Consider the following 50,089-nt stretch of genomic DNA (forward strand, 5'->3'; position numbering starts at 1 on the left):
TGGCTTTTGACCGTGGTCGGGCTGAGGAACAGCCGGGAGGCGAGTTCGGCATTGCTGAGGCCCGTCGCGAGGAGGCGGAGCACTTCGAGCTCGCGCGGGGTCAGGCCGGACAGATCGCGGTGCGGGGCGATGGTCTGCGGTTCGTCGTGAGGGGCGAAGCGCTCGATCAGCCGACGGGTGATCGTGGGCGCGAGGAGAGCGTCGCCGGTCTGCACCAGGCGTAGGGCGGAGACCAGGTGTTCGGGAGTGACGTCCTTGAGCAGGAAGCCGCTGGCGCCGGCCGTGAGCGCGGCGTAGACGTAGTGGTCGAGGTCGTATGTGGTGAGGATGATGACCCGGGTTCCGGCCGGGCCGGCGTCGCCGATGATGCGCCTGGTGGCCTCGATGCCGTCCATCTCCGGCATCCGGATGTCCATGAGGACGACGTCGGGCCGCGTACGGCGAACCGCTGCGACAGCGTCGGCCCCGTCGGCGGCCTCGGCTGTCACCTCGATGCCGTCCGCAGCCAGGATCATCTTGAAACCGGTGCGTACGAGGGCTTGATCGTCGGCGATGACGGCGCGCAGAGGTGGCCGGTCCGCGGTCATACCGCGCTCCGTGGGATGCGGGCCGTCACCCGGTAGCCGCCGGTCGGCGTCGGTCCGGCTGTCAACTCGCCCTTGTAGACGGCCAACCGCTCGCGCAGCCCCATGTGGCCACGGCCGTTGCTCTGCACCGGTGGGGAGTCCTTGGCGCCGCCGGTGTCCGTGGTCTCGATCTCCAGACAGTCGTCGGTGTAGCTGATGGCGACGGACGCCCGCGCGCCGCGCGCATGGTTGATCGTGTTGGTCAGCGCCTCCTGTACGACGCGATACGCCGCGAGGTCCACCCCCGGTGGCAGCGGATCCGGCGGCAGCGACACCTCGACGCTCACGGGCGTACCGGCGGCGCGTACTCGTGCGACGAGCGCGTCGAGCTGTGCGAGCCCCGGCTGGGGCTCCAGGGCGTCGGGCCTCTCGTGGGCCGGGGCGGCCAACAGGCCCATCACGTGGCGGAGTTCGGCCATGGCGGCCCGACCGCCCGCCTCGACGGCGAGCAGTGCCTCCTTCGACTGCTCGGGCGCCATGTCCATCACTTTGCGGGCCGCGCCGGCCTGGATCACCATCACGCTCACATTGTGGGTCACCACGTCGTGCAGTTCGGCGGCAATGCGGGCACGCTCCTCTTCGACGGCGCGGCGCGTGGCCTCCTCCTGAGCGGCCTGCAGTTCTGCCACCCGGTCCCGGCTGGAGGCCAGCCGCAGTTGCAGAAAGCGGACGAGGCTGGCCAGCATCCCTGCCACCAGGAGCACGAACCCCGGGCTGGACCATCCGGGTAGCACGGGTTCCGCGTTGCGGAAAGCGAAGCCGGACAGTGCGGCGGCGATCACCAGGACGGCGATCGCCGATATCCGGTAACGGCTGTACACGACCGCGCTGTAGGCACCGATGACACAGGCCAGGACGGTGATCCAGGAGGCGGAGCCGCCGATGGCCAGTGCTGCGCCCAGCACCACCACGAACAAGGTCAGCGGATACCGGCGCCGGGCCGCCAGCGGCAGCGTCGACAAGACGACCAGGGCCCAGGGCGCGGAGGAGGGTTCTTCCTCCACGGGCGCCCGACCAGGGTCGGGCGGCGAGGGCGGGGCCGGGACCCCGGTCCCGGCGTCCACCGTAGGCGGGTTGATGTACACCGGCCCTTCGCCGGGACAGCGCGCCGCCAGGAACAGGGCAATGACGGTCAGTACGAACGCCAGCACCACATCGGCGCGCACGGCTCGCCGCGACAGCGGGGCCGCCTTCGCCTCCGGGCGTAGCGCGTCGATGAGTTGCTGATGTCGGTCGCGCCGGTCTTCCGTCTCCACCCGAGCAATTGTGCTGCGCTCTCGCCCGGCCCGCGTCCGCCTGTCCGGCCAGGGCATTGCCCAAGAGACCTACTTCTCAGGGATGACTCCGCGGCCGAATCCTCCGCGGGGAGGGCCCGTTGTTGGTTCCGCGGCCGACGCGCCCCCTACGCGGCACTTCTAGGTTCGCAGGACCGGCAACGTCAGGTGCCTCTCGCGACCGCAAGGACGGGACAACTCGTATGCATCAAGTGATCGAACTGAAGGGTGTGGCGAAGCGCTACGACAGCGCAGGCGCGGCGCCGGTGCTCGGACCACTCACGCTCAGAGTCGCCAAGGGTGAGGCCCTCGCCGTGACGGGCCCTTCCGGCAGCGGCAAGTCCACGCTGCTGAACCTCGTCGCCGGCCTGGACAAGCCGACCGAAGGCGCCGTGACCGTGGCCGGGCGACGGATCGACCAGCTGAGCGAGCACGCCCTCGCCAAGTTCCGTCGCGAGCACATCGGCATGGCCTTCCAGTTCTTCAATCTCCTCGACGACCTCACCGTCACCGACAACATCCAGCTCCCGGCCCAGCTGACCGGAACCAGTCGGCGCAAGGCCGCGGCCCGCGCGGGTGAGCTCATGGAAATGCTGGGCATCCAGAAGCATGCCCGCGCCTACCCGGGCCGGCTGTCCGGAGGCGAACGCCAACGGGTCGCGGTCGCCCGGGCCTTGGTCAACCGGCCCGCGCTGCTGCTCGCCGACGAGCCCACCGGTGCGCTGGACACCGTCTCGGGCCACGACGTCCGCAATCTGCTGATGGAGCTGCACCGCGCCGGACAGACCATCGTGCTGGTGACGCACGACCTGTCGTTGGCGGAGGCATGCGCGAGCCGCTCCATCCACCTGGTCGACGGTCACGTCGCCCTCGACTCCTACGCGCAGGCCGTCCGATGATCCTGTTCGGTACCGCAGCGATGGGCCGGGTCGTACGCTCCGGGCTGGGCCGGCGGCGGGTGCAGACAGCGGTGATCGCCGTGGCCACGATGATGGCCGTGGCGTCGGCCGTGGTCGCCGGGTCGCTGATGGTCGCCGCTGCCGCGCCCTTCGACCACGCCTTCGGGAAACAGCAGGGCGCACACATCACCGCCCAGTTCGACCCGGCCAAGGCGGGTGCGGCGCAGCTGGCAGAGACCGGAAAGCTGGCCGGGGTCACCGCAAGCGCGGGGCCGTACCCGTCCACGGCGTTCCGCCCGGTGGATCAGGGCGGCTTTCAACTGCCGACGCTGACCCTGGTCGGGCGGTCGGGACCGGATGGCGACGTGGACCGCGTGGACCTCAAGTCCGGCCGGTGGGCGCAGAAGCCGGGCGAGATCGTACTCGACGCGTCGTTCGAGGGGCCCGCCATCGGGATCGGCGCCGGCCTGAAGGCTTCGCACACCGCGAACGCCCCCACTCTTTCGGTCGTCGGCTTCGCCGTGTCGGCCAGCAAGACCGCCGACTCCTGGGCGACTCCCGCGCAGGTCGACGCGCTGGCGTCGGAGGACAGCCCGAGCACGGTTCAGATGCTCTACCGCTTCGACTCCGCGAGCACGAAGGAGCGCATCCTCGCCGACCGGAAGAAGCTCGCCGCCTCCGTGGGGTCCGGGGCGCTGCTGGGTACCCAGTCCTGGCTGGATACCAAACGCGCCGCTGATCAGGGTGCGGCGGCGACCGTTCCGTTCGTGATGGCTTTCGGCATGCTCGGCATCCTGATGTCGGTGATCATCGTCAGCAGTGTGATCAGTGGTGCGGTCGGCACCAGCCTGCGCAGGATCGGCATACTCAAAGCCATCGGCTTCACCCCACGCGAGGTCGTACGCGCCTACATGGCCCAGGCGCTGATTCCGGCCGGTGCCGGCATCGCCCTGGGGGTCGTCCTGGGGAACCTCCTGGCAGTGCCGCTGCTGGCGGACACCGAGGCGGTGTACGGCACGGTCTCGCTTTCGGTTGCATGGTGGGTGGACGTCACGGTGCCGGTCGCCGCCCTGGTCATCGTGGGGCTCGCGGCGCTGATTCCCGCACTGCGGGCCGGAAGACTGCGCACGGTCGAAGCCATCGCGGTCGGCCGGTCGCCGCGCACAGGGCGTGGCCAGTGGGCACACCGGGCGATGGGGATGCTGCCGCTGCCGCGACCGGTGACCTACGGTCTCGCCACCCCCTTCACACATCCGGTCCGTACCCTCGCAATGCTGCTCGCGGTGGCGTTCGGCACGGTCGCGGCAACCTTCGCAGTAGGGCTGACCTCGTCCCTTACCGCGGTCGGCACCTCACAGGACCCCGAGGGCCGTGCCGCGGTCACGGTCACGACCACCAAGCTGAACAACGTCGCTCCCCCTCCACCTCCTCCTGCGGGAGGCAGCGCGGCAAAGCCGTCCCCCGCAGGCGGCAGCGTGGCAAGCCCGTCCGAACTCAAGGTTGCCGACCCGGCGAAGGTGCGATCTGCCATCACGTCGCAGGCGGGCACCAGCTCGTACTACGGCAAGGCCCAGACCGAGGTCGCCGTGGCCGGGGCCTCGGGCTCGGTTCAGGCCAGCCTCTACGACGGCGATTCGCGCTCGGGCGGCTACGAGATGATTTCCGGGCACTGGATCACCGGTACAGGGCAGGTCGTGGTACCCACGCGCTTCCTGGAAAGGACCAGCACCAAGGTCGGTGACAAGGTGCGGGTGACCTACGAGAAGGAGACCGCGAACCTGCGGATCGTGGGCGAGTCCTTCGACACCTCGGGCAGCCAGCTGGAGATCCACATGGACATGGCGAACTTCGCTTCGGCCGAGCCCAGTACCTTCCTCGTCGAGGTGAAGACCGGCCTCTCAGCCGACGAGTACGCCCAGAAGGTCGGCGCGGTCATACGGCCACTGGGCGGCGACGCCACGACCAACGCCCCCTCGGGGCAGGAGGGCGTCATCCTCATCATGTCCGCGATGGCAGTGCTGCTCACCCTGATGCTGGTCTCCGTGGCCGGCCTCGGCGTACTCAACTCCGTAGTCCTGGACACCCGGGAACGCATCCACGACCTGGGCGTCTGCAAGGCGATCGGCATGTCGCCACGGCAGACCATGAGCCTCGTGCTCTCCTCGGTGACCGCGATCGGCGTGATGGGCGGGCTGATCGGCGTGCCGGCGGGGTACGCGCTGCACAGCCTCGTCATGCCGGTGATGGGACGTGCCGTAGGCACCACTATGCCGTCGCCGGTCCTCGATGTGTACGAGCCTGTTCAGCTGCTCCTGCTGGGACTGGGCGGAGTCGTGATCGCGGTACTGGGCGCGCTGATCCCCGCCGGCTGGGCGGCCGGCGCGCGTACGGCCACGGCACTCCGCACCGAGTAGCGCGTTCAGCCCTGCTGCCCGCAGCCGCAGCCCGCGTCACAGCCCGCGCGGCAGCCGCACGTTTCCCGGGCCGTTTCCGGGGTCGTTTCCGTGGCCGTCTCCCGGGTCGTTTCGGGGAGCGGGGTGGCGGTGTGGGAGGGGGCGCAGCAGCCCTTGCCCTGCCAGGTGTTGCGGCCTTCTTTGAGGGCGATGGCGGCTATGGCCAGTGCTGCGATCGGGTCGGCCCAGGACCAGCCGAGGGTGGAGTTGAGTACGAGGCCGAGGAGGAGGACGGCGGACAGGTAGGTGCACAGCAGGGTCTGCTGGGAGTCGGCCACCGCCGATGCCGAGCCCAGCTCGCGGCCGGCCCTGCGTTGGGCGGCCGACAGGAACGGCATCACGGCCAGGGACAGCGCCGCCAACACGATGCCGGCGGGGGAGTGTTCGGCCTCGCCCGCGCCGGTCAGTGCGCGGACCGCGTCGAGGGTGACGTACGCGGCGAGCACGAAGAACGAGAGCGCGATGATCCGCAGCGCGACCCTCTCGCGCGCTTGCCGTACCGCGTGGTCGCGGGCCGAGAACTGCCAGGCGACAGCGGCTGCGGAGGAGACCTCGATGACCGAGTCCAGGCCGAAGCCGATCAGTGCGGTGGAGGAGGCGAGGGTTCCGGCGGTGAGTGCGGCGATCGCCTCGATGACGTTGTAGGTGATGGTCGCCGCGACCAGGAGGCGTATGCGGCGCGCGAGTACGTCCCGGCGGGCTGGGGCCGCCGGGACGTCGAGGCGTGTGTCCGCCGCCATCTCAGCAGCAGCCCTTCGTCTCCGCGTCCGGGCACGTCTTGTCCGCCGCGACCGCGAGGACGGTGGTGCGCAGGTCGTCGAGTGCGTGGCCGAGGCGTGCGTCGGCCAGCTCGTAACGGCTGCGGCGTCCCTCGGGTACGGCGACGACCAGGCCGCAGTCGCGCAGGCACGCCAGCTGGTTGGACAGCCGGGTCCGCGAGATGCCGAGCGTCTCGGCGAGGTCGGAGGGGTAGGCCGGTGCGTCGCGCAGCGCGAGCAGCAGCCGGCAGCGGATCGGGTCGGCCAGCGCCCGGCCGAACCGGGTCAGCGCTTCGAGGTCGGTTGCGAGGGTCAGCATGGAAGGAGACAGTACACGAGATCGTGAATTCATGGAATCGTGAACCGGTCGCCACCACCGAGCCGGTCCGGAGTTCGTGCCTTACGCGTAAGCGGTCAGGAGCGCGTACGCGTAAGCGGTCAGGAGCGCGCGTCCCAGGAGCTTTGTCTCGTCGCTTCTCGATGCTCCTCGTCACTCCTCGTTGCTTCTTGTCGTTCCTCGTCGTTCCTCGTCCATCGCTCTGGTCTTGTTCCGCAGCCTGCGCGGCCCGCACCTGCGGCTCAGGTGTTGCCGGTGATCATCTGCCTGGAGCGCTTGCGAAGACGGGAGCGGTACTCGCCCGGGGGCATGCCGCGGGCACGTCGGAAGGCGCGGCTGAAGGCGTGCGGAGAGGCGTAGCCGACCGCGCCGGAGATCGACTCGACCGGCTCGTCGGTGTCGCGGAGCCGGACGGACGCCAGGTCCATGCGCCACTGCGTCACATACGCGCCCGGCGTCTGTCCGAGTGCTGACCGGAAGTGCCTGGACAGAGTCGTTCGGGAGACCGCGGTCGTGGCCGCAAGGGACTCGGTGGTCCAGGGGTGTTCCGGTCGGCCGTGCACACATGCCAGGGCGTCGCGCACGACCGGATCACGCATCGCGGCCAGCCATGAGCCGGACTGCTTCTCCGGGTGGCGGGCCAGCCAGACGCGTACGAACTGGATGAGCAGAAGGTCGACGATGCTGTTGACGGCGGCGGTGGTGCCGGCCTGCGGCTGCGCCAGCTCCGCAGTAAGAAGCTCGACGGTCTTTCTGAGCTGTGCGTTCTCCCGGCTCGTGACGTGCATCGGGCGGACGAGGGAGGTGAGCACCGGCGTACTCACCTCCGGGTCCTGCTCGTAGCGCAGGACGAGCACTTCCGTCTGCGCCGGTGTCGAGCCCAGATGCAGGGCGCTGCCGTCGGTGAGGGCCCGGGCCGTCGCCTTCCGGTCACAGGGGCCCATCGTCGTACCGGACCCGCCGGCTATCCCGTGCGCTGTGCCCGGCGGCAACAGGACGGCGTCTCCTGCCCGCACCTCCAGGGGTTTACCGCCCGGGACATGGAGCCACATCGTGCCGCGGGACACCACGTGCAGTGCCGCTCCCGGAGAGGCGTCCAGCCACAGGCCCCAGGTTCCTCCGGCCTTGAGTACGACCCCGAGCGCCCCTCGCGCGCCCGATACACGTATGGCCTCCGTGAGTACGTCCATCGGTCCATTCTTGTCGACGGGGGTCAGGCCATGGTCGGCGGTGAGGGGCAGACCACGTCTGTCGGCGAGGAGCAGAGCATGCCCGTCGGCGAGGGGCGGACCACGTCCGTCGACGGGTGTCAGGCCGTGTCCGTCGGCGGGCGTCACGTCACGGCGAGAACGATCTTTCCGTGCACCTTTCGCGCGAACAGTGCGCGGACGGCGTCGTCCACGTCCTGCCAGTCGCCTCGCAGTCCGACCGGTGCCGAGAGCCTTCCGGCGGCCATGAGGCCCAGCAGGTCTGTCAGTTCCCCGCTGGTCGGTGTCATGTCGCCGTAGGTGGTGATGCTGCGGGGTTCGCCGAAGCCAAACAAGGTTCCTGACGGGAACGTGGTGTCCTGCCCCGAGGAGTAACCGACCACGTGGATGGTGCCGCCCTCGGCGAGAAGATTCCACGCCTGGGCCACCAGGGGACCGCCGACCGTGTCCAGTACGAGGTCGAACCGGCACTCCGTCCCGGCCAGGTCGCTCAGGACGTTGTCGGCCCCGAGTTCGCGGAGTCCGGCGGCCCGGTCGGGCGAACCCACGAGTGCCGTCACCCGGGCGCCCGCCAGCGCCGCCAACTGGACGGCGAAGTGCCCCACGCCCCCGCTGGCGCCGGTGACCAGGACATCGCGCGCCAGCAGTGCACGCTTGCGCAGCACCCGCAGTGCGGTGACTCCGGCGATCCCCAGCGCGGCACCGTCGGCCAGGTCCACGCCCTCGGGGACGGTGCCGAGCGAGGCGGGACTGACCGCCACCCGTTCCGCCCACGCGTGGGCGGACATTCCCAGCGCGACGCGCGTACCTGCGGGCGGCCCCGAGCCGTCGGATGCGGCGCGCACCACGACGCCGGCCGCGTCGTGGCCGTGCACGGCCCCGGCCGGCCACTGGTGCACGTAATTCAGCTCTCCGAAGTTGAGAGCGATGTGCCGTATCTCGACCAACGCCTCGTCGCTGGACGGCACGGGCTCATCGACATCGGCGAACCGGACGGGTCCGGCCTCGCCGTGATCGACCACAAGGGCGCGCATGGGTGTGTTTCCTTCTCTCGTGGGTGGGTGCGCCTGAAGGCTCGGCGCGGCAGTGGACGGAGTGCGCGAATGCGCGCCGCCGCCCCTTTGAAGCGGTGCCGCCGCCTCTTTGAAACGGCCCTGCCGCCTTCGTGGAACGGTGCTTCCGCTTCCTTGGAAGCCTACGCAGGGCCGGCACAGCGACCAGCCCCGTGAGTGCCGATCAGTTGACGATCTGTGTCAGTGCGGCTCGGGCGCGGAGTGAGCGGCTCGCGCCTGGAGTGAGGGGCCCGGCCGACAGGTGCGGCTCTTCGTGTCGCTCGGGGGTGATCTTCCCGCGCCGACCCATTGACCTGCTCAGACGTACGGCCGTAACGTCCGACCTCTCAAAGGGAATTCGGGTTCCGCATCGCGGAATCATGATGAGGGGTGGCAGCGGATGACCACGGCTCAGGACACCTCGATCGCCCCGGTCGTCGAGACCAGCCCCCGGCTCTACAGTCATGACCTCGCTCCCACCAAGAAGGAAGGGCGCAAGTGGGGCGCGTACAGCGTCTTCACGTTGTGGGGCAACGACGTGCACAGCCTGGGCAACTACGCCTTCGCGATCGGGCTGTTCGCGCTCGGGATGAGCGTGTGGGACATCCTGCTGGCGTTCGTCTTCGGGTCGGTGCTGCTGTTCGTCCTGCTGTGCCTCTCCGGCTACATGGGCCACAGGACGGGCGTGCCGTTCCCGGTGATGAGCCGGATCTCGTTCGGGATCAGGGGCGCCCAACTCCCCGCCATGGTGCGCGGGTTCGTGGCGATCGCCTGGTTCGGTATCCAGACCTACCTGGCCTCCGTGGTGCTCTCCACGCTGGCGATGGCCATGGCACCGGGGCTCGCCTCCTGGAACGGCAACTCCTTTCTCGGCCTCTCCACCCTCGGCTGGTGTTCCTTCCTGCTGCTGTGGGCCGTGCAGGTGGTGATCGTCAGCTTCGGCATGGACGTCATCCGCAAGTACATCGAACTGGCGGCGCCCGCCGTGCTGCTCACCATGCTCGCGCTGGCCGTCTGGATGTTCGTCAAGGCGGACGGCTCCATCGCCGTCTCGGCGGGAGACCCGTTCACGGGCGGTACGCGCTGGCTGCACATCCTGGAGGCGTCGGCCCTGTGGGTCGTCATCTACGGCACGTTCGTACTGAACTTCTGCGACTTCACCCGCTCCGCGAAGAGCAACCGTGCGATCGTGCGCGGCAACCTGATCGGCATCCCGCTCAACATGCTGTTCTTCGCCGGCATCGTCGTCGTGCTCAGCGGCGCGCAGTTCACGCTGAACGGCGAGATCGTCACCAACCCGGCCGACATCGTGCGCACGATCCCCAGCATGATCCTGCTGGCCGCCGCCTCGCTGGCGCTGATCGTGCTGACGATCGCGGTCAATCTGATGGCCAACTTCGTCGCGCCCGTCTACATGCTGGTCAACCTCTTCCCGCGCACGCTCACCTTCCGCCGCAGCGGGATCATCAGCGCCCTGATCGGCCTGGTCATCCTCCCCTGGAACCTCTACGACAGTCCCGTGGTCGTCTCCTACTTCCTCGGCGGCCTCGGAGCGCTGCTCGGGCCCGTCTTCGGCATCGTCATGGCCGACTACTGGGTGATCAGGAAGACCAAGGTCAACGTGCCCGATCTCTATACGGAGGACCCGGCCGGCGCCTACCACTACCGGCGCGGCGTCAACCCGAAGGCGGTCGGCGCCTTCGTCCCCTCGGCCGCGATCGCGGTCGTCCTCGCGCTGGTGCCCTTCTTCGAGGCCGTGTCCGGGTTCTCGTGGTTCATCGGCGCCGTGCTGGCCGGGCTGCTGTACCTCGCCTTCAAGGGCAGCCCGCGGCCCTACGAGGACGTGGACGGCGAGGCCATCGCCGTACCGAGCGCGTAGGCCGCGCCCGCACAACGCGGCCCCACACAAGCGCGTTCCGCGCGCCCGCACAGAGAGACCGCCCCATGCGCATCCTTGTCGCCAACGTCAACACCACCGAGTCGATGACCAGGAGCATCGGCGCGCAGGCCGCCGCCGTCGCGGCGCCGGGCACCGAGATCGTGCCGCTGACGCCCGCTTTCGGAGCCGAGTCCGTCGAGGGCAACTACGAGAGCTACCTCGCGGCCGTCGCCGTGATGGAGACCGTGCGCGCGTACCCGGAGCCGTACGACGCCGTCATCCAGGCCGGTTACGGCGAGCACGGGCGCGAGGGGCTTCAGGAGCTGCTGGACGTGCCCGTCGTGGACATCACCGAGGCGGCTGCCTCCACGGCGCAGTACCTCGGTCACCGGTACTCCGTCGTCACCACCCTCGACCGCACCGTGCCGCTCATCGAGGACCGGCTCAAGCTCGCGGGTCTCACCGACCGCTGCGCCTCCGTACGGGCCAGCGGCATGGCCGTTCTCGATCTGGAACGTGACCCGGAGGCCGCCGTCGAGGCCATCGCCGAGCAGGCCGTACGGGCCGTCGAGGACGACAGGGCCGAGGTCATCTGCCTGGGCTGCGGCGGCATGTCGGGGCTCGCCGAACGTGTCGTCGCGCGTACCGGGGCGCCCGTGGTGGACGGCGTCGCCGCTGCCGTCACCGTCGCCGAGTCCCTCGTACGGCTGGGGCTCACCACTTCGAAGGTCCGCACCTACGCGCCGCCGCGCCCCAAGCACATCAGGAACTGGCCGCCGACCGGCTGAAGTACCGGCTGGTCGCTGACCGAGGTGTCGGCTGAAGCGTCAACTGAGGTGCCGACTGAGGCGTCGGCTGAAGCGCCGACTGATGTGCGGTGCCCCGCGCGTCCCGTACTGGGCCGCGCGAGGCGCCGGTGTCAGCAGTCGCAGGCGCAGCACTCACAGCACTCGCACACCTCGCAGCATTTGCACTTGTGGCAGCAGCCCTCGCGCTTCTTGACCGACCAGGCGCCCTCGTACTCCTCGGCGCAGCACACCTTGCATGTGCAGCACAGCGCCAGCGCGGCGCCGCATCCCCCGAGGAACCCGCGGCTGCGGCGCGGCCGGTGCGGGTCGCCGCCCGTGGGGCCGCCGGGGCCTCCCGGGCCTCCCGGACCGAAACCGCCCGGGCCGCCGGGGCCGGCGGGGCCGGCGGGGCCGGCGGGGTCGAAGTTGCCGGGGCTGGGGCCGAATCCGCCGGGTCCCGGGCCGCCGTCGTACGGGTTTCCTTCGTAGGGGGTGCGGGGCCCGTTGAGGTGGGGCGGTGCCTGGCCGTACGGGTACGGGCCGTTGCCCTGCCCTCCGGGCCCGGGTGCCCCCTCGCCCTGGCGGGCGTGGGCCGGGGTGTGGGCGCAGGCCGTGGTGCCGAAGGCGCGGTCGACGGAGCGGCGCAGCTCGTGCACCAGGAGCATGTGCGCCAGCTTGCTGTCGGCGAACTGGACGTCCTTCAGGGCCAGTTGGATGCCGTGCAGCGCGTCGTCGCACAGTCTGCGTGCCTCGCTGAGGGGTGTGCCGGTGGCGGTGAGGGGGTTCCAGGCGCCCTCGCTCGCGTCGGCTTCGCGGTCCTCGACGGCGTCCAGGAGGTGCGCGAGGCGCCCGAAGAGGCGGCCCGCTTCGGCGAGGGGTTCCGCGTTGCCCGGCCTGCCCGCGAGGTGCGCGGTGTGCGCGAAGGCCGCCGAGGTGGCCGCCTCGGTCGGTTCGGTGACTACGGTCAGCGGCGTCCCATGGCCCGCGAGGCGTTCGACGCCGCCCTGCCGCGCGACCGCCTCGACCAGTACGGCGGTGTCGAAGCCGACGGCGCCCCCGGTGTGCGCGCCCGCGCGGTCCCAGCCGGCGGCTATCCGGCGCGCGGCTGCGGCGATCGGGCGGCGGCGCAGCGCACCGTCGCCGTCCTCGATGTGGTCGCGCACCTTCGCTGAGGCGAGTACGAGGGAGACGGAGGCCGCCAGCCGCGCGCCCTCTCCCTGGGCGACCGAGGCGGTACGCATGCCGCGCAGCGGGCAGGGCCCTGCGGTGCGGCGGGAGCGTCCCGCCTCGCCGGACTGCGCGTCCGTCAGCACGGACACCAGCAGCCCGTCGTAGTTGGTGACGATCCGCGCGAACTGTCCGTGGTCGCCGCGCAGTGCGAGACAGAGCCCGCACAGGTGCGCCATCCACTCGGACATGAGCTGCTTGGGCAGGTGGTGAGAGCAGGGCCTGACGATCCCGAACATGTACATCCCCCGTGTGACACGCAGTGGTTGAGCTGCGGGCCGATCGTACCCAGGTCACCTCCACGATGGGTCATCCCTTGGCGGTAGCTTCCTTCCCTCCCACCTCGGGCTCCACGGGGTCGCCCTCCCCGCCGTCGGAAGGCGGCGCCTCGTCGGCAGGCAGTGCCTCCCCGCCGTCGGAAGGTGGCGCCTCGTCCTCGAAGGGGGGCGGTCCCGGCGCCGTGCTCGGGAGGCGGAGGGCGACCAGGGCACCCAGTGCCACGAGGGTTGCCGTGACCCACACCGCCGCGCGGTAGGGGCCTGGGCCCTGGGCCTGGTGGACGTGGCCGCCGCCGATGACGGCGGCGCAGGCGGCGATGCCGAGGGCGCCGCCCAGGGTGCGCAGGATCTGGAAGAGGCCCATGGCGTGCCCCGTGTCGGCGGGGGTGATGTCGGCGAACCCGGCGATCTGGAGCGTGAGGACCGCCGTACCCAGCACGACGCCGATCGCGAACATCAGGGCCCGTACGGCCCATTCGTTCTCCGCGACGCCAGGTACGGCCAGCGCGGCGAAGACGCACGCGGCCAGCAGCAGCGAGGGCACCACCAGGAGGCGGGGGCCCAGGCGGGGCAGCAGGCGGTCGACGACCTGCGAGGCGAGCATCAGACCGAGGGCCTCGGGGAAGACGGACAGGCCGGCGTCCAGTGCCGAGGCGCCCAGGACCGCCTGGTGGAGCAGGGGGAAGACGAACAGCACGCCCATCAGCCCTGCGGCGGTCAGTACGGAGAGCGCGGAGGCCGCGCCGTAGACGCGGTCGGACAGCAGGCGCAGCTTCAACAGCGGTGTACGGGCGCGGAGTTGGTGTGCCACGGCTGCCACCCCGAGCACGGCGCCCAGCAGTGCGCTCACCGTGACAACGGGGTGCGTCCAGCCGTACGAGGGGCCGAAGCCGAGCGCGTACGTGAGCAGTCCGAGCGCGGGTGTCGCCAGCCAGAAGCCCGTACGGTCGAAGGGGCCCTCCGTGCCTTCGACATGCTCGCGCAGGCCGAAGGCGCCCAGCAGCACGGCGGCTGCGCCGACGGGGACGTTCACGAAGAACAGCCAGTGCCAGGAGAGGTGTTCGGTCAGGAAGCCGCCCAGCGGCGGGCCGAGCGCGGGCATCAGCGCCGTCGGCACGATCAGCACCTTGGACAGCTTCAGCCGCTCGTGCGGCGGGAAGGCGCGGAAGAGCAGCGTCATGCCGACCGGCGTCAGCAGCCCGCCGGCCAGCCCCTGCACGCCGCGCCCCACCACCAGCCACGGCAGGTTCTGCGCGAGTCCGCACGCGGCGGAGGCCGCGGTGAACGCGGCCAGGGAGAGGAGGAAGACCCGCTTGGTGCCGTATCTGTCGCCGAGCCAGCCGGCGACGGGCAGCGCCAGCGCGAGCGCGACGAGGAACGCCGTCTCCACCGTGTTCGCCGCCGAGACCGGCTGCCCAAAGTCCTTCGCGATGCTGAACAGGGCCGGGTTGACGATCGTGGAGTCCAGCCCGTTCATGCACATGGCGGCCGTGTAGACGATCACGACGGCGGCCCGCTTGCTGCGCAGTGGGCTCACGGGGCGACGATCCGGTCCAGGGCCTCCTGGCGGCGGCACGGCCCGTACACCGTGAACCAGCCCTCGGGCACGGTGGCGAACTCGGGCCACAGGGAGTGCTCCCCGGCCCGGTTCACCAGCACGAGGAAGGTGTCGTTCTCCCCGTCGGCGTCGAACGGATTGCCCGCCGGCGCACCGGCCGTACGCGTCTCAGGTGACGTACGCGTCTCACTCATCGGGGCGCTCACTTCTCCAGCTTCTTCGGCTTCTTCGGCTTGTTCAGCTTCTGCGGCCTGTTCGGCTACTTCGGCCTGTTCGGCTGCTTCGGGTCTTCCAGCTCGGTCAGCCGGTCGGTGACCACGCGGGCTATCCGCGCGATCGGTTCGGGCAGCGTCATGTCCTTGTGCGCGCAGGCGACATCCGTGTTGTCGATGCGGCCTGAGACGTACGGTGCCCAGGTCTCCGGGGTCAGCGCCTCGTCGACCGTGTCGACCGTGGCGCGGAAGAAGAGCACGTCACCCCGGAAGCGCCGGTGGTCGTAGCCCCGTACCAGGTGGTTGGTGTTGAGGTAGATGTCGCGCAGTGCCTCCACGGTGGGGCGCGGCAGTGCGGCGAGCGGGCTGCCCTCGCGGCGCAGCACGGCGACGACGCCGTCCAGGGTCAGCGGCTCGCCCTCCAGGCTGTCGGGCCCGTAACCGCCCATGGTCAGCAGCGACTCCAGCGCCTCCGGCTCGTCCGCCTCCGGCAGCTCGCGGAAGCCCTCGGCCGGATACGCGTCGAGGACGGCGAGCAGCTCCACCTCGTGCCCCGTCTCCTGGAGGTGCGCCGCCATCGCGTGCGCGATGATGCCGCCCGTCGACCAGCCCAGCAGCCGGTACGGGCCCGAGGGCGCCACCTCGCGCAGGCGGGCGGCATAGTGCGCTGCCAGCTCCTCCAGCGTGCCGGGCAGTGGCTCGCCCGCCGTCGCGTGGCCGACGCCCCGCGCCTGGAGCCCGTACAGCGGTACGTCGGCGGGCAGTTCGCGGATCAGGCTCGCGTAGCACCAGCTCAGTCCGCCCGCCGGGTGCACGCAGAACAGCGGGGCGCGGTCGCCCTCGCGGGCGCGGCGCAGCGGCAGCAGCACGTCGAGCGGGTCCTCGTGCCGCTCGGCCTCCAGCGCGGCGTCCAGCGCAGCGGGGGTGGGCGCGCTGAAGACCGTGCCGATGGAGACCTCCCTGCCGAACGTCGCCTCCACGCGCGCCGCGAGCCGTACGGCGAGCAGCGAGTGCCCGCCCAGCTCGAAGAAGTTGTCCTCGGGCGAGACTCGCGCCTCATGACCGCCCGGCAGCCCCAGCACCTCGCCGAAGATCCCGCACAGTCGCGCCTCGCGCGGTGTGCGCGGCGCTCTGCCGTGCCCCGTCGACGCGGGCCGCTCGGGCGCGGGCAGCGCCTTGCGGTCCAGCTTGCCGTTGCTGGTGAGGGGGAGCCGGTCGAGCGGCACGAGTGCGGCGGGCACCATGTGCGAGGGCAGCTCGCGCGCCGCGTGTGCGCGCAGTTCGGCGGGGTCGAGCGGGCCGCCGGGCGTGCCGGAGCCCGTGCCCGGGCCGGGTGCGCCGGGGTCGGGCGTGCCGCCGGGGGCCCGCGCGCTCGCGGGTACGGCGTAACCGACGAGCCGCCGGTCGCCCGGCACGTCCTCCCGTACGACGACTGCCGCGTCGGCGACCGACGGGTGCGCGGCCAACACGGCCTCGATCTCGCCCAGTTCGATACGGAAGCCACGCAGCTTCACCTGCTGGTCGGCACGCCCGAAGTAGTCGAGCGTGCCGTCGGCCCCGCGCCGCGCGAGGTCGCCCGAGCGGTACATGCGTGCCCCGCTCTCCCCGAACAGGTGCGCGTACGGGTCGGCCACGAAACGGGTCGCGGTCAGCGCCGGCCGCCCCAGGTAGCCCCGCGCCACTCCGCGCCCCGCGACGTACATATCGCCGGTCACGCCGGGCGGCACCGGCTGGAGACGGTCGTCGAGGACGTACACGCGCAGGTCGGGGAGGTTGACGCCGATGGCGCTGGAGGTGGAGCCCGCGGCGGTCGCGCGGTCCAGCGCGAGGTAGGAGACATGCACGGTCGTCTCGGTGATCCCGTACATGTTCACCAGCGTCGGCGCGTCGTCAGCGTGCCGCTCGTACCAGTCGGCGAGCCGCCCCAGCTCCAGCGCCTCGCCGCCGAACACGACGTAGCGCAGGGCCAGTTGGTGCCCGGGCTCCTCGCGGTCGGCCGCCGCGAGCTGGTAGAAGGCCGACGGCGTCTGGTTGAGGACGGTCACGCCCTCGGCCACCAGCAGCCGCAGGAAGGCGCGCGGATCGCGGCTGGTCACATGCGGAACGACCACGATCTTGCCGCCGTACAGCAGCGCGCCCCACAGCTCCCACACGGAGAAGTCGAACGCGTAGGAATGGAACAGCGTCCACACGTCCTCCTCGCCGAAGCCGAACCAGTGGTCGGTCGAGGTGAGCAGCCGCGTCACGTTGTCGTGCGTGACGACGACACCCTTGGGCCGGCCCGTCGAGCCGGAGGTGTAGATGACGTACGCGGGGTCGGCGGGCGTCAGCGGCCGGGTGCGCTCCCGCTGCGCGAGCGGGCCGGCGGGACGAGCCTCTTCGGTGCGAGCACCCTCCGCATGGCCCGTGCCCGTCCCCGTGTCCGTGCCCGTCCCCGCGCCCGTGCCCGTGCCGATGTCCGTCGTCTCCTCGCCGTCGCGCGCGTCCACGGCGATGACCGGCAGTGTGTGCGGGGGCAGCCCCGGGGCCGTCGCCGTGTCCGTGACGAGGGCCGCCGGAGCCGCGTCCTCCAGCATGTACGCGAGCCGGTCGGCCGGGTAGTCCGGGTCAAGCGGCAGATAGGCGGCCCCGCACAGCGACACCGCCAGCAGCCCCGTCACCAGTTCGGGCGAGCGCGGCAGCGCCAGCGCCACGATGTCGCCAGGGCCGATCCCGCGCCCCGCCAGCCGCCTCGCCAACAGGCGTGCGCGTGCGGACAGTTCGGCGTACGTGAGCGAGACGCCCGCACAGGTGACGGCCGTACGCTCAGGATGCCGCCGCGCCGCCTCCTCGTACCTCTCCGGCAGCGTGGCCGGCTCCGAGGTGGCGGCGCCCTCCTGCTGGTTGTCCTCCACCAGCACGCGGCGCCACTCCCCGGCACCGAGCAGCGGCAGCAGCCCCAGCGGGATGTCCGGCCGCTCGGCCGCCGCGGTGAGCAGCCGCGCCAGCCGGTCGGCGAGTGCCCGCGCCGTCGCACGGTCGAACAGGTCGGTGCGGAACTCCAGGAACCCGGATATCCCGCCGCCCGGCAGCTCGCCCGCGTTCAGCGTCAGGTCGAACTTCGCCGTGCCCGACGGCACCGCCGTCATCCGCGCCCGCACCCCCGGCGCCAGCGCGAACTCCGTGTCCGGCACCGACTGCCACGCCAGCATCGTCTGGAAGAGCGGATGCCGGGCCAGCGAACGCCGCGGGTTCAGCTCCTCGACCAGGTGGTCGAAGGGGAGCGCATCATGCTCGTAGGCGGCGAGCGTCGTGGTGCGTACGCGGTCCAGCAGCGTACGGAAGTCCGGGTCGCCCGAGGTGTCGGTGCGCAGGACGACGGTGTTGGTGAAGAAGCCGACGAGGCCGGCCGTCTGCTCCCCGTCCACGTCCCTGCCCGCCACCGGAGAGCCCACCGGGATGTCCGTGCCGCAGCCGTGCCGCGTCAACAGCGCTGCCAGGCCCGCCTGTACGGCCATGAACACGCTCGTACCCGCCCCACGGGCCAGCCGCCGCAGCGCGCGGTGCGCCTCGGCACCCAGCGTGAACGGCACCGTGTCACCCGCCGCCGAGGCGACGGCGGGACGCGGCCTGTCGACGGGCAGCTCCAGCTCGTCCGGCAGCCCGGCCAGCGCGTGCTTCCAGTACGCCAGCAGTTCCTTCGCCCGCGGGGTCGGCGCCGAAGGCGTGCCCAGCGCCTCGCGCTGCCACGCCGCGTGGTCCGCGTACTGCACCGGCAACGCCTCGAACTCCGGCACACGGCCCGCCGCACGTGCGGCGTACGCCGTCGCCAGATCACGGGTCAACGGCGTCGTGGACGCACCGTCACCCGCGATGTGGTGCAGCAGGACGAGCAACGTGTGCGGTTCCTGGCCGGGGCCCTCGCGCATGCCGGTGCCGGTGCCGGTGCCGGCGCCTGTGGCTGTGCCTGCGCCCGCGCCTGTGCCCGTGTCCGTGGCTGTGGCTGTGCCATCGGGCCCCTCACCTCTGAACAGGGTGACCCGCAGCGGCGGTTCGGCCGCCAGGTCGAACGTGTGCCGTACGGCCTCCGCCAGGCCGGTGCCCGGCCCCGCGACATGCAGGACGGGCCGGGCCCGCTCGTCGTCCGCCGCGAGGACCAGCTGACACGGCTCACCGTCCCCCGCCGGATACACGGTGCGCAGGGTCTCGTGCCGCGCGCACAGATCCGCGAGCGCGGCCTCCAACGCCCCCTCGTCCAGCGCCCCCTCAAGGGTGAGCACCAGCGGGATGTTGTACGTCGCGCTGGGCCCCTCCAGCCGGTCCAGGAACCACAGCCGCTGCTGCGCCGACGACAGCGGCAACGTCGTACCACCCGCCGCACGCCCCAACGGCACGATCGCGGCGGCCCGGTCGCCCTCCCCACCCCGTACGAAAGCGGCCAGCGCACGCGGTGACGGGTGCCGGAACACATCGGCGATCCCGGCCGCCACCCCCAACTGCCCCCGCACCCGCGCCGCGAGCCGCCCGGCGAGCAACGAGTGCCCGCCCAGCTCGAAGAACCCGGCGTCGGCCGACGGCTCGTCCTCCAGCCCCAGCACCTCGGCGAACATCCCGCACACGATCCCCACCAAGGGATCGGCCACGGCCACGCCCACCGCACTCCCACCGCCCGGCCCCTCCGGCTCCGGCAGCGCCCCCGCATCCAACTTCCCATGCACCGTCCGAGGCAGCTCCCCCACCACCACGACGGCCTCCGGCACCATATGCCCCGCCAACACCCCGGCGAGATACGCCCGCAACCCGGCCCCCACACCCCCCTGCACCCCCGGCGATCTACCGGACGCGCGCCCCGCCCCCTCTTCCCGCCGCGACGGCGAGTTATCGGCGGATTGGTGGTCGGCGGTGCCGTTCCGGGCGTGGCCGGTGGTCGGGGTGAGGGGGTGTGGCGAGGTGTCGCCGTCCCCCTCGTGCCGCCGCGACGGCGAGCTACGGGAGGCGTGGCCCGCCCCCTCTTCCCGCCGCGACGGCGGGCGACCGCCGGACTCGTACCCGGCGGTGCCGTCCCCCGCGTCGGCCGGGTCGGAGTCGAGGGGGTGGGCCGGCGTGCGGCCGGTCGCCCCGTCACGGGTCCCGGACACGTGGTCGGTGGCGAGGACCGCATACGCCAGTACCCGCTTGCCGTGCCGCCCGTCGCGGGCGATGACAGCGGCCTCGGCGACATCGGGGTGGGCGGCCAACGTGGCCTGGATCTCGCCCAGTTCGACGCGGAATCCGCGGATCTTGAGCTGGTCGTCGGCGCGGCCCAGGAACTCCAGCGACGAGTCGGCACGACGGCGTACGAGGTCGCCCGTGCGGTACATACGGGAGCCCGGCGGCCCGTACGGATCGGCGACGAAGCGTTCGGCGGTCAGGTCGGGCCGCCCGAGATAGCCACGCGCGAGGCAGGGCCCCGCGACGTACAGCTCACCCGGCACCCCGGGCGGCGTGGGCCGCAGCGCCGTGTCGAGGACGTAGACGCGCGAACCCCGTACGGGGCCACCGCCCGAGGCGAGGGAGTAGAACGCGTCGACGGTCGTCTCGGTCGGCCCGTACAGGTCGATCGCGTGCACACCGTCCGTGGAGGTGAGCCGCTCCCACAGGGGTGCCGAGACGGCCTCTCCGCCCACGACCACGACGGCGGGCCGGTGACGCGTGTCCTCCAACAGGCCTTCGGCGACGAGCGCTTCGGCGTACGAGGGCGTGACGTCGAGGTAGTCGACGCGCTCCTCGTCCACGTACGCGGCGAGCAGCGCGGGATCGCGGTAGGTGGTCTCGTCGAGCAGATGCAGCTCATGGCCGTGGCACATCCACAGCAGCGGGTCCCACGAGGCGTCGAAGGCGAACGAGGCGCTGTGCGCGACCCGCATCCGGCGCCGCCCGGTGCGCGCGGCGACCCGTGCGGCTGCGGGCGCGACATGGTCCTCGCCGTGCCCCGCGAGGAGGTTGGCGAGCGAGGCGTGGGTGACGACGACACCCTTGGGGCGACCCGTCGAACCCGAGGTGTGGATGAGGTAGGCGGCGTCGCGCGGCGCGGGCCGGCGGGGCGGCGCGACGGTGGGCAGCGCGGCCAGCGAGATGACGGTGTCGGGGTCGTCCACCGCGACGGCCGTGGCACCGTGCGGGGGCAGCGCGCCGAGGGAGGCGCCGGTGCCCAGCACGCAGACGGGCGCCGCGTCGTCCAGCACGGCCCGCGTACGGGCCGCGGGGTGCCCGAGGTCGAGCGGCTGGCACACGCCGCCTGCCTTGAGCACGGCGAGCAGCGCCACCACCATCTCCGCGCGGCGTGGCAGCGCGAGCGCCACGGGTCTCTCGGGCCCGACGCCGAGCCCGACGAGGTGGTGCGCGAGTTGGTTCGCCGAGGCGTCAAGACCGGCGAAGGTGAGCGCGGTACCTCTCGCGCGCACCGCGACCTCGTCGGGCGAGCGCGCTGCCCGCGCGGCGAACACCTCGGGGAGCGTGAGCTGAACGTCCGGCTCCGTACGCCCCGTTGTGGCGGCGGCCACCTCGGCGGGGGAGAGGAGGTCCAGGGTGCCGACGGGGGACTGGGGGTCGTGCAGGAGGAGCGCGGCGAGTCCGTCGAGGTAGCGGAGCAGGTGGCGTTCGTGCCGGGCGAGCGCGGCGTCGTCGTAGCGGTGCGCGTTGCCGTCGAGGGTGAGGCGCAGGCCGCCTTCGGCCGTGGGTGCCGCGCCGAAGGCGAGGTCTTCGACGGGCCCGGCGGCGAGATTGTGCAGGGTGCAGGGCAGGCCGCCGAGGTCGAGCCCGTCCTCGAACGCCTTGATGTTGACCATGGGCCCCGTGAGCGGCGACCCGGCGGCGCCGAGCGCGAGATCGCGGCGCAGCGCGGCCTGCGGATAGCGCTGATGGCGGCGGACGGCCCGCACTTCGAGAACGACGCGGCGCAGCAGCGCGGCCCCGGTGTCGTACGGGCTGACGGTGAGGCGCAGGGGCAGCACGTTGACGGTCATCGCCGGCGTACGCAGCGCGGCGGGACCGCGCCGGTTGGTGACGGGGAGGCCGAGGACGACCTCGGGTGCTCCGGTGTGGCGGTGGAGATACCCGGCGGTGGCGGCGAGCACCAGCTCGGCCCAGGTCGCCTTGACGGAAGCCGCCGCGCGCGTGAACCGTTCGAAAGTGGCCGCGGGCAGCGTGACGGCCCGGCGCAGCAGCGCGTCCCCGGCGGTCGCGCCGCCGCCCGATCCGGTACGGCCGGCCTCGTCCCCGTCGGCCCCGGCCCGTTCGGCGAGCGTGGCCGGCGTGGTGTGCCCGGCCATCCGCTCGGCCCAGAAGGCGCGGTCGGCGGTGTACTGGTCGCTGTCGAGGTACGCGCGCTCCTCGGCGACGAGTTCCCGCAGCCCGGCGAACTGCCGTTCCGGGGGCGCCTGTCCGGTGGCGAGTGCGGTGTACAGCTCGGCCACCCGGGTGCCGACGAGCCGCAGCGCGTAGGCGTCGACGGCGACATGGTGCACACGCTGGTACCACCAGTGACGGTCATCGGCGACCCGTATGAGGGCCTGCGTCATGAGCGCGGGCGCGTACGAGAGGTCGGCGGGTACGGCGAGATCGGCACGCATCCACGCCTCGGCCCCGGCGTCGGGGTCGTCGGCCGCACGCAGATCGAGCACCTCGGGCCGCCACTCGGGCCCCAGCGGTACGACCTCCTGCGACGGCTCGTCTTCGTCCTCGGCACACACCCGCAGCCGGAGGGTGTCCGCCTCCTCGACGGCCTGCCGCAGCGCGCGGACGAAGAGATCCGTGTCGAGAGGTCCGGTGATCTCGACGCGGTCGGCCGTCTGGAACGCGGCACTGGCAGGGGCGAGTTGCTGCGCGTAGTGGATGCCGGCCTGCGAGGTGAGCAGGGGGAAGCCCGTCCTGGCGGGGCGGGGCTGGCGCTGGTGCATGTGTGTGACAACTCCCATGAAGAGCAACGGCCTCGGTGAGCCCCGGCCTTCCGGCGAAAACTTAGGTAAGCCTAAGCTATCCCGAACGACGGCAGAAGCTGACCATGCCCTCGCGGCCAGCCCCTCCACCCGCGGATGCCGCACGGAACGGCAGGCGGCACCACCCCCGCGCACCGTCCCCGAGAACCCAAGGAACGCCCATGCCCACCGCCCCCGACGCGACCTCCGACAGCGCCGCTTCCGACGCGACCTCCGACAGCGCCGCGCCCGACGCGGTGCCCGGCCGCACCGCCTCCGACGCGGCCCCCACCGGCGCCGCCTCCGCCTCCGACGCGGCGGTCTCGACCGGCGCCGCGCCCGACCGCCTCAGAGCCGCCGTACGCGACCAGGTCGACGGCCACGCCGACGAGTTGATCGCTCTCAGCCGGCGTATCCACGCGCACCCCGAGACCGCTTTCGCCGAGCACCGGGCCGCGGCCTGGTGCTCGGACACGCTGCGGGACCACGGCTTCGCCGTCACCGCGCCCGCGTACGGACTGGAGACGGCGTTCGTGGCGACGGCGGGCTCAGGCCCCGTCACCGTCGCGTTCGCGTGCGAGTACGACGCGCTGCCCGGGCTCGGCCACGCCTGCGGCCACAACCTCATCGCGGCTGCCGGAGTCGGCGCCGCGCTCGGGCTCGCCCCGTACGCCGGTGAACTCGGCCTGACCGTACGGGTGGTGGGCACCCCTGCGGAGGAGCGCGGGGCCGGCAAGGCGCTGCTGCTGGAGGCCGGGGCCTTCGACGGGGTGGACGCGGCGATGATGGTGCACCCGTGCCCGTTCGAGATGGCGGACTTCCACTCGTTCGCGCTGGGCACGCTGAACGTCACCTTCACCGGGCGTGCCGCGCACCCCAGCCTCAACCCGCACGAGGGCCGTAACGCCGCCGACGCGCTCACCGTCGCCCAGGTCGCGCTCGGCCTGCTGCGCCAGCAACTGCCGCCCAAGTGGCGGGTGCACGGCATCACCACCTCGGCCGGCACCTCGCCCAACGTCATCCCCGACCGTGCGGAGGCGGAGTACGAGATACGCGCGCTGCGCGCCGAGGACCTGCGGGAACTGCGCGCACGCGTCGAGGCGTGCTTCCGCGCGGGCGCGCTGGCCACCGGCTGCGAGGTCACGCTGGAGCAGCCCGAGCCCGACTACCTCGACTTCCGGAGCGACCCCGCGCTGCTCGCGCTGTGGGAGGCCAACTCGCGTGCGCTGGGGCGCGCGGAGACGGTCACCCGCGACCCCTTCGCCTGCACGGACATGGGTAACGTCTCGCACAGCGTGCCCGCGCTCCACCCCGTGCTCGACATCAGCGGTGGCACCAGTGCGCCGCACGAGCCCGCCTTCGCGGAGGCGGCCGTGTCGCCCACCGCGGAACGCGCACTGCTGGACGGCGCCGTGGCGATGGCGTGGACAGCGGCCGACCTCGCGACCGCGAAGGCATCCTGCCGGGCGAGTTGACGCGAAAGGTTGTACACAGAACCTTCCGGTTGCGGCATGCTGAAGGGTCGTCACGGCTGTCACGGGGGGAGCACACGGCACCATGCGGACCCAACTGCGTCGCCTCGGCAGACGCCTCAGACCGGCACCGGCCCCCGAGGGGCAGCTTCCGGCCACATGGATGCTGGCGGTGATCCTCGCACTGCTGCTCTCCGTACTGTCCGTGGCGTTCGTCCTCACGGTCCTGGGCCCCTCGGGCTGGGACGCCGGCTCCTTCGCGATCGGCGTCGTAACGCTGCTGGGCACGCTGCTCTTCGGGCTCAGGACGTTCGGGGAGTACAAGCCGGGGCAGTTCGTGCTCGCGACGGGCGTGGCACTGCTCGTCGCCGTCGGAGCGGGCCTCGCGCTCTATCTCGCGCTGGACGCGGGCCCCGAGGACGTGACGGACAAGACCACGCTACGGGGCAACATGGCCATGGGCCCTGGCGACGAAGCGACGGCCACCGTCGGCGAACGCCCCACGGGCGGCGAGCTGCGCCTGCGTCTCGTGGCGACCAACGAGTCACCGGGCACGCCCTGCCTGCCCCTGAGCGGCCTCGCCTTCGTCGGCGGCTCCCTCACCGAGGCACAGACGGTCGAACTGGAGGACACCACAGAAGTGACAATCCCCGTCGACGAGTCGGCCCCCAAGGTCACCGTCACCCTCGGCCTGCGAGGAGCCGGTGGCGGCCCCGTACAGCGTGGCTGCCGTATCTCCCTCGCCCTGGACAGAGCCGACTACAACTGACCCCTGACACCTGACCCCTGGTCCCTGACCCACTGACCACTGATGCCCGCCGCCCCCGGCTCTCCGCGGCCCGCCTCCTCTCCGCCTCCGTCTCCAACCCCAACCCCCTCCGCCCACCCGTCAGGAGCGTCCGATGTCTTCTCCGCGCAGGCCCGTGCACCGCCGGCACCTCTGGGGCTCCTGCCTCCTCGCGCTGTCCCTGCTGCTCACCGCCTGCGGGCTCACGGACAAGGCCGACGGCAAGCCCTCGCCGGGGCCCACGAGTGGCGCCTCGACGCCGGGGCCACCGTCGCTCGCGGAGAAGAAGAACCTGCTCGTAGGGCTCAAGAAGGGCCAGCCCGGCTTCAGTACGAAGCACGGCGACGTCTTCGAGGGCTTCGAGGCCGACCTCACGGAAGAGCTGGCGGAGAAGGTGGGGTTCGTCCCCGACTACCGCGACATCCCCTCCCTGCGCCGCGAGGAGATCCTCAAGAACCAGACCGCCGATCTGATCGTGGCCACGTACTCCGTCACCGGGCCGCGCGACGAGCAGGTGGACTTCACGGCGCCGTACATCAAGACCTACCAGGGCCTGCTCGTCCGAGACGACAACACCGGCATCAAGGAGCTGAACGACGTCGACGGCAAGCGCGTGTGCACGGCGCGCGGCTCCACCTCGGACCCGGAGAGCGTCCGCAAGAAGGAGCAGCAGGAAGCCATCAAGAAGGCACTCGGCCCGAACGTGAAGCCCGGCTTCCGCAAGGACTACAAGGAGTGCGTCCTCGAAATGAGGGACGACGGCAACTTCGACGCCGTCTGGACGGACAAGATCCTCCTGAAAGGCTACGAACGCGACTACAAGGGCATCCACGTCGTCGACAACATCACCGTCGAGAGCCCCCAGTTCTACGCGGTCGGCCTGCGACAGGGCGACGAGAAGTTCTGCCGACGCCTCAACAAGGCCCTCAAGGAGTTCGTCTTCAGCGCCGACTGGCGCGCGTACTTCAAGTCCCACTTCGACAAGGTCTACAAGGAGGACAAGAGCGGCTTCCAGGCCAAGTACCGGCCCACCCGCGACGAGTTCGACGAAATGGCCAAAGACTCCTGCGGCGCAGCGGACTGACGTCCGACAGCGCGATGACCGGGCCCTGTGCGGCAGCCGGGCCCCTGCGTCGAGCGAGGCCGCCGCTCACCTTCTCCGCCGAACTGAGTACCTGTACTCAGAGGTACGAAGCGGTCACTGCACTAAAGTGCGGCGGCAGCCGATGGGCGCGCGTCACCAAGCCAGTACGGTACGCAACGATCGTTGCCCCGCCCCCCATGCGCCCACCTTGGCCGACGAGGGAGGATACGCATGAGCGAACACCCGGGTTCCTGGCGCGATTTACTTGGCCAGGCAGGCCAACCAGCCGGGCACGGCGAAGTGCCCGACATGCGGCTCGCTTCGGCCGGCGACGTGGGCGCGGGGATCGATGGCGCGGGTGGCGTGCTGCGGCAGAGCAGAATGCCGTGGCGCAGCGCGAGCGGGGTTGCGCGGGGATTCGGCAGGAGCATGTCGACCGCGAAGGAGGAGCTGGGCACCTCCCACGGCAAGCTGAAGGTCGGCACAGAGGGCCTCTCCAGCATCGCCGTTCTCGCGGCCGTCCGGGAGAGCTGGGAGACGCGCCTCGGCGACGCGCAAGCCGAATGCGCCTCGCTCGACGTAAAGCTGCGGAACGTCGCCGCCGCCCACAACGAGAACGACCACGCTGTGCAGGGCTCGTTCGCGAAGCTCGGCGAGCAGGGCGCTGAGGCTGTGGGCCGGGGGCAGACGGGCCGCGCGGGGCTGGTCAACGGCATGAGTCTCCCCCCTGACCAGGGAGTACGGCCATGACATGGGGCCTGACACTCCCGGGAGTGAGTGGCCTGACCTGGCAACAGTTGGACGCTCTCGACCTAGGACTGCTTGAGACCGCGGCGGACGGGTGGGGCCAGGCAAGTGGCAGGGCCGATGCCTCACGCACCCGCGTCGACAACGAGATGGTCGACGTCCTCAAGAAGTCGCAGGAGGGCGATGCGGAGAGAGCCGCCGTACGACGGCTCCGTCAGCTCAGTCAGAACTTCCAGTACGTATACATGCAGTGCGGCATGGCACGCACCTCTCTAAACGGCCTGGCGGCTGAACTCCGCGCCCCGCAAAAGCAGTTGAGGGAGGTACTGGACGAGGCCAGAGAGCGGAAGTTCACCGTCAAGCCGGACGGGTCCGTCGAGTACCCGGCGGCTGGCAAGGGCGAGGGCGGACAGCCGCCGCCCGGTGGCTCCTCAGGAGCAGCAGGAGTACCTCACCACGATGCCCAAGGAGATCGGCAACCTGGACGGCATTCCCGCTGAGGTCCGTGACGAGGCGAACCGCGCTTATCTGCCCGTGCTGAAGGGCGACCTGTCGCAGTCCTCCGACCCGGAGGCCAACACGAAACTCGATGGTCTGGAGGCCATCGACAAGAGGCTGAAGAGCGAGGGCAAGATCCCCATGTATCTCCTTGGCATCGGGGACGAGGGCAACGGGCGGGCCATCGTGAGCTTCGGCAACCCCGATACCGCCCGGAATGTATCGACGTACGTACCGGGGCTCAACACCAAGCTGGACGAGAAGTTCGCCGGCGGCGACCTGAACAGGGCACACGGGATGGCAGAACGTGCGGGCGACAAGTACGGCGGTTCCACGGCATCGATCGCGTGGCTCGGGTACGACGCGCCGCAGGTGTCGATGGACGCCGCTTTGGGCCTGGACCCGAGTACCACTGACGTCACGCGAACCGACAACGCGGAACGGGCTGTGCCCGCGCTACAGAACTTCACCAATGGCCTGGAGGCCACGAACCAGAACGCGGATCCTCACCTCACGGCTATCGGCCACTCCTACGGTTCGCTCACCGTGGGAACCGCCGCCGCAGAGGGGGACGGGCTGCCTGGCGTGGACGACATCGTTCTCGTCGGCAGCCCGGGCAGCGGGTCGGACCATGCATCCGACCTGAATGTGGGCGCCAAAAACGTCTACGTCCGCGCGGCGGACAGTGACCTCGTGACACATGCGCCGAGCAAAGGCGATGTCGCTGGGGCGGTACCCGAGGGTGTCACGGGTCTGCCGTTCAAGTACTGGATGGGTGGGGGAGACGACAGGCTCTGGTTCGGCACCGACCCCGCCAGTGAGCGGTTCGGAGCACAGAGATTCCTGTCCGCCGAGGGAGATGGGCCCTCCTCCCACTCGAACTACTTCAATGCCAAGGAGGATCTGCCGTCCGCGGACAATATCGCGCGTGTCGTCACGGGTAATGGCGACTCCATCGAGAGGCAGGAGCACAGGTGAAATCTCGGTATGCGCGGCCCACAAGGCTCGTCCTGGGCCTGTCGCTCGTGGTGAGCGGATGTGCGGCTCCTTTCGGTCCGGGCAGCGACGAGAAGAAGGGTAAATCGCCCACCATGGATATGAGTGAAGCGGCGAAGAAGGCGGACGCGCTACTCGGCGACACCCTGGAAGCTTTGCCGAGAGGAGTTGTCTGGACGCATCGCGAGACCCTCACGGAGGCGTGCCGTGACGCGGTGAACAAACCTGTCGACAACTCCACGGTGAGCAGGCACCTTGCCGTGCTGACCGTCATCTCGGCGGAGCGGCGTACTGCGTTTCTGGACTCGGTACTGAGCCACTGGAAGTCGAAGGGGTACAAGGTCACTTCGATCAACAAGAGCAGGATGCCCGCCGTGTTCGTGAAGACGAAGGACGGCTTCGCGCTGGAATTGACGATCGGCTACAAGGGGCAGGCGCACTTCAGCGCGGCATCCGGCTGCGCGGAGAAGAGCGACGTTCCCGAACCCACGACCAAGGCCAACGGCCCCGACACCACGGGTCGGGACGTTCCCCGCCCCTACATCAAGGACGACTACTGGTCGTTGCCGAAGCCGCTGCCGGGCGCGGGCGACGCTCCGGGTTCGCAGGGCTGAGGCCCCCTGCGGCGGGGGCCCGGCAGGGGGTGTGGTGGAGGAACCCCCTGCCGGGGCCGGTTACTTCGTGAGGGCCTTGGTGATGTCGTTCATGACGGCCTTCGCGGCGAGCGGGCCGCCGCGGGTGGACCAGACGGAGCCGTCGACGGTCACGGCGTGCTTGTCCTTGACGGCGCCGAGTTCCTTGTAGGCGGGCTTGTCCTGGATTTCCTTGAGCGCCTTGTCGCCGTCGGAGGTGAGGGTGGAGAGGAAGAGCCAGTCGCCGTCGATCTCGTTGATCTTCTCCAGGCTCAGCGACGGTGCGTGCGCGTTGCCCTTCTTCTGCTGGGACTTGGGCCGCTTGAGGCCCATCTCCGTCGCGACGCCGCCGGCGAACTGGTCCTTCTCCATCCAGCTGGGGCCGTCCGGGTTCCAGCGGACGATGGAGACCTCGGCGCCCTTCTCGCCGCCGAGCCTCGCACCCGCCTTCTTGGCGGCGGCCTCCTGGGAGGCGATGACCTCGTTGGCCTTGTCCAGCTTGTTGACCGCGTTCCCCACGCCCCGGAAGGAGAGCTTCCAGGTGTCGGTCGGCGCCATGGTGACCAGCGTGGCAGGGGTGATCTCGCGGAGCTGCTTGAGCATCTGTTCGTCCTGCATGTCACCGGCGAGGATCAGATCGGGCTTGGCCGCGATGACCTTGTCCATGACGGGCTGCAGCAGGTTGCCCACGACATCGACGCCCTTGACCTTGTCGGCGAGGTAGGCCGGGGGCTTGCTCATGCCCTGGCCGTTGGTGATGCCGACCGGCTTGACGCCCAGGGCGAGCGCGGCGTCCAGGTCTTCCTGGGTCAGCGTCACGACCCTCTTCGGGTTCGCCGGCACCTTCACGGCCTTGCCCGTGGCGTCCTTCACCGTACGGGTGGCGGACGAGGCGCCCTTGCCCGTGGCCCCGCCCTTGCCGGACCCGGACCCTGAGTCCCCGTCGGAGCCGCAACCGGCCAGCAGCAGCGCCGCTGCCCCCAGCGTGGCGACCGCCCTGGCGGTCGTGCGGGGGGTGGTGGACGTGGGGCGGCGGAACACGCTCATCGACAACTCCGTGGTGAAGGGCGCTCAATGGGATACGCGCGGTGGCGGACTGCCCGAGACCCGCGTCTCGGCAGCCACACGTCCGCTGGCAAAGGTTAAGGTTAGCCTTACCTTACGTCTCCTCCCGCAAGGGGAGGCCCGCGCACACCGGAAAGGGCGCTCACCCTCGTGGAACTCCGCGTCGAACAGCTCAGCGCCGGATACCCCGGTCACACCGCCGTCGACCGCGTCGACCTCGACGTACCCTCCGGACACGTCGTCGCGATCGTCGGCCCCAACGGCTGCGGAAAGTCCACGCTCCTGCGCTGCGTCGCCCGCCTCCACGAGCCGTACGAGGGCCGGGTGTTCGCGGGCGACGACGACATCTGGAAGCTGCGCCAGCGCGAGGCGGCGCACCGTATCGCGCTGCTGCCCCAGGCACCGCAGGCACCCGAGGCCGTCACCGTCGCCGGGCTCGTACGGTACGGACGCCACCCGCACCAGGGCCTCTTCCGCCAGTGGTCGCGCGAGGACGAGAGCGCCGTGGCACGCGCACTGGCCGCCACCGGCACCGAGGAACTGGCCGACCGCCGCCTCGACCAGCTCTCCGGAGGCCAGCGCCAGCGCTGCTGGCTCGCCATGGCCCTGGCCCAGGAGACCCCCGTCGTGCTCCTGGACGAGCCCACCAGCGCCCTCGACATCGGCCACGCAGCCGAAGTCCTCGGCCTCGTACGGCAGATCGCCACCGAGGGCCGCACCCTCGTCATGGTCGTCCACGACCTCGCGGCGGCGGCCCGCTACGCCGACACCGTCGTCGCCATGCGCGGGGGCCGCGTCCTCGCCGCCGGCCCGCCGCGCGAGACCGTCGACGCCGAGCTGGTGCGGGAGCTGTACGGCATCGAGGCCGACATCCTCACCGCACCCTCCGACGGCGCCCCCGTGGTCGTCCCCAGGTGAGCCCCGCCCCTCCGCGCCGATCCCGCCCGGCCCGGCCCGGTGACCCCGTACCGGTGGGTCACCGCCGTGGGATCAGTGTCGTGGGGTCAGTGCCGGTCCGGGGCGAACTCCAGCACCTGCGTGAGCCGGATGTTGTTGCCCGAGGGGTGCCGGAAGGAGGTGTCGATCCCGTACGGCTGCACCGTCGGCGGCTCGTTGAACTCCACGCCGCGCGCGGACAGTTCGTCGTACGCGGCCTTGCAGTCGTCGGTCTCCGGGAACAGCGTGCCGCCCGCGCCCTTGGCCACCGTCCACCCCAGTCCTCTGCACCGAGCCCAGTTCCCCGCACCGCCCCCAGCTCTACGTGCCGACTGCGAACGGGTTGCCGTGCCCGGGGAGCTGCCCGTCCGGCGGCACGTACCGCAGTCGCCCGCCCTGATCGGTCACCGGCGTGAACCCGGCGGCCTCCAGAAGAGCGGAGTACCGGGCCTTGTGGCGCCGCGTGACGGCCAGACCGATGGGCGCGATGCCCATCAGTACGGCCCAGACGCCGAAGCCGATGGCCACGGCGGTGCCGCCCGTGCCGAGCAGGATGCCGAGGGGCACGGCGATCGGAACGACGCCGACGCCCGTGAGCAGTATTCGTTGCTTGTCGGTGTACATGGTGGTGATGTCGAAGGTGATGCGGGCCTTGAAAAGTTCGACCGCTTCGGGGCCGAGGGGCGGCAGTGGGCCGCCGCCGCTCGCATGTGGGTAAAGCTCCCGGTTCCGCGCGGCCCGAGCACGGGCCCCGGGGTCGGGATCTGGCACGAGCAGCAGCACGTACCCGTTACCCTGCGGGCCGCCACCCTGCCGTACGTCCGCGTACGCGTACCCGAACTGCTCGGCGTAGAAGGCGAGTCGGGTGAGCTTCTTCATCGTCGCCATGGCCGGGGCCACCCGCACCGGCTCCCCGCTCCCCATCTGCCGCAGCATCTTGCGCACATGCCGTCCACCCACCCGTTCCCCTACTCTCACGCAACTCCGACGGACGCCGACAGCGTCCTTCCGTCCCCGTAAATCTACCCAAGGCCGCCGATCACCGGCTGATCCCCGTTCCCACGGTCCCGGCCGTCGCCCTCTGTACGCAGCCGGTCGAGCACCGCCAGATCCTCCCGCAGCCAGTCGGGGGCCAGCGGGTACGCGGCCAGCTCCCGCGCGTGCGCCTCGCAGGCACTCACCAGTCCGCCCGGCCCTGACCCGGCCTCGACGACGGCGACGGGCACGGCATCGAGCACCCACGCCTCGCAGCGGCAGCAGTGCCCCGGCGCGAGGATGTCGCTCTCCGAGAGCGCGGGCCAGGTCATGAGAGGGTGCGCCCCGGGGCGCGGACGCCGAAAGCCCCGCCGAGTGCGGCGTGCGGCAACTCGCCGTCTGTGAGGGTGTGTTGACGCTTGTACGGTACGGCTCAGTAGGGCCCCGGCGGCCCCGTGCGCCCCGTCCCCGGCACCCAACAGGCCACGCTCAGATGCCGCACCTCGGCCCGCGCGGGGGACGCCGCCCAGTCGGTGCCCCCGCTCGTCGCGACGAGCCAGTACAGCACCCCGCCCCGCGCATCCCCGATCACCGCCCCACATGCGTCCCCGAGCCGCCGCACGACCTCGTCCCCGTACCCGTCCGCCACCCGCACCGCGTCCCAGTGCACCCCCGCGGGCACAGCGACGGCGACGGGCCCCCAGGGCGTCTGCCATGTGGAAGGGGAGGGTGCAGTTGGCTGCATGGTGACCCCTGTGTGATCGGAGGGTGATGAGTACCACACCGAAGGTAGGCAGGGTGGAGGGGTGCCGCCATGACAGATGGGGAGGCCGGGTGCCCGAAGTGTCAAGGGCTGTACGTCACATGGGCACGTCGATCGCGTCGGCGAGAGACCGCATGAGGGGGGTCAGTGTCCGTCGGCGGGCGATGACCTCGCCCATCAGGTCGCGTGCGGCGCGCTGTTGGGCCAGCCACTCGGGGGCACGCCCGTGTACGTCCGTGAGTACGTCCACCGCCTCGCCGTACTGCCGGAGCATCGTGTGCGCGCGGGCCACGTCCAGCCGGTGCCGGAAGTATTCGGTGCTCGTCGCCCGGCCGACGGTCTCCAGCCGGGCGGCCGTCTCCAGCACCTCGTCGGGGCGGCCCAGCACGATGCCGCGTTCGGCCTTCTTGTAGGCCACGGTCACCGGGCCCCAGGTGGCCAAGCGGCTGTCACCGCGCGGGAGTCCCGGGACGCGCGGACGTTCTCCGGCGGAATCCACATGACGTCCCCCCTGCGCGAGGACCCCAGGTGGTCCATGACGAACAGCTCCATCGGGAACAGCGAGACCGGCTCACGGTCCTTCGCGAAGAGCACCGTTGTCCCGGGGCGGCCGTTGGTGAACCACATGTCGTAGGAGACCGGCGCCGGCCCGGCGTCCTCGTGCTCACCGAAAACGAGCAGCGCGTCGATCCCTTCACGCTCCATGAACCGACGGGCCAGTTCCCACCGGCGGTCGCGCTCCGCCATCGAATAGAGCGGTACGTCGGCCGGTACGTCGGAATGGCTCGGCGCATGGGAAAGGGGCATGGGACAGCCCTTAGGTTGGCGAAACGGACAGCCTGGGCAGCGGGCTGCGTTGAGGGATTGCGAACGCGTCAGCGCGGCACGTATTCAGCGCATCAGCGCGGCAGGCGGGCAGGGTGCACGACTTGCGCCCTGTGGGCGGTCGCGCGAAAGGCGGGGCCCGTGCCGTCAGGCGGAAGTCAGGGGGGCCGTCAGATCGCCTTCAGGACCCCGTCAGGTCGCCGACTGAAAGTCCTCGGACCCGATGACGCGCAGCAGTTGGAGCTTGTCGCGTGCGTCGGTGCCCTCGGCCGGGAACAGTGCCAGGACCTTGAGGTCGGCCTCGGGGGTCAACAGCACTTCGCACTTCAGCTCCAGCAGCCCCACCTCGGGATGCAGCACGCTCTTACGGTCGGAACGGCGCACCGAGACCTCGTGCTTCTCCCACAGGGAGCAGAACTCGGCGCTGGCCGCGCTGAGGTCGCGTACCAGGCCGGCCACCTCCGGATCGGCACCCCGGCGTGCGTACGCAGCGCGCAGGTCGTTGACGTGCGCGGTCGAATGACGGTGCCGGTCCTCGGCGGGGGAACGCGCCCGCAGAGCGGGTTCGGTGAACCAGCGCCAGCAGAAGTTGCGCGGACGGCCCGCTTGGGAGGGCATCGGGCCCAGCACGCTGTCGGCGAGCCTGTTCTGCCAGAGCGTCTCGTCCAGATCGGTGCAGATGCACACCGGTACATCGGTGAGGTGGTCGGCCAGGCTGATGAGCCCCGGCCGCAGGTGCCTGCCCGCGCGCCGCGAGGGCGGGGTCAGCCCGGCGAGATGGAACATGTGGTCGCGTTCGTCCAGGTCGCAGCGGAGGGCGAGGGCCAGCGACGACACGATGGACTCGGACGGGTGCGGGCCCCTGCACTGTTCGATCCTGGCGTAGTAGTCGCTGGACATCCCGGCCAGTTGCGCCACCTCCTCACGGCGCAGACCGGCCGCACGGCGCCGCGCCCCTGCGGGCAGGCCGACGTCGGCCGGGCGGAGGAGTTCACGGCGGCGGCGGAGGAAGTCGGCGAGTCCGGCACGGTCGGTCATGTTCCCCAGTGTCGGCCGCTTCGCGCCGGGCAACCAGGGACACCTCGTCCTTGGATGAGCCGACCCTGGTGCCGGTACGGGCGTAGGCCCACGGTGACGGCATGACATCCGAACCGCACTCCCGCCGTCTCGGCGACCACGGCCCCACCGTCACCTCACCCGCACTGGGCTGCCTGGGCCTGTCAGGCGGCTACGGCCCCACCGACGACGCACAGGGCATCCGCACCCTCCACACCTACCTCGACGCCGGCGGCACCCTGCTCGACACCGGCGACTTCTACGGCTCAGGACACAACGAGTGGCTGATCCGCCAGGCGCTCAGCGCGCGGAACCGTGACGCGGTCACCCTCTCGGTCAAGTTCGGCTCCCTGCGCGGGCCTGGCGGCACGCCGGGCGGAAACGACGGCCGCCCCGAAGCGGTCCGCAACTTCCTGAGCTACTCGCTCCAGCGCCTCGGCGTCGACCACCTCGACATCTACCGGCCCGCCCGCCTCGATCCCGCCGTACCGATCGAGGAGACCGTCGGCGCGGTCGCGGAGATGGTCGAGAAGGGCTACGTGCGCCACATCGGCCTCAGCGAGGTGGGAACCGACACCATCCGCCGGGCAGCGGCCGTCGCGCCGATCTCCGACGTGCAGATCGAATACTCGCTGCTGAGCCGCGAGGTCGAAGACGGGATACTGCCCGTCTGCCGCGAACTGGGCATCGGCATCACCGCCTACGGTGTGCTGTCGAGCGGGCTGATCGGTGGCAGCAGCTCAACCGGCGGGAAACGGGCGTACTTTCCGCGCTTCCAGGGCGCCAACCTCGAACACAACGCGGCGCTCGTTGCCGGCTTGGAGAAGATCGCGGCCGAGAAGAACGCCACCCTCGCACAGCTGGCCGTGGCCTGGGTCGCGGCACAGGGTGACGATGTGGTGCCGGTGGTCGGCGCGCGCCGGCCCGACCAGGTCGGCACGCTGCTCGACAGCACCCGCCTCCCGCTGACCAGCGACGACCTCACGCGGATCGAGGCCCTGGTGCCCCGCGGCGCGGCGCGCGGCGAGCGCTACCCGGCCGCGCTCATGGCCGAGCTGGATAGCGAACGCTGAGCAACTCCGCCATGAGAGTGGCCCGTTGGGTACGCGGCCGGCACCACGACCCAGTGTCGGCCGGGCACCCCGGGGGAGCCGCCGGGCGTCTCTTCCGGTGCGTCAGCCCGGTCCCTGCTGGGAGAGCAGCGCCCGAGGTGCGGTCGCCGCGAGCGTGGCGCCCGGCCCGTCGTCGGATGGCGGCTGGACAGCCGCCGGTCAGCGAGCAGGAAAAGGCAGGGCGAGGACGGAGAAAAAGGCAAAGGAAAAACAAAGGCAAGGAGCTCATCCGCTCCTTGCCACTCTCAACTTATAGCGCACCGGGGGCCTTGCGGCAAGGCCGGGGCTGTGCCGCAGAATCACCGGCCTCAGCCGGAATCTGCGGAAAGGGAGCACGGAATGCGTGTGGTGTTGTCGACGTACGGGTCGCGCGGGGATGTCGAACCGATGGCGGGACTCGCGGTGGAATTGCGGGCGCTCGGCGCTGAGGTACGGGTGTGCGGGCCGGAGGACGAGGAGTTCGCTGAGCGGCTGGCCGGTATCGGGGTGCCGCTGGTGCCGGTCGGTCAGTCGGTGCGGGCACTGGCGACGGCGGCGAAGCCGCCGTCGGCCGAGGGCCTGACCCAGCGCGCGGCTGCGATGGCCGCCGCGCAGTACGAAGCGGTCGCCGGGGCGGCCGAGGGGTGTGCGGCGGGCTGCGCTGCGGTGGTGGCGACCGGCTTGATCCCGGCCGTGGCCGGTACGCGGTCGGCGGCCGAGAAACTGGGCCTCCACTACGCGTACGTGGCCTACTTCCCTTCCATGCTTCCGTCGCCGCACCACCCGCCGTACCCGCTGCCCGGCCGCCCGTTGCCACCCGAGGTGACCGACAACCGGGCGCTGTGGGACCTGGACGCCCAGAACGTGAACGCGCTGTTCGGTCCCGGGCTCAACGCCCACCGTGCGACGGTCGGCCTGCCGCCGGTGGACAACGTCCGCGACTACGCCTTCACCGACCGGCCATGGCTGGCCGCCGACCCGGCGCTGGGGCCGTGGCGGGAGCCGGCCGACCTCGACGTGGTGCGGACCGGCGCGTGGATCCTGCCCGACGAACGCCCGCTCCCCGCCGAGTTGGAGGCGTTCCTCGACGCCGGTGCGCCGCCGGTGTACGTGGGCTTCGGCAGCATGCCCATGCGCGCCTCGGCGGACGCCGCCACGGTGGCCATCGAGGCGGTACGCGCGCGGGGCCGCCGCGTGCTCCTCGCCCGCGGCTGGGCCAACCTGGCCCCGGTCGACGACGGCGAGGACTGCTTCCTCGTCGGCGAGGTCAACCAGCAGGCACTGTTCCCCCGGGTCGCAGCCGTCGTACACCACGGCGGCGCCGGCACCACAACGACCGCCGCACGGGCCGCCGCACCCCAAGTGATCGTCCCCCAGGTCGTGGACCAGCCGTACTGGGCAGCCCGAGTCGCCGAACTGGGCATCGGCGCCGCACACGAAGGACCGACGCCGACCACCGAATCCCTGACCGCCGCACTCACCACGGCCCTCGCCCCCGGGACCCGCGCCCGAGCGACCACCGTCGCCGGCACGGTCCGCACCGACGGCGCGAGAGTGGCCGCGAGGCACCTCCTCGACACGGCAGGCCACGGAAGGCCGCCCGTGCCCGCGTGAACCGGGCGGGGAGCGGGAGCGGGAGCGTGGCCGGGCGGGCCGGGCGGGCCGGAGTGCCGGGCGGCCGGAGTGCCTGGTGAGCCGGGAGGGGGTGGTGAGCCGGGAGGGCTGGGGCCTGGTGGGCCCGGGGGTCGGGGGTGACGGTCACGGCGCGAGGCCCGACGGCCGCAGTGCGGCGCGAGGCGGCGGGTGCGTCTCCGGTGCGCCGGTCCAGCCGGGCCTAGGGTGCCGGGTTCGCCGGGTTCGGCTGTGGGCCGGCCGGAGTTCCGGGCGCCGGCGGTTTGGCGAGGTTGGTGCGTGTGCTGGTCACGTCGGTGGCCTGTTCTCTGAGCGCTGCGACCGCGGCTTCGGCCTGCGGTGAGCGGTGCGGCTTGGTCACGACGACCGTGGCGCGGCCCAGCCAGTGCCGGTCCTCGACGGTGACGACCCGGACGCCGTCCGGCACGGAGGCGAGGGCGAGGCCAGGAACGAGGCAGATACCGAGGCCGGCGGCCACCATCCCCAGGCGCGTGGACCACTCGCGAGCCGCGTGCACGATGTGGGGTTCGGACAGCGTCGGCCATGCGCCGTACTGGGGATCGCCTGTGCTGCCGCGTTCGACGATCCACCCTTCGCCGCGCAGCTCTTCGGCCTGGATCCGGGTACGTGCCGCGAACCGGTGCCCCCTGGGGACCGCGACGCGGAGGTCGTCCTCGACCAGGGTCTCCTGGCGCAGTCCTGCCATGTCGTAATGGGGCGGGCCCACGCATGCGCCGATGACGGCGACCTGGAGCCGGTCGCCGCGCAGGCGGCGCAGCAGGGCGGGGGAGGACGCCTCCTCGAAGGAGACCTCAAGCCCGGGGTGTTCGGACGCGAGCTGGGCGAGGGCGCGTGAGCCGAGGACGGCGGCGGCGATGGGGAAGGCGCCGACGGTGACGCGGCCCGACATCCGGTCGCGCAGCGCCGACACCTCCTGCACGGCGGCGTCGACCCCGGCGAGCACGTCGGCCGCGTGCCGGGCCAGCGCGGTACCGGCCGCCGTCGGCCCCGTACCCCTGGCGCTGCGCTCGAAGAGCGGGACGCCTACGGCGGCCTCGACCGCCCCTACCTGCCGGGAAACGGCGGACTGCGTATGGCCGAGCGACTCGGCAGCCGCGGTGAATGAGCCCGTCGAGAAAACCTCGTACACGACGCGCAATCCGATGAGTGTCAGATCCGGCATATCCGCCAGTGTACTCGGGCATGCGGTTCACTCATGTCCAGCATTCCTCATTGTCATTTGCGCGCATGGCTCGCTTTCCCGCACAGTGGCAGTACATGCAGGTCATACAGGTCGTGCAGGTCCGAGGGAATGGAACCGGGAAAATGGATGACGCGCGCAAGAAGGAAATCGTTGAGCACTTTCTCGGCCTTTATGGGCGAGGGAGGTGGGGAGACCTTGCGAACACGGAGCCGCTGAACGAGCTTCTCGGAATGCTCACCGACGACGTCGAGTGGTGGATGAGCGGTATGCCGCGCGGCGGGTTCGTCTCCAAGGACGAATTCCGCTCCATGCTGGTCCCGCTGGACGGCATCACCGACGGGCCGCTTCACATCGTCCCAACCGGCTGGACCATTCAGGGCGACCGCGTCGCTGTGGAAGCGTATTCAACGATGGAGCTGAAGAGCGGGCGTCATTACCGGAACCACTACCACTTCCTCTTCGAGCTACGAGGCGACAAGATCGCCGTCTACCACGAGCACCACGACACGGCCCACGTGAACGACGTACTGGTCTGAGGCGCTTCCCACGGTGTCGCGGCGGCTCGTACTGCTCGGGCGCGCAGTGCACGGGCGCGTCATACGTGTCCCCGGTCCGCTCCGTGCAGGACGGCTGCGGCCGTCTCCGTGAGGGAGCGGGCCGAGGTGTCGATGGTGAAGTCGTCGATGTCGGCGCGTTCGAGGATCGCGTCCAGTTCGCAGGAACGGTCCAGGTGCCAGCGCAGTGTTCCGGGCTCGTCCGCGTGGCGGCCGGTGAGACGGTGAGAGACGACATGCGGTACGGCGCGCAACCGGCACACGGTGAGGGCGGCACCGACCGCGTCGGCGCACTGCTCACGTTCCTCACGTGTCTCGATCACCCCCGCGAGAACCAGCCGTGTCGCGTCGGCTTCCCAATAGTTGGCGGCGACGGCGCGCAGGTTCCGCAGCAGCAGACCGTGGTTGAAGCGGTCACCCGGGGGTGCGGGCCACGCCTGCCGGAGCGCGTCGAAGTCGATGACGGCGTGCGGCACCCCCGCATCGGCCAGCAAGTCGCCCACTGCGGCGGCGACCGAGGTCTTGCCGACGCCGACGGTGCCGTTGAGCAGAAGGGCGCGGGCACCAGGGTTTGTACGGCGTCGGGTGGTCATCACTCGAACCTACCGGCACAAGATCGCCCCACGCCGCGACGGTTCAAGGCGCCGCGCGTGGATTCAACCGCCGTGATGGTTCAGCCTGCCGCACCAGGAACCATGTGCACGTGGTGATGACGGACGCCGCGCGCGGCCGATCCTTCGCGGCGTCCAGGGCCCGAGAGCGCAGTCGGGGCCGCGTCGTGCTGATGAACCTGGGTCAGGACACTGCCCGCGATCTGAAGCAGATGGGCGCGCAGCGGGCAGGCTTCAGGGGCGTCGCCGACTGCCTCGGCCTCGCGCAGGAGTGGCGCGACAGGAGCCGATACATCGTCGAGATTGTTGTCGAAGAATGCGGCCACGGACTCGGGCGAGGCGTCGGCGCACCGGATCGGCCGGGAGGTCGGCACCCGCCGTCAACGGGTCGGCCAGCCGGTGCGCTGCGTGTCGGCGTGCTCGTTCATACGGACCCCTCTGCTGAGCGCGGTACTTGGAACGGTACGCCGGGGCATTCCCCCCAGGAACCGCGTCGGCTCGGGGCATCGTCCCTTCCTGCGACAGGCGATGCGTCGCAGGACTGCGCAATGCAGGGGGAAGCTGGAGGCGAGACCGTGTGGTTGTTGGTGCTGTTTCTCCTGGCGGGGCCCGTCATCATCGGTATCGGCATCTACGAGGCCGCGCACCATCGCCGCCTCCGACGCGAAGGGATCGGTACCGAGGGCCTGGTGGTCCGGTACCGCAGTGAGCGCCGCCAGGGGAGCATCAGCTACTTCGCGGTGGTCAACTTCGCTGACGCACAGGGCAGTCCGCACGAGTTCGAGTCCCGCGTTTCCGGGGTCAAGGGCCTGCCCGTGGGTGGTCGGGCCCCCGTGCGCTACCTCCCCGGCGCCCCGCAGTCCGCACGGCTCGACCTCGCCCCGAAACGGTTCTGGAGCGTCGCGCTGCCTGTCGGGATCGGCATCGCGTTCACGGCCGCCGGGATCTGGGGAGTCTCCACCGGCTTGTGAGCCTGCCCGTTGAAGCCGGCCTCGCTGCCAGGAGCCAGCCTCGCCCCCCGAAGTCTGCCTCGCCCCCCGAAGTCTGCCTCGCCACCCGAAGTGCGCCTCGCCACCCGAAGTGCGCCTCGCCACCCGAAGCCGGCTTCGCTATCGGTGCAGCCGGGCGCGGTCACTGTGACGCGTACGCGCTGAGCCGTTCCTCGCGGGGTGTGAGGCAGCAGCTGGCGCAGCGTACGTCCTCCGCGCTGGTGTAGAAGAGGCAGCAGGTGTTGCGGAGGTAGTGCAGGCGCCGTGTGCCGTCGGCGCGGGTCACCTCGGCGACGTTCCCGAGGCGGGCCAGTCCGGGGAGCGGGGCGATGAACTCGGCCCAGCGGTCGGCCAGTTCACGTGGGTCCCGGGTGGTGGCTGCGCCCAGCGCGGTGGCGCAGCCGTGTGCGATGCCGCCGCGCAGTTGCCGCAGCCCCGCGCGGGTCTCGCGGTGCAGTGCTTCGGCCAGCGGCAACAGGTGGGTGTGCAGCACCGCCTCGTGCAACACGGGCAGCGTGCGCGTACGGTCGCCTGCCGGGGCCAGGAGCCGCGCCTCGCGCAGCCGTACGCCACCGATACCGTGCGCGGCCGGGCGTACGAGAACGTTGGCGGGGCGCATGTCCCATACGCGCCCGTCGAGCGCCCAGTGGAGGACGGCCGCTGCCGTGACGCGGCCCGCGTAGACGGCGATGAGGGTGAGCGCGGCGGCGTGCGCGGTGCGGTGGCCGCTGGAGTCGTACTCGGCGCGCAGGAGGTGGGCGAGTTCCGGGGAGCCGGGGGAGTGCAGCCGGTCGGCGGGCAGCCAGGCGCCGGCCTCCTTCCGGGGCGGTTCGCCGGGCAGCAGGTGGTAGCGGGGGCCGTGCGCCGAGGCGAGATCGGTCAGCGCGACGAGCGCCTCCAACTCGTCCAGTTCGTCCAGTTCGTCCAGCGGTTCGCTCACCGGTGCACCGCCTGCGAGGGGCCCGCCTGCGAGGGGCCCGCCTGTGAGGGGCCCGCCTGCGAGGACTCGGCCCGTGCGGACTCGGCCCGTACGGACTTGGCCCGTACGGCCGCCGTCGGCGGCAGGTACACCACCGTCGGCGCACCCGTCGCCGGATGCACGCTCACCTCAGCGCGCACCCCGTACACCTCGGCGAGCATCTCCTCGGTCAGCACCTCGGCGGGTGGCCCGCCCTTCACGACGCGGCCCGCGTCGAGTACGTAGATGCGGTCGCAGAAGTACGCGGCGAGATTCAGGTCGTGCAGGGCCAGCACGCTGGTCGCGGCGAGGCCGTCGACGAGGGCGAGCAGTTCCCACTGGTAGCGCACGTCCAGGTGGTTGGTCGGCTCGTCCAGTACGAGCAGCGCCGGTTCCTGCACCAGGGCGCGTGCCACCAGCACCCGCTGCCGCTCGCCGCCCGACAGCTCGTCCACGCGGCGCTCCGCCAGTTCCGTCGCGCCAGTACGCTCCAGCGCCTCCCGTACGTACGCGGCGTCCCGGGCCGTGTCGCCCTCCCAGAACCGCTTGTGCGGCGAGCGGCCCATCGCCACCGCCTGCTGTACGGTCAGCCCGAATCCGCCGCCCGCGTCCTGCGGTACGGCGGCCACGCTGCGTGCCCGTTCCTTCGTGCTCATGCCGGTCATGTCCCGGCCGTCCAGGAGCAGTTGGCCCGAGGTGGGGGAGAGCGTGCCGTACACGCAGCGCAGCAGGGTCGTCTTGCCGCTGCCGTTGGGGCCCACGACGCCGATGGTCTCGCCGGGTGCCGCCTCCAGATCGACGCCGTCGACCAGCAAGTGCCGGGCACGCTCGCCGACGCCGTAGGAGACCTTCAGGGCGCGCAGCCCGGCGGCACGGTTCGCGGTGCGCCCCTCCGCCTCCGTGTGCTGCCCCGGACCCGGGCCGGGGCCGGGCTCCGGCTGTCGCTGTGTCCCGGTGGTCACGGTCATTCCGCCATCCCTTCGGTCCGCCGGCCGCGTCGCAGCAGCCAGAGGAAGAACGGTCCGCCCGTGAGCGCCGTCAGGACGCCCACGGGTATCTCCTCCGGCGCCGCGACCGTACGGGCCGCCAGGTCGGCCAGTACCAGGAAGGCGGCGCCGCCCAGCGCGGCCACCGGCAGCAGCGCGCGGTGCGAGGCGCCGACCGCCATCCGGGCCGCGTGCGGAACCATCAGGCCCACGAAGCCGATCGAGCCGCTGACCGTCACCAGTACGGCCGTCACCAGCGAAGCGAGCACGAAGACGGCGGCGCGGAACTTGGCCGTGTCCAGGCCCAGTACGGTGGCGCCCTCCTCGCCGACCAGCAGCAGGTCCAGCGGTCTGGCCAGCGCCAGCAGCAGTACAAGGCCGACCAGCAGCACGAGGGCCGGCACCGTCAGGCTGTGCCAGCGCGCCTGGCCGAGACCGCCCAGCGTCCAGAACAGGATCGCCCGCAGATGCTGGGTGTCGGAGGAGGTCACCAGCAGCAGACTGGTCAGCGCCGACAGCACGTACTGCACGGCGACCCCGGCCAGCACCAGCCTGCCCGTTGTCATCGAACCGCCGCGCCGCGCCATGCTGTAGACGACGAGCAGCGCGACCATGGAGCCGACGAAGGCCCCGAACGGCATCGAGACGGCGCTCACCCCGAGGACCACCACGACAACGGCGCCCGTGGAGGCGCCCGAGGAGATGCCCAGCAGATACGGGTCGGCCAGCGGATTGCGCACCAGCGCCTGGAGCACCGTGCCGACGACCGCGAGCCCCGCTCCCACCACGGCGGCCAGCAGCACGCGGGGCAGCCGTACGTCGAGCACGATCGTGGTGAACGGGCCCGTACCCGCCTGCCCCGTCAGCGCCCGCACCACATCGGGCACGGGTATGCGTGCGGAGCCCAGCGCCAGGCTGAACACGGCACCGAGCACGAGCACGGCGGCCAGCACCGCGGTCACCAGGACGAACCGCAGCGGTGATTTGAGCGGCACGGCGCCTACTCGCCCTGGTGGAGCTGGCGTGCCAGCGCGTCGACCGCGTCCGGTACGCGCGGCCCGAGCACGGCGGAGGACAGCGGCAGCACGGCGAACCGCTTGTGCTTGATCGCCGGTACGTCCGCCAGCGCCGGGTCGTTCAGCAGGCGCTTCTTCTTCGCCTTCACCGGCGTGCCGCCGTAGTCGTAGACCACGATGACCTCGGGCTTGCGCTCCACGACCTTCTCCCACGAGACGTCGGCGAACGTCTTGTCCAGGTCGGAGAAGACGTTACGGCCGCCGGCGCGGCTGATGATGTCGTTGCCGATACCGGTGCCGCCCGCCGTGAAGGCCGAGCTGTCGCCGCTGTCGTAGACGAAGACGGACGGCTTCTTGACGCCCTTGAGGCGCTCGGCCGTCGCGGCGAGCTGCCTGTCCTGCTTCTTCAGCAGCGCCTCGGCCCGCTCGGGTACGCCGAAGGTGCGTGCCACCTCGCGGATCTCCTTGTGGAGCGAGCCGATGCCGATGTCCTTGCGGCAGCCCTCGATGTTCAGCCGCGTCGCGACACCGCTCTCCTTGAGCGCGGCACGCTCGCGGCCCTCGGTCTTGTCGAAGGCGCTGGAGTAACCCCCGTACACGAAGTCGGGGTTGGCCGCGAGCAGTGTCTCCTTGGACGGGTACTTCTTGGCGAGCACCTTGACCTTGTCGTACGCGTTCTTGTAGCGCGGCACGATCTTGTCGTCGAGGTAGGCGGTGCCCGCCATCCTGTCCTCCAGACCGAGCGCCAGCATGATCTCGGTCACGTGCTGGTTCATCGTCACGGCGCGCTCGGGCGGCCTGTCGAAGGTCGTCTTCACACCGCAGTTGGTGACCGTGTACGGGAAGCCGGCCGGGGACTTGCCCTTCGCCCCGGAGCCGTCACCAGAGCCGGAGGCCCCGGTTCCGCCGCACGCCGCCAGCGGTGCGAGCAGCAGCGCGACGAGAGGAACGACGAACAGTGTGCGTGCCCTGCGCGGGACGGGCGCCCGCTGTGCGCGTGACATGCGCGGGGCGGGCGAGCTGTCCGGCATGCGGGACCCCGGCATGCGCGGCGTGCGCAGGGCGGGCGGCGTGCGCAGGGCACGCCGCGAGAAGACCGGTCGTGACCGGTTCATGGACTGCCTCCTCAAGGGATCCGCGTCCCCTGGCGTTGAGGTAAGGCGGCAGTCCAGTGTCTGACTCCCGGCCGACTCCGCGCGTACGCGGGCAGTCGGCCGGTCACAGTGGCGGGACCGTGCCGGGCTCACACCGGCTTCCTGGCCTCTGCCGCCTCGATCGAGTTGTTGGACCCCCGCAGTCTTCCACACCGCTTCCGGCAGGCCAGGGGGTGTACCACGGGTACGGGCCGCGCCGCCGGGCCTACGCACCGCCGCCTCCGCGCCCACGCCCCCGGTGCAGGATCACCATGAAGGCGGGCACGCCGATCAGCGACGTGACAACGCCGACGGGCAGCTCACGCGGGTCCAGGAGCGTACGTGCCGCCGTGTCGGCCCACACCAGGAACACCGCGCCCACCAGCGCCGTCACCGGCAGCAGTCGCCGGTGCCCCGGACCCGTCAGGGCCCGCGCCGCGTGCGGCAGCACCAGGCCCACGAACCCGACGGCGCCGACGCTGCTCACCAGCACCGCCGTCAGCAGCGCTGTGACCAGCAGCAGCGTCAGCCGCACCCGGCGCACCGGCACCCCGAGCGCCCTCGCCAGTTCCCGGCCCAGCGCGAATGCGTCCAGCGCCCTCGCGTACGCGAGGCACACCACCAGCGCGACCCCCAGCGCCGCTGCGCCCAGCGCCACGTCGGCCCAGCCCACCGAGCCGAACGAGCCCAGCAGCCAGAACAGCACGCCACGCGTCTGCTCGGCGTCGGCGGACGTGAACACGATGAGCGAGGTCAGCGCCGAGAACAGCTGCATGGCCGCGATGCCGGACAGCAGCACCCGGTCCGTACCGCCGCCCGAGGTGTGCGCGAGCAGCAGCACCAGCGCGAACGAGACGAGCGCGCCGGCGAAGGCACCCGCTGACAGCGAGAACGCGCCCCCGCCGACCCCCAGCACCACCACCGCCACGGTGCCCGTCGAGGCCCCGGAGGAGACACCCAGCACGAAGGGGTCGGCCAGCGGATTACGCAGCAGCGACTGCAGTACGGCCCCGCACAGCGCGAGCCCCGCGCCGCACACGGCCGCCAACAGCGCGCGGGGCAACCGCAGTTCCCACACGATGCCCTCCCGTATCGGCGACAGCCCCGCGTCAGCGCCCCCCAACTTCTGCGCCACCACCCGCCACACGTCCCCGACGCCCAGCCCCGCCTGCCCCGCCGTGATGGCCCACGCCACGGACAGCGCCAGCACGCCAAGGCCCACGACGCAGAAGACGGCCATGCCCCGCCCGGTACGTACGGCCCTGACCAGGGCCGTCCCCACGCCCCCCGCGGGCCCTCCGCGAGCTGTCACGCTTCCTCGGCGGGGCGCCGCCACGTCTACGCGGGGCGCCACGTCTTCGCGGGGCGCCGCGGTCCCGCCCTGTGCCGTCGCGGTCTCCGTGCGAACCGGCCGCGCGTTCACTTGGCGAGGCCGAAGTCGCGCAGGCCCCGGGCGACCTCTTCGACGCCCTCGACCGTGCGGATGGACGGGTTCATCGCCGCGCCGCTCAACAGCACGTAGCGCTTGTTCTTCACCGCCTTCATGTGGCGGGTGACGGGGCTGGACTCCAGCTTTCCGATCTTGGCCTTCGCCGTCTCGGCCGTCTGGTTCTTGCGGGTGAGGTCACCGAGCACGATGACGTCGGGGTCGCGGTCGGCGATCTTCTCCCAGCCGATCTGCGGCCACTCGTCGCGGGTGTCGCCGAACGCGTTGCGCGCGCCGACCGCCTCGGTGATGATGCCGGGCGCACCGCAGCACCCGGCCAGGTACGGCGACTCGGAGTTCGCGAACCAGTACAGGACGCTGGTCCCCTTCGCGTCCACGCCCTCCGTGGCCTTCGCCATCCGCTCCTTCAGCCCGGCGATCAGGCGTGCGCCCCGCGCCTCCACGCCGAACGCGCGTGCCAGGTCGCGGACTTCGCCGTAGATGTCTGCCATACGCAGCCGCTCGCCGCGTGCCCCGTCCCCGTTGGAGCCGTCCTTCTTGGCGCAGTCGGAGGGGGAGAGGTAGGTCGGTACGCGCAGGTCGGCGAACTTGTCGCGCGGCGCGACCCCGCCCTTGTCCAGCGTCGCGCCGAAGGAGGCGGTCACCAGGTCCGGCTCCTTGTCCAGCACCTTCTCGAACGAGGGGTAACCGTCGGCCAGCCGCGGCACCTTGGCGTTCTCCTTGCCCAGCCCCTTCATCACGGGGTCCGTCCAGGTGCCCGTGCCCGCCATACGGTCACCGAGTCCGAGCGCCAGCAGGATCTCCGCCGAGCCCTGGTCCAGCGCGACGGCGCGCTGCGGCGGCCCGTCGAGGGTGACCTTTTCGCCGCAATTGTCGAACGTACGGGGATACCCCTTGGCGCCCGCGGCCCCCTTGGCGTCGCCGCCCGCCCCCTTCGTGCCCGTACCGCATCCGGCGGCGGCGAGGGAGAGCGCGACGAGTGCCGCGCACAGCGCTATGGAACGGGGCGAACGGTGCAGAGCCACCAGTGATCCTTCTCCGTCAGAGGCCCAGTCGCGGAGCCCGGCGTCCTCCGCGCCCCGAACGGGACGCGGCTGCCAGCAGGTCTTCGGGCTCGGGACTCCAGGGAACGCGCGCCTTCCCGGGAACTCCTGTTCCCAGTGGCCCATGCACATCCCCAGTCCCACACCGCTGCGCGTCAGCTCCGGATTCTCACCGGATTCCCTGACCCTTACGAGGGGTTGACTGGCGAGCGCAACGTAACACTCCTGCCGGTCCCGGGGCCCCCGGGGCGACCCGGCGCGGGCTGTTCAACTCCCACGGTGCGACGTAGCGTGGGTGGTGCAGTCGGTTCGGCCTGTCCGCCAGACAGGCGTCGTAAGAGGGAATCCGGTGGAAATCCGGAACTGCCCCGCAGCGGTGAGTGGAAACGACCGCCGTCATGAAGCACTGGCCCCCAGGGGGCCGGGAAGCGACGGCCAGTAGGTGCGGCACAGCGTGCCGCGCGTCCACGAGTCCGAAGACCTGCCACTGCCCGCGCACGCCCCGTGCGCGGCGATCTCGGTGACCTCGCGGGCGGGTCGGCGGCATACGGCAGGCGGCGCAGGCCGCTCACCTGCCTGCGCTCCACCCCTCGCGCGCTCCGGGTTCACACCCTGACTCGCGAAGGAGAGTTGAGTGACCAGCACCACAGCCGCTTCCACCGCCGCAGCGGCACAGCGCGCCACAGCAACCGTCCACGGATACCCGCGCCAGGGCCCCAACCGTGAGCTGAAGAAGGCCATCGAGGGCTACTGGAAGGGCCGCGTCACACCCGAGAGCCTCCGGGAGACGGCGGCGGATCTGCGCCGCGCCACCTGGAAGCTCCTCGCCGACACCGGCGTCCACGAGGTCCCCACCGGCGACTTCTCGTACTACGACCACGTCCTCGACACCACCGTCATGGTCGGCGCGCTCCCCGAACGGCACCGGGCCGCCTGCGAGGAGGACGCGCTGGCCGGCTACTTCGCCATGGCGCGCGGCACCCAGGAGGCGCCGCCGCTGGAGATGACCAAGTGGTTCGACACCAACTACCACTACCTCGTACCGGAGTTGGGGCCCGACACCGTCTTCACCGCCAACCCGCGCAAGCAGATCGCCGAACTCGGCGAGGCACGCGGACTCGGCCACACCGAAGCGCGCCCCGTCCTCCTCGGGCCGATCAGCTACTTGCTGCTCGCCAAGCCCGCACCCGGTGTCGACCCCGGCTTCGAACCGCTCACGCTGCTCGACCGGCTGCTGCCCGTCTACGCAACGGTCCTCGCCGAACTCCGCGCCACCGGAGCCACCTGGGTCCAGCTCGACGAGCCCGCGCTCGTCCAGGACCGCACCCCCGCCGAACTCAACGCCGCCGAGCGCGCCTACCGCGAACTCGCGGCCCCCGCCGCGCCCACCGAACGGCCCCGCATCCTCGTCGCCACGTACTTCGACCGCCTCGGCGAAGCACTGCCCGTACTGGCCAAGTCGCCCGTCGAGGGCCTGGCACTCGACTTCACCGGGCCCGCCGCCGCCAACCTCGACGACCTCGCCCGCGCCGGCGGCCTGCCCGGCAAGCGGCTGGTCGCGGGCGTCGTGGACGGCCGCAACGTGTGGATCAACGACCTGGAGGCGTCGCTCGCCACCCTCGGCACCCTCCTGGGCCTCGCGGAACGCGTCGACGTCGCGCCCTCCTGCTCCCTGCTGCACGTCCCGCTCGACATCAGCTTCGAACGCGGCCTCGACCCGCAGACGATGCGCTGGCTGGCGTTCGCCCGCCAGAAGACGCAGGAGGTCGTCAGCCTCGCCCGCGGCCTCGCCGAGGGTACGGGCGCCATCTCGGCGCAGCTCGCCGCCCGCCGCGCCGACCTCGCCTCGCGCGCGGGCTCGTCGCTCACCCGCGACCCCGCCGTACGGGCACGCGCGGCGGCCGTCAGGGAAGCGGACGTCCGGCGCGCTCAGCCGTACGAGCAGCGCAGCGAGGCGCAGCGCGCCCGCCTCAAGCTGCCGCCCGTGCCCACGACCACCGTCGGCTCCTTCCCGCAGACCCCGGCGCTGCGCGGCGCACGGGCCGACCTGCGCGCCGGACGCATCGACGCCGCCGCCTACGACGAGCGGATCGCCGCCGAGATCCGCTCGGTGATCGCGTTCCAGGAGGAGGTGGGCCTCGACGTCCTCGTCCACGGCGAGCCCGAACGCAACGACATGGTCCAGTACTTCGCGGAACAGCTCTCCGGCTGCCTGTCCACCCAGCACGGCTGGGTCCAGTCCTACGGCACCCGCTGCGTACGCCCGCCGATCATCGCCGGGGACGTCTCGCGCCCCGAACCCATGACACTCCGCTGGACCACCTACGCGCAGGCCCAGACCTCCCAGCCGGTCAAGGGCATGCTCACCGGGCCCGTCACCATGCTCGCCTGGTCCTTCGTACGTGACGACCAGCCGCTGGGTGACACGGCACGCCAGATGGCTCTCGCACTGCGGGACGAGGTCCGCGACCTGGAGGACGCGGGGATCGGCGTCATCCAGGTCGACGAGCCGGCTCTCCGCGAGACGCTGCCGTTGCGCTCCGCCGCGCGGTCCGGCTATCTCGCGTGGGCGACCGACGCGTTCCGGCTCGCCACGTCCGGGGTGCGTGCCGATACGCAGATCCATACGCACATGTGCTACGCGGAGTTCGGCGACATCGTGGCGGCGATCTCCGATCTCGACGCGGATGTCATCAGTCTGGAAGCGGCCCGCTCCCATATGCAGGTTGCGCGGGAGCTGGCCGCCGTGGGGTACCCGCGGGAGGCGGGGCCCGGCGTGTACGACATCCACTCGCCGCGTGTTCCGTCTGTCGAGGAGGCGGGCGCGTTGTTGCGGGAAGGGCTCGCGGCGTTGGGCGCCTCGCGGCTTTGGGCCAATCCCGATTGTGGGCTCAAGACGCGGGGGTGGCCCGAGGTTCGGGCGGCCCTTGCGAATGTGGTTGCTGCGGCGCGGGGGGTACGGCTTGCGGGGTGAGGGGGTGGGGCCTTCGCCTGTTGTGGGTCCTGTGAATTGAAGCACGTTCCCGTTCCTAATGGGGGCTTCGCCCCCTGGCCCCCGTTGGCCTCGCCGGCCGGGCGTCGGGGGGCTCCTCCCCCCAACAGCCCC

44 protein-coding genes and 3 riboswitches (1 of these 47 cut by a window edge) are annotated in these 50,089 nt (G+C 71.4%); of the genes, 17 read left to right on the forward strand and 27 right to left on the reverse strand.

Translation table 11 applies throughout. From position 1 onward, the window contains the following. Both NMN56_RS21040 and NMN56_RS21045 read right to left on the reverse strand, forming a co-directional pair. A protein-coding gene (locus NMN56_RS21040) for a response regulator (protein WP_274041936.1) crosses the window boundary here: on the reverse strand, positions 1-587 show its 5' portion. The gene continues 100 nt to the left of window position 1, outside the view; 587 of the gene's 687 nt are visible here — the first part of the coding sequence; it begins with the start codon at positions 585-587; its stop codon lies off the left edge, out of view. Then, a complete protein-coding gene (locus tag NMN56_RS21045) occupies positions 584-1,882 on the reverse strand; it encodes a sensor histidine kinase (protein ID WP_274041935.1) in 1,299 nt (432 codons plus the stop codon). Before NMN56_RS21045 ends, NMN56_RS21040 begins: the two co-directional genes overlap by 4 nt. A 221-nt stretch (positions 1,883-2,103) precedes the next feature. Between NMN56_RS21045 and NMN56_RS21050 the strand changes: the two genes are divergently transcribed. Together NMN56_RS21050 and NMN56_RS21055 are read left to right on the forward strand one after the other, a co-directional pair. After that, positions 2,104-2,799 carry an ABC transporter ATP-binding protein gene (locus NMN56_RS21050; RefSeq protein WP_274041934.1) on the forward strand — a complete coding sequence of 232 codons (696 nt, stop codon included), beginning with the start codon at positions 2,104-2,106 and terminating at the stop codon, positions 2,797-2,799. After that, entirely contained in the window at positions 2,796-5,213 is a 2,418-nt protein-coding gene (locus NMN56_RS21055; RefSeq protein ID WP_274041933.1) for an ABC transporter permease, read from the forward strand. The genes NMN56_RS21050 and NMN56_RS21055 overlap by 4 nt, the downstream gene beginning before the upstream one ends. A gap of 5 nt (positions 5,214-5,218) precedes the next feature. Here the strand turns inward: NMN56_RS21055 and NMN56_RS21060 are convergent, their stop codons facing one another. From NMN56_RS21060 to NMN56_RS21075, 4 genes are all read right to left on the reverse strand, one after another. After that, positions 5,219-5,992, reverse strand: a complete 774-nt coding sequence (locus tag NMN56_RS21060) for a cation efflux transmembrane domain-containing protein (protein WP_274041932.1) — start codon at positions 5,990-5,992, stop codon at positions 5,219-5,221. Position 5,993: 1 nt separating this feature from the next. Next, complete coding sequence (locus NMN56_RS21065) at positions 5,994-6,329, reverse strand: ArsR/SmtB family transcription factor (RefSeq protein WP_274041931.1); 336 nt, start codon at positions 6,327-6,329, stop codon at positions 5,994-5,996. A gap of 260 nt (positions 6,330-6,589) precedes the next feature. After that, positions 6,590-7,537 (reverse strand): AraC family transcriptional regulator, encoded by a 948-nt coding sequence (locus NMN56_RS21070; protein ID WP_274041970.1) that lies wholly within the window; start codon positions 7,535-7,537, stop codon positions 6,590-6,592. Positions 7,538-7,680: 143 nt separating this feature from the next. Beyond that, positions 7,681-8,589 (reverse strand): zinc-binding dehydrogenase, encoded by a 909-nt coding sequence (locus tag NMN56_RS21075; protein WP_274041930.1) that lies wholly within the window; start codon positions 8,587-8,589, stop codon positions 7,681-7,683. A 418-nt stretch (positions 8,590-9,007) separates the two neighbouring features. On the opposite strand from NMN56_RS21075, the gene NMN56_RS21080 reads away from it, so the two are divergent. After that, entirely contained in the window at positions 9,008-10,486 is a 1,479-nt protein-coding gene (locus tag NMN56_RS21080; RefSeq protein WP_274041929.1) for an NCS1 family nucleobase:cation symporter-1, read from the forward strand. Positions 10,487-10,551: 65 nt separating this feature from the next. After that, a complete protein-coding gene (locus NMN56_RS21085; RefSeq protein WP_274041928.1) occupies positions 10,552-11,274 on the forward strand; it encodes an aspartate/glutamate racemase family protein in 723 nt (240 codons plus the stop codon). A 131-nt stretch (positions 11,275-11,405) separates the two neighbouring features. Here the strand turns inward: NMN56_RS21085 and NMN56_RS21090 are convergent, their stop codons facing one another. The 4 genes from NMN56_RS21090 to NMN56_RS21105 form a co-directional block, all read right to left on the reverse strand. Next, on the reverse strand, positions 11,406-12,740 hold the full coding sequence (locus tag NMN56_RS21090) for a DUF5685 family protein (protein WP_274041927.1): 1,335 nt from the start codon (positions 12,738-12,740) through the stop codon (positions 11,406-11,408). A 70-nt stretch (positions 12,741-12,810) separates the two neighbouring features. Beyond that, on the reverse strand, positions 12,811-14,316 hold the full coding sequence (locus NMN56_RS21095; RefSeq protein ID WP_274041926.1) for a DHA2 family efflux MFS transporter permease subunit: 1,506 nt from the start codon (positions 14,314-14,316) through the stop codon (positions 12,811-12,813). Then, positions 14,313-14,531: an MbtH family protein gene (locus NMN56_RS21100; protein ID WP_274041925.1), complete on the reverse strand. Its 219-nt coding sequence runs from the start codon at positions 14,529-14,531 to the stop codon at positions 14,313-14,315. Before NMN56_RS21100 ends, NMN56_RS21095 begins: the two co-directional genes overlap by 4 nt. A gap of 65 nt (positions 14,532-14,596) precedes the next feature. Further along, a complete protein-coding gene (locus NMN56_RS21105; RefSeq protein WP_274041924.1) occupies positions 14,597-22,465 on the reverse strand; it encodes an amino acid adenylation domain-containing protein in 7,869 nt (2,622 codons plus the stop codon). A gap of 200 nt (positions 22,466-22,665) precedes the next feature. Between NMN56_RS21105 and NMN56_RS21110 the strand changes: the two genes are divergently transcribed. The 7 genes from NMN56_RS21110 to NMN56_RS21135 all read left to right on the forward strand — a co-directional run bounded on the left by NMN56_RS21110 (position 22,666) and on the right by NMN56_RS21135 (position 28,681). Beyond that, positions 22,666-23,958, forward strand: a complete 1,293-nt coding sequence (locus NMN56_RS21110) for a M20 family metallopeptidase (protein ID WP_274041923.1) — start codon at positions 22,666-22,668, stop codon at positions 23,956-23,958. A gap of 82 nt (positions 23,959-24,040) precedes the next feature. Then, entirely contained in the window at positions 24,041-24,724 is a 684-nt protein-coding gene (locus NMN56_RS21115; RefSeq protein ID WP_274041922.1) for a hypothetical protein, read from the forward strand. 133 nt (positions 24,725-24,857) lie between these two features. Then, positions 24,858-25,826, forward strand: a complete 969-nt coding sequence (locus NMN56_RS21120; protein WP_274041921.1) for a transporter substrate-binding domain-containing protein — start codon at positions 24,858-24,860, stop codon at positions 25,824-25,826. A gap of 231 nt (positions 25,827-26,057) precedes the next feature. Beyond that, positions 26,058-26,576 carry a hypothetical protein gene (locus NMN56_RS21125; RefSeq protein WP_274041920.1) on the forward strand — a complete coding sequence of 173 codons (519 nt, stop codon included), beginning with the start codon at positions 26,058-26,060 and terminating at the stop codon, positions 26,574-26,576. 23 nt (positions 26,577-26,599) lie between these two features. Further along, the gene (locus tag NMN56_RS43035; protein WP_347178626.1) at positions 26,600-27,073 is read left to right on the forward strand and encodes a hypothetical protein; all 474 of its coding nucleotides are present in this window, start codon (positions 26,600-26,602) and stop codon (positions 27,071-27,073) included. Then, entirely contained in the window at positions 26,997-28,049 is a 1,053-nt protein-coding gene (locus NMN56_RS21130; RefSeq protein WP_347178627.1) for an alpha/beta hydrolase, read from the forward strand. Before NMN56_RS43035 ends, NMN56_RS21130 begins: the two co-directional genes overlap by 77 nt. A 113-nt stretch (positions 28,050-28,162) precedes the next feature. Beyond that, on the forward strand, positions 28,163-28,681 hold the full coding sequence (locus NMN56_RS21135; protein WP_280842720.1) for a hypothetical protein: 519 nt from the start codon (positions 28,163-28,165) through the stop codon (positions 28,679-28,681). Positions 28,682-28,741: 60 nt separating this feature from the next. Here NMN56_RS21135 and NMN56_RS21140 read toward each other — a convergent pair whose 3' ends face one another. Then, the gene (locus tag NMN56_RS21140; RefSeq protein WP_274041918.1) at positions 28,742-29,746 is read right to left on the reverse strand and encodes an ABC transporter substrate-binding protein; all 1,005 of its coding nucleotides are present in this window, start codon (positions 29,744-29,746) and stop codon (positions 28,742-28,744) included. 168 nt (positions 29,747-29,914) lie between these two features. Here NMN56_RS21140 and NMN56_RS21145 point away from each other — a divergent pair, with 168 nt between their 5' ends. Further along, on the forward strand, positions 29,915-30,682 hold the full coding sequence (locus NMN56_RS21145; protein WP_274041917.1) for an ABC transporter ATP-binding protein: 768 nt from the start codon (positions 29,915-29,917) through the stop codon (positions 30,680-30,682). 86 nt (positions 30,683-30,768) lie between these two features. Here NMN56_RS21145 and NMN56_RS21150 read toward each other — a convergent pair whose 3' ends face one another. From NMN56_RS21150 to NMN56_RS21180, 7 genes are all read right to left on the reverse strand, one after another. Beyond that, on the reverse strand, positions 30,769-30,969 hold the full coding sequence (locus NMN56_RS21150) for a VOC family protein (protein WP_274041916.1): 201 nt from the start codon (positions 30,967-30,969) through the stop codon (positions 30,769-30,771). 52 nt (positions 30,970-31,021) lie between these two features. Next, the gene (locus NMN56_RS21155; protein ID WP_283742501.1) at positions 31,022-31,645 is read right to left on the reverse strand and encodes a hypothetical protein; all 624 of its coding nucleotides are present in this window, start codon (positions 31,643-31,645) and stop codon (positions 31,022-31,024) included. A gap of 77 nt (positions 31,646-31,722) precedes the next feature. Beyond that, positions 31,723-32,007, reverse strand: a complete 285-nt coding sequence (locus NMN56_RS21160) for a hypothetical protein (RefSeq protein WP_274041914.1) — start codon at positions 32,005-32,007, stop codon at positions 31,723-31,725. A 101-nt stretch (positions 32,008-32,108) separates the two neighbouring features. Beyond that, positions 32,109-32,420, reverse strand: a complete 312-nt coding sequence (locus NMN56_RS21165; protein ID WP_274041913.1) for a hypothetical protein — start codon at positions 32,418-32,420, stop codon at positions 32,109-32,111. A 115-nt stretch (positions 32,421-32,535) separates the two neighbouring features. After that, positions 32,536-32,880: a hypothetical protein gene (locus NMN56_RS21170; protein WP_274041912.1), complete on the reverse strand. Its 345-nt coding sequence runs from the start codon at positions 32,878-32,880 to the stop codon at positions 32,536-32,538. Beyond that, positions 32,859-33,245, reverse strand: a complete 387-nt coding sequence (locus tag NMN56_RS21175; RefSeq protein WP_274041911.1) for a hypothetical protein — start codon at positions 33,243-33,245, stop codon at positions 32,859-32,861. The genes NMN56_RS21170 and NMN56_RS21175 overlap by 22 nt, the downstream gene beginning before the upstream one ends. A gap of 210 nt (positions 33,246-33,455) precedes the next feature. Then, positions 33,456-34,301 (reverse strand): helix-turn-helix transcriptional regulator, encoded by an 846-nt coding sequence (locus NMN56_RS21180; RefSeq protein ID WP_274041910.1) that lies wholly within the window; start codon positions 34,299-34,301, stop codon positions 33,456-33,458. A gap of 101 nt (positions 34,302-34,402) precedes the next feature. Between NMN56_RS21180 and NMN56_RS21185 the strand changes: the two genes are divergently transcribed. Both NMN56_RS21185 and NMN56_RS21190 read left to right on the forward strand, forming a co-directional pair. Further along, the gene (locus NMN56_RS21185) at positions 34,403-35,392 is read left to right on the forward strand and encodes an aldo/keto reductase (protein ID WP_274041909.1); all 990 of its coding nucleotides are present in this window, start codon (positions 34,403-34,405) and stop codon (positions 35,390-35,392) included. A 378-nt stretch (positions 35,393-35,770) separates the two neighbouring features. Beyond that, positions 35,771-37,024: a glycosyltransferase gene (locus NMN56_RS21190; RefSeq protein ID WP_274041908.1), complete on the forward strand. Its 1,254-nt coding sequence runs from the start codon at positions 35,771-35,773 to the stop codon at positions 37,022-37,024. 220 nt (positions 37,025-37,244) lie between these two features. Here the strand turns inward: NMN56_RS21190 and NMN56_RS21195 are convergent, their stop codons facing one another. Continuing rightward, positions 37,245-38,225 carry a LysR family transcriptional regulator gene (locus NMN56_RS21195; protein WP_274041907.1) on the reverse strand — a complete coding sequence of 327 codons (981 nt, stop codon included), beginning with the start codon at positions 38,223-38,225 and terminating at the stop codon, positions 37,245-37,247. A 143-nt stretch (positions 38,226-38,368) separates the two neighbouring features. On the opposite strand from NMN56_RS21195, the gene NMN56_RS21200 reads away from it, so the two are divergent. Next, positions 38,369-38,782: a nuclear transport factor 2 family protein gene (locus NMN56_RS21200; protein WP_274041906.1), complete on the forward strand. Its 414-nt coding sequence runs from the start codon at positions 38,369-38,371 to the stop codon at positions 38,780-38,782. 59 nt (positions 38,783-38,841) lie between these two features. On the opposite strand, the gene NMN56_RS21205 is transcribed toward NMN56_RS21200, so the two are convergent. Together NMN56_RS21205 and NMN56_RS21210 are read right to left on the reverse strand one after the other, a co-directional pair. Further along, the gene (locus NMN56_RS21205; protein WP_274041905.1) at positions 38,842-39,393 is read right to left on the reverse strand and encodes a hypothetical protein; all 552 of its coding nucleotides are present in this window, start codon (positions 39,391-39,393) and stop codon (positions 38,842-38,844) included. A gap of 80 nt (positions 39,394-39,473) precedes the next feature. Further along, entirely contained in the window at positions 39,474-39,785 is a 312-nt protein-coding gene (locus NMN56_RS21210; protein WP_274041904.1) for a hypothetical protein, read from the reverse strand. Between the two features lie 174 nt (positions 39,786-39,959). Between NMN56_RS21210 and NMN56_RS21215 the strand changes: the two genes are divergently transcribed. Then, a complete protein-coding gene (locus NMN56_RS21215) occupies positions 39,960-40,382 on the forward strand; it encodes a DUF3592 domain-containing protein (protein ID WP_274041903.1) in 423 nt (140 codons plus the stop codon). Between the two features lie 160 nt (positions 40,383-40,542). Here NMN56_RS21215 and NMN56_RS21220 read toward each other — a convergent pair whose 3' ends face one another. From NMN56_RS21220 to NMN56_RS21245, 6 genes are all read right to left on the reverse strand, one after another. After that, a complete protein-coding gene (locus NMN56_RS21220; protein ID WP_274041902.1) occupies positions 40,543-41,340 on the reverse strand; it encodes a (2Fe-2S)-binding protein in 798 nt (265 codons plus the stop codon). Further along, complete coding sequence (locus NMN56_RS21225; RefSeq protein WP_274041901.1) at positions 41,337-42,326, reverse strand: ABC transporter ATP-binding protein; 990 nt, start codon at positions 42,324-42,326, stop codon at positions 41,337-41,339. The genes NMN56_RS21220 and NMN56_RS21225 overlap by 4 nt, the downstream gene beginning before the upstream one ends. Then, a complete protein-coding gene (locus NMN56_RS21230) occupies positions 42,323-43,321 on the reverse strand; it encodes a FecCD family ABC transporter permease (protein WP_430542657.1) in 999 nt (332 codons plus the stop codon). The genes NMN56_RS21225 and NMN56_RS21230 overlap by 4 nt, the downstream gene beginning before the upstream one ends. Positions 43,322-43,344: 23 nt before the next feature. Continuing rightward, positions 43,345-44,364 (reverse strand): ABC transporter substrate-binding protein, encoded by a 1,020-nt coding sequence (locus NMN56_RS21235; RefSeq protein WP_430542658.1) that lies wholly within the window; start codon positions 44,362-44,364, stop codon positions 43,345-43,347. Positions 44,365-44,509: 145 nt separating this feature from the next. After that, a riboswitch (cobalamin riboswitch) is annotated at positions 44,510-44,642 on the reverse strand. Between the two features lie 77 nt (positions 44,643-44,719). Next, the gene (locus tag NMN56_RS21240; protein WP_274041969.1) at positions 44,720-45,733 is read right to left on the reverse strand and encodes a FecCD family ABC transporter permease; all 1,014 of its coding nucleotides are present in this window, start codon (positions 45,731-45,733) and stop codon (positions 44,720-44,722) included. 179 nt (positions 45,734-45,912) lie between these two features. Then, entirely contained in the window at positions 45,913-46,965 is a 1,053-nt protein-coding gene (locus NMN56_RS21245) for an ABC transporter substrate-binding protein (RefSeq protein ID WP_274041898.1), read from the reverse strand. Positions 46,966-47,022: 57 nt separating this feature from the next. Next, positions 47,023-47,205: riboswitch (cobalamin riboswitch) on the reverse strand. 65 nt (positions 47,206-47,270) lie between these two features. Then, positions 47,271-47,486, forward strand: a riboswitch (cobalamin riboswitch). A gap of 131 nt (positions 47,487-47,617) precedes the next feature. Between NMN56_RS21245 and metE the strand changes: the two genes are divergently transcribed. Beyond that, on the forward strand, positions 47,618-49,957 hold the full coding sequence (gene metE / locus NMN56_RS21250) for a 5-methyltetrahydropteroyltriglutamate--homocysteine S-methyltransferase (protein ID WP_274041897.1): 2,340 nt from the start codon (positions 47,618-47,620) through the stop codon (positions 49,955-49,957). The last annotated feature ends 132 nt before the right edge of the window (positions 49,958-50,089 follow it).

It is taken from the genome of Streptomyces iconiensis, from assembly GCF_028657195.3.
Taxonomy (GTDB): Bacteria; Actinomycetota; Actinomycetes; order Streptomycetales; family Streptomycetaceae; genus Streptomyces; species Streptomyces iconiensis.

Excerpts from the sequence above, each read along its gene's own strand:
- NMN56_RS21215 (WP_274041903.1), top strand. The coding sequence starts at position 39,960 with ATGCAGGGGGAAGCTGGAGGCGAGACCGTGTGGTTGTTGGTGCTGTTT.
- NMN56_RS21190 (WP_274041908.1), top strand. The coding sequence starts at position 35,771 with ATGCGTGTGGTGTTGTCGACGTACGGGTCGCGCGGGGATGTCGAACCG.
- NMN56_RS21205 (WP_274041905.1), bottom strand. The coding sequence starts at position 39,393 with ATGACCACCCGACGCCGTACAAACCCTGGTGCCCGCGCCCTTCTGCTC.
- NMN56_RS21140 (WP_274041918.1), bottom strand. The coding sequence starts at position 29,746 with ATGAGCGTGTTCCGCCGCCCCACGTCCACCACCCCCCGCACGACCGCC.
- NMN56_RS21120 (WP_274041921.1), top strand. The coding sequence starts at position 24,858 with ATGTCTTCTCCGCGCAGGCCCGTGCACCGCCGGCACCTCTGGGGCTCC.
- NMN56_RS21240 (WP_274041969.1), bottom strand. The coding sequence starts at position 45,733 with ATGGCCGTCTTCTGCGTCGTGGGCCTTGGCGTGCTGGCGCTGTCCGTG.
- NMN56_RS21185 (WP_274041909.1), top strand. The coding sequence starts at position 34,403 with ATGACATCCGAACCGCACTCCCGCCGTCTCGGCGACCACGGCCCCACC.
- NMN56_RS21175 (WP_274041911.1), bottom strand. The coding sequence starts at position 33,245 with ATGCCCCTTTCCCATGCGCCGAGCCATTCCGACGTACCGGCCGACGTA.
- NMN56_RS21115 (WP_274041922.1), top strand. The coding sequence starts at position 24,041 with ATGCGGACCCAACTGCGTCGCCTCGGCAGACGCCTCAGACCGGCACCG.
- NMN56_RS21135 (WP_280842720.1), top strand. The coding sequence starts at position 28,163 with ATGGATATGAGTGAAGCGGCGAAGAAGGCGGACGCGCTACTCGGCGAC.
- NMN56_RS21195 (WP_274041907.1), bottom strand. The coding sequence starts at position 38,225 with ATGCCGGATCTGACACTCATCGGATTGCGCGTCGTGTACGAGGTTTTC.
- NMN56_RS21100 (WP_274041925.1), bottom strand. The coding sequence starts at position 14,531 with ATGAGTGAGACGCGTACGTCACCTGAGACGCGTACGGCCGGTGCGCCG.
- NMN56_RS21090 (WP_274041927.1), bottom strand. The coding sequence starts at position 12,740 with ATGTTCGGGATCGTCAGGCCCTGCTCTCACCACCTGCCCAAGCAGCTC.
- NMN56_RS21050 (WP_274041934.1), top strand. The coding sequence starts at position 2,104 with ATGCATCAAGTGATCGAACTGAAGGGTGTGGCGAAGCGCTACGACAGC.
- NMN56_RS21180 (WP_274041910.1), bottom strand. The coding sequence starts at position 34,301 with ATGACCGACCGTGCCGGACTCGCCGACTTCCTCCGCCGCCGCCGTGAA.
- NMN56_RS21065 (WP_274041931.1), bottom strand. The coding sequence starts at position 6,329 with ATGCTGACCCTCGCAACCGACCTCGAAGCGCTGACCCGGTTCGGCCGG.
- NMN56_RS21165 (WP_274041913.1), bottom strand. The coding sequence starts at position 32,420 with ATGCAGCCAACTGCACCCTCCCCTTCCACATGGCAGACGCCCTGGGGG.
- NMN56_RS21200 (WP_274041906.1), top strand. The coding sequence starts at position 38,369 with ATGGATGACGCGCGCAAGAAGGAAATCGTTGAGCACTTTCTCGGCCTT.
- NMN56_RS21055 (WP_274041933.1), top strand. The coding sequence starts at position 2,796 with ATGATCCTGTTCGGTACCGCAGCGATGGGCCGGGTCGTACGCTCCGGG.
- NMN56_RS21110 (WP_274041923.1), top strand. The coding sequence starts at position 22,666 with ATGCCCACCGCCCCCGACGCGACCTCCGACAGCGCCGCTTCCGACGCG.
- NMN56_RS21085 (WP_274041928.1), top strand. The coding sequence starts at position 10,552 with ATGCGCATCCTTGTCGCCAACGTCAACACCACCGAGTCGATGACCAGG.
- NMN56_RS21070 (WP_274041970.1), bottom strand. The coding sequence starts at position 7,537 with ATGGACGTACTCACGGAGGCCATACGTGTATCGGGCGCGCGAGGGGCG.
- NMN56_RS21225 (WP_274041901.1), bottom strand. The coding sequence starts at position 42,326 with ATGACCGTGACCACCGGGACACAGCGACAGCCGGAGCCCGGCCCCGGC.
- NMN56_RS21060 (WP_274041932.1), bottom strand. The coding sequence starts at position 5,992 with ATGGCGGCGGACACACGCCTCGACGTCCCGGCGGCCCCAGCCCGCCGG.
- NMN56_RS21075 (WP_274041930.1), bottom strand. The coding sequence starts at position 8,589 with ATGCGCGCCCTTGTGGTCGATCACGGCGAGGCCGGACCCGTCCGGTTC.
- NMN56_RS21105 (WP_274041924.1), bottom strand. The coding sequence starts at position 22,465 with ATGCACCAGCGCCAGCCCCGCCCCGCCAGGACGGGCTTCCCCCTGCTC.
- NMN56_RS21125 (WP_274041920.1), top strand. The coding sequence starts at position 26,058 with ATGAGCGAACACCCGGGTTCCTGGCGCGATTTACTTGGCCAGGCAGGC.
- NMN56_RS21160 (WP_274041914.1), bottom strand. The coding sequence starts at position 32,007 with ATGACCTGGCCCGCGCTCTCGGAGAGCGACATCCTCGCGCCGGGGCAC.
- NMN56_RS21235 (WP_430542658.1), bottom strand. The coding sequence starts at position 44,364 with ATGTCACGCGCACAGCGGGCGCCCGTCCCGCGCAGGGCACGCACACTG.
- NMN56_RS21080 (WP_274041929.1), top strand. The coding sequence starts at position 9,008 with ATGACCACGGCTCAGGACACCTCGATCGCCCCGGTCGTCGAGACCAGC.